Here is a 57,671-nt window from a genome sequence, read left to right as displayed (position 1 = left end):
CACCTCCTGCAGAAGCCTTAGCAATTACGAACTTACCAATGGGAGTGTATCTGATTTCCATGTTCCTTACATTTGCAGTCGGAATTTATAGCACAGTCATCTCATGCAAAGGGATTGGCCTAGTCCATGGATTCTCAGCATGGCGTGGTCTTGGTGTCGTTCTCGTTACAGTTGTCATCGCCATCATAGTATCTATCGTGATTTCGTTAATCATTGGAATCATTGTCATCTCAATCTTTTCTCTATAACCACAACAAAACCGGAATCCCATTAAAGGGACTCCGGTTTTGTTAGTTATTCAAAAGATTAACCTATTCAAATACAATTCGTTGATTGAAACGAAAGGTGGCGACTCCGGAAGCTGAAATCCAGCCCCTCGGAAAGCGACCACCTGAAGTGTAAATCAACACAGTAATCATTTATTAATAAACTTTATCCCCATTAAAGATGGAGTTCTTTACGATTGCATAATCCACTGTACGGATTGCATCCAACTTCTTACCGCCTGCATAAGAAATCGATGACTGCAAATCTTGTTCCATCTCCGTCAACGTATCTTGAAGCGGACCTTTGTACTCGACGTACATTTTCTTGCCCTCGACGTTTTTCTTCTCACCTTTTTGGAACTCTGAAGCTGAACCGAAGTATTCCTTGAACTGTTCACCATCACGTTCCACTGTTTGACCAGGTGACTCTTCGTGGCCGGCAAATAGGGAACCGATCATCACCATGCTTGCACCGAAACGCACAGATTTCGCGATATCACCGTGTGTACGGATTCCGCCATCTGCAATAATCGGTTTGGAAGCTGCTTTGGCGCACCAGCGAAGTGCTGCGAGCTGCCAGCCGCCTGTACCAAACCCGGTCTTAATTTTCGTGATACAAACTTTACCAGGTCCAATTCCGACTTTCGTTGCGTCGGCACCAGCGTTCTCGAGCTCACGAACGGCTTCTGGTGTTCCGACGTTACCGGCAATCACGAAACTCTCAGGTAAATGTTTCTTAATATGTTGAATCATGCGGATCACAGCATTTGAATGGCCGTGTGCAATGTCGATTGTAATGTAATCTGGAACCAATGAGTCTGCAGCGAGTTGTTCTACAAATCCATACTCATCTTCCTTCACGCCGACGCTGATCGAAGCAATCAAGCCGCGGCCTTGCATATCACGGATGAAAGCTGGGCGTGAGGCAGGGTCAAAACGGTGCATAATATAGAAGTAACCGCCTTCAGCGAGTTGAATGGCAATCTTTTCATCAATAATTGTTTGCATATTGGCAGGAACAACTGGTAAGCGGAACGTATGCTTTCCTAGTTTGACGGAAGTATCACATTCAGATCGGCTATCGACGATACATTTTGCGGGAATTAGTTGAATATCTTCATAATCGAATACTACATCCATTATTGAACACTCCTAAAAGCGAATAATTTGTTTGGGACGAGATGTAATTGTTCGTCCTTATGTAATGTACAAGATTCCTACGCTGTTGTCAAACGATTATTAAACTCTTTTCCGAGTTTCCAAAATTGTGATTGATAGGTGACTATGGCATGATAAAAGAAAATAGTGTTAATGAATTGAAAGCGTCATCAATTCAAGAAAGGAAGGGCACCTATGGCCTATCTATTAAAACGGAGTAAATTATTTATCTTCCTGATTTTCATCCTCATGCTTGTTGGTATTTATACATTTTTAACGCTGCCGAAGCGTGAAATTCCTGAGACCCCGGTCGATCTGGTCATGGTATCTTCCATTCTTCCCGGTGCAGAACCGGAGGAAGTGGAGAGAACCGTAACCAATCCACTTGAGCGGGCCGTGAAAAAAGTGGACGGAATCGATACGATGAATTCCGTATCTGCAAATTCGGCCTCGATCATTACATTATCGCTAAAGGATGGAATCGACTCCGAACAGACAATCAGCAAGCTGCAACAAGAAGTGCAGCGCTCTGCTAGCGAATTGCCAGAGAACGCACAATCACCTGAAGTGAAAAAGCTCGATTTGGCGTTCCCACTCGTTTCTTACATGTTTACTGGAGACGAAGAGGCACTTGCAGACTTGGAGACTTCGTTTGCCAAGCTTTCAGATGACATTCAGTCTATAGAAGGAGTTGCCGGTACAACTGTCAAAGGGTTTACAGAGAAGCAACTGATGATTACGCTCGACCCGGTAAAGCTGGCTGAAAATCGATTGCAGCCATATGACGTGCTCAGTGTGCTGCAGCAAGCGAACCAGCCTCTCTCACTCGGGACTCATGACGACGGCAAAGAACGTGTCGTCCTAACTGTGAAACAGGATGAGGGAATTGAAAAACTGAAGCAATTACAAATTGGTGATGCCGCTGTACCGTTGGCTAAAGTGGCTGATATAGGAGAAGTGGCAAACGAAGCGAAAGATATTGTCACTTTTGACGGACAATCCGCTATTTCTTATACGGTTTTCCTACAGCCAGGCCAAGATATCCCTTCTATGGATCAAACCATTGCTAAGAAGATGGATCGGTATATTGAAGACCTCCCTGAAGAAGTAACGGCTCACACATATGAATCACAAGCGGACAATGTGAACTCGATCTTCAATAGTTTATATATTTCACTGCTCATTGCAGTCATTGCGGTACTCGTGGTGACCACTGCGGGATTGACCCTGTTCGGTTCGTTTGCAGTTGCATTGACCGTTCTTGCTTCTGTCCTCGTGGGCCTCATTCCAATTCCGTACATGGGAGTCGATTTGAACCAGATTTCCGTTATCGGACTCATCATCGCAATCGGGATTCTCGTCGATGACAGTATCGTTGTGAATGACAACATTCAGCGACGCTATAAGCTAGGAGATTCACCGTTGGATGGTGCGGTTAATGGTGTCAAAGAAGTCTATACATCTATTATCTCTTCCAGTTTAGCAATTGTTGTAACATTTTCACCGTTACTTTTACTATCGGGTGGCAATGGTGCATTCATCAAAGCACTCCCGAGTATCTTAATCACAACAATTATTGCATCGACAGTATTGTCAGTTACCCTTGTTCCGATGCTCCAATTCATCAAGACGAAAAGACGCAATAAGAAAGTATCGGATACTCCAGGATTCTTAGGGAAACCGCTAGAGAAAATCGCGGTGTTCTACTCGGAAAAGGTTTTACGTACAGTGTTGAAACGCCCATTACTTGTCGGAATCGGTGGGCTTGTCATCGCGACAGGATTGCTATTCTTGGCATTCCTCACACCGTTTGAATTCTTCCCGGCTGCAGACAAAGAAGAAGTGACGATGAATGTCCGACTTCCAGCAGGGACGACAATTGACGAAACGAACAATGAGATCCAAAAGATGATTGACGAAGTTGCGTCGGAAGATCGTAATGTAAAAGAGACTGCAATTTTTACAGGCAGCGGATTGCCTAATCTGTTTGCTGCTTCTATGGATAATACGGGTGAAAATACCGGGCAAGCGGTGTTCCGTATTAAAAAAGACAATATGAGCGCTTCTGAATTCATCGGCAAGTGGGAACCTGAATTACGGAAACGCTACGCTGATGCAGAAATCTTCCTGGATACAATTGTTCAAGGCCCGCCTGTTGGAGCGCCTGTCACTGTAACAATCAAGGGCGAAGAGATCGACAAGCTTGCTCAGCTACGAGATGAGTTGAAAGCTAGTTTGCTTGAACAGGGTGCGGACATCGTGACGGATAACTTAGGGGAACCTGTTCCAGCTATCCAATACGTGCCGAATCGTCAGGCACTTGAGGATAACGGTATTTCGTTGAACTTAGTAACGAATCAACTGCAGTTACTGACACAAGGTGTGCCGTTATTCAAGTTGTATGAAGGAGACATTTCAAAGCAAGTCGTGTTAAAGGAAAAAGGTGTGAACGAAGGGGAACCGGTAGACCTGTCAGAAAGTGTCCTCCCTTCCATGACAACTCAAGGTCCACCGAAACTCGTCCCGTTGGATGAATTACTTACTTCAGAAGAAACATCTTTACTTACACAGGTCCCACATGAAAAAGGGGAACGTGCTATTACGTTAAAGGCGTATGGCGATGCTGATGGATTCAAAGACAACATGTTAGCTGCTGTCGACACAGAAAAGAAAGACCTGCCTGAAGGCTATACGATTTCAACGGGCGGGGAGAATTCCGATCAGCAGGCATTCTTTGCGGAGATCGGTATTCTATTCTTAGTAGTGTTGTTACTTGTATACTTGGTCATTGCGTTCCAATTCAAATCGTTCAGTCTGCCTTTCCTCGTATTGTTCGCGGTATATCTTGGTATTTCCGGAGCGATTCTTGGATTGTTCATCACACAGACACCGTTAAGTTTCCTCGGTGTGATGGGGATTGTTTCACTGACAGGTATTGTAGTGCGAAACGCTGTCGTGTTAATCGACTTTGTGGAAGCACGACGTCTGCAAGGGAATATGAATGTAATAGAAGCCATTGTCGAGTCAGGCTACGCGCGTATCAAACCGATCATTTTAACCTCGCTGACATCGATCGTTGCGCTGATCCCAGTTGCAGTTTCGGGTGATCCACTGTTTGAAGCGTTAGCCATTACGATCATCGCGGGTCTTACATTCTCAAGCTTGTTTACATTGGTAATGATTCCGTCGTTGTATTTGGTTTACTACAAACTCATCGGGCATCGTGCCGAACGTGTTTAATAGCATAAAAAGAAATCCACAGAAAATTTCTCTGTGGATTTCTTTTGATTAAAGGATTATTTAGTTTTGCTTAACGCGACGGCAATCTTCGCACCGACGACTGCGTTATGTTTCACGAGGGCAATGTTAGCTACTAGGCTCTTGCCATCTGTGAGATCTTTCACTTTTCCGAGCATGAATGGGGTCACGTCTTTCCCTTTAATACCCTTTTCTTTTGCCTCCGCAAGGGCTTGCTCGATGATTCCGTTAATCATTTCCGGATCGAGTTCGTCTGCCACAGGAATCGGATTTGCAATAACAGCTCCTCCTGTAAGTCCGAGGTGCCATTTTACTGCAAGTGTTTCAGCAACGACTTCTGGATTGTCTGCGCGGAAGTTAACAGGGAATCCGCTTTTACGTGTATAGAATGCAGGCAGTTCATCCGTTTCATATCCGATGACCGGCACGCCTTTTGTTTCTAAGTATTCCATAGTGAGGCCGATATCGAGAATGGATTTAGCACCTGCACAAACGACAGCGACATCGGTTTTTGCAAGTTCTTCTAAATCTGCGGAGATGTCCATCGTCGTTTCAGCACCACGGTGTACGCCGCCAATTCCACCTGTTACAAACATGCGGATTTCAGCGAGGTCTGCACAGATCATAGTCGCTGCCACCGTTGTTGCTCCAAGTTGCTTTGTTGCAAGTAAGTACCCGATATCACGGCGAGAAACTTTAGCAACGTTATCGCTTTTTCCGAACATTTCAAGCTCATCGTATGACAATCCGATCTTAATCTGCCCGTCGATTAAAGCGATGGTTGCAGGGACAGCACCGTTATCACGAATGATTTGTTCTACTGCACGAGCAGTTTCCACGTTTTGTGGATAGGGCATTCCATGAGAGATGATGGTCGATTCGAGTGCCACGATTGGCTGACCAGCTGCTTTAGCGTTTAAAACTTCTTCTGAGAAGACGATATATGATTTCATTTGAATTCCTCCAGTTCTTTTTCTAATTCATTGGCTGTCAGTTCAGGTCTGACTGTATAAGTGGAAGCTAGTGTTTTTGCTGCGTTCACAAGTCCATAGGAAATTGCGTCATTGAGCGTACGTCCCATTACAGCAGCATGAAGGACTCCCGACACGAATGCATCGCCAGCTCCAGTCACATCTTCTACAGAAACGTCAGGAATCGCTGCGTGATGATGGAGCGTCCTCGTTGAACGGTCGCCCGCCATGATTCCTTTTTTGCCACGAGTGATGATGGCGTGTTCAGTCCCGGAGTCAAGGAGTGCGGTGACAGCTGCTTTCCAGTCCTCATCGCTTTGTATCGTGACACCAGTCAGTGTCTCCGCTTCGTCTTCGTTGCAGATGAACCATGTCAGCCCTTCAAGACTATCTGGTAAATGCGCCATTTTAGGTCCGGAGACAGGGACGATCGCAAGTGGAACTTGGTGACGGAGCGCTGCAACACGAATCGCTTCTGCCGTTTCTTTTGCTACATTGAGATCTATGACGATCATCTTGGCACGAGCCAAGTGCCGTTCGAGTGAAGCGATGTAGTCCGAATCGAGTGACTCGTAGACATCCATGACTGCCATTGCAATCACAAGTTCCCCGTGACTGTCTAGTACAGCAGAGTACGAGCCGGTCGAGGCATCGGGTAATAACCGTACGGACGTCAGATCCATAAAGGGAGCTGAATGCGCTGCAATCAAGTCCCAGTCTGCGTCTTTTCCTGCTGTAGTGATCAAACGGACAGGATGATCCAGACGCCCTAGGTTTTCAGCAATGTTGCGAGCGACTCCGCCAATCGTCACGGACAATTCAGCAGGATTCGAAGTACCGGGCGCAACTGGACCAGTGACGTGAAATTTCCTATCGACGTTCGCACCCCCGATGCAAATGATTTCATCTTCCGGTGCTAACACATAGGCTCTTCCTGCGATATAACCACGTTTCGTAAGCGAGGAAATCAGGTTGGCGACGGCGGGGCGGGAGAGACCAAGGCCATCTGCCAGTTCTTGTTGGGAACAGTATGGATTCTGACGGATTAACGACATCAGCTGCTGTTCTTTTTCGTTCATTGTAAACACCTCCTGTTCGGATTGCGTGTATTAAACTTATGTTTACATTATAAACATAAGTTTGTATTGCTGCAAGTTAAACAATTAACCTGTAGGAGATGACTCTTTTCGACAAAAAGCGTACACTCAAAAGCAGACAGGTGTATGCTGTCAGGATGCCAGCAGGTATTTAAAAAGGAGGGTTTTTAATGGCAAACCAACATACTGGAACAGAATTGCAATGGAATACCCCGGAGACATTACGAGCATTACTATGCGAGCTCGTCAATTGGGAAAGTCGGACAACTACAGAAGGGGAAAAAGCTTTTCCACATAGACTCGCTGAAAGACTGAAAAGTGTCCCTTATTTTGAAGCACATCCCGAACAGTTGGAGTTGCACGATGCAGGTCTAGGCCGTAATTCAGTTACTGCGCTGTATAAAAATGATGAAGCGCAAGATACAATTGTACTCATCAGCCACTTTGACACAGTATGGACAGAAGAATATGGTGCACTAGAGCCGTTTGCGTTCCATCCTGAAGAGCTAACCGTAAAATTACATGAGTATAAAGAGGAACTACCTGATGAAGCATTGGCTGATTTGGAATCAGGGGAGTATCTGTTTGGCCGCGGAACGATGGATATGAAGATGGGACTAGCATTACATATGTCTTTGATCGAAAAGGCGTCAGCGGAACAATGGCCTGTGAACTTAGTGTTACTCGCTGTTCCGGATGAAGAGGTGAGCTCTGCTGGTATGCGTACCGCAGTCAAGTCACTCGTTCGGATGAAACAGGAACACGATCTGACATATACATTGTTTTTAAATGGGGAACCGGTTTTCTCCCAGGAGCCGGGAGATCCAAAAGAATATCTTTATACAGGATCCATCGGTAAAATTATGCCCGCTGCATTGTTTTACGGAAAAGAAACGCATGTTGGAGAACCATTGAAAGGAATTACATCGACATTCATGGCTTCTTTCTTAACACAGCGGATGGAATGGAATCATATCTTCAAGGAAACCAGTCATGGTGAAACGACGCCACTGCCGGTAACGTTGCAGCAAAAAGATTTAAAAGCGCATTATTCCGTGCAAACCCCATACCGCTCCACTGCACTTTATAATGTCTTTACAATGAAGAGGACGGCAGCGGAAGTGATGGAGCTATTTGAAGGTATCGCAAAAGACTCAGTCGAAGCATGTGAAGTCGCATACACCGATATTTGTGAGCGCGAAGACGTTTCTAAAGTCGGGGAGATCAAGCTGCTTAAGTTTGAAGAATTGATGGATTACGCTAACAACAAGTTAGGTGAATCGGAAGTGAAACGGATCATTACGGAAGTATCTGGAGATTGGGAACTCGACGATCGGGACAAATCATTTAAAATCGTCGATGTACTCATGATAGAATGCCAAGAACTTGCACCAGCAACCGTTCTATTATTCGCTCCGCCGTATTACCCGGCCGTGAATACCTCGGAGGATGCGCTCGTCCAGGAGCTTGTCACACTGATGCAAGACAAAGCGACCTCACTCGGAACAGAAGTGTCGCAAATTCACTACTTCAATGGAATAAGCGATTTGAGCTATGTCCATTATGAAGATGAAGGCACAGGCTGGAAATCGTTTGAGCGGAATACACCTGTATGGGGTGCGACTTATTGGATGCCATTTGAAGAAATGAAAGCACTTGATGCACCTGTTTTGAATGTCGGACCGTTCGGTAAGGATGCCCACCAACGTACAGAGAGGCTGCACATCGAGAGTGCTTTTGTCCGGCTTCCTCAAATGTTGGAGACACTTACCAAACACTTTTGCGGGAAGTAACAGAGGGTATTAGGATAGTGTGACGTTTTTCAGTGAACAATACACATGAATAGGTAGAAGGAGAGTGAAAGAAATGGCGAATTTCTTTAAAAAGATGGCACAGTCGTTAAAAGGGGACAATCCAGCTGAGGAGCAGCAGACACCTACAGCACAGACACCCGCAGTGAAGGGAATTAGGGAAGAAGATTTCATCATGCCTGTCGATGGAGATGTTCTTCCGCTGTCTGAAGTGCCTGATCCCGTCTTTGCGCAGGAAATGATGGGGCCTGGATTTGCAATTGACCCGACGGGGGATACCATTTGCTCACCTGTCGACGGTAAAGTTGTGAGCGTGTTCCCGACGAAACATGCGATTGGGCTGCAATCGTCAACAGGCGTGGAGATTCTGATTCATGTAGGACTCGATACAGTGAAATTGAATGGTGAAGGTTTCGAGCTATTGGTTGAGAATGAGCAGACAATCCGTCGGGGAGATGCGCTGCTCAAGATCGATGTGGACTATATTAAAGCACATGCACCTTCAGCAGTGACGCCTGTTATTTTCACGAATACTGAAAAAGAGAAGATCCATTTACTAAAACAAGGTAAACAAACTAAAGGCACGAGCGGAATCATCCGTGTAGATGCATGAGCTGATAATTCAATAGAAACCTTATGAGAAAAGTGAGTGTAGATCCTTTTACACTCGCTTTTTCGTGCATACTTTCAAACTTTCAAACATAAATTCGTAAAAACGCTTACATTCTTTCTGGTATTTTGGTTTAATTGGTATAGACAACTAGACCGGTCTACCGGTATAGTGAATAGTAAGATAACTAAAAAGGAGTGAGAAGAAGATGATGAACTTTATTCAGCGCATCGGGAAATCCTTAATGTTTCCGATTGCGACCTTGCCGGCAGCTGCATTGCTTTTGCGACTTGGGCAAGATGATATGCTTGGTATTCCGTTCATTGCTGCAGCGGGAGATGGAATCATTGGTAACTTAGCACTGATTTTCGCAATTGGTATCGCAATGGGATTTGCACACGATAACAGTGGTGGAGCGGCTTTAGCTGGTGCAGTAGGTTATTTAGTGCTGACGAGCTCTATGAAATCTGTCCTAGGCGATGCATCGAATATGGGGGTATTCGGCGGTATTATTTCAGGTATTGTAGCAGGTCTTCTTTATAACCGTTTTTATAATATTAAACTTCCGGATTTCCTCGCCTTCTTTGGCGGAAAACGATTCGTTCCAATTGTAACAGCGGCTACAATGACTGTACTGGCAGGGGTATTAATCTATGCTTGGCCTCCTGTACAAGGTGTGATTGATAGTATCGGTAACTGGGTACTAGGTGCTGGAACTCTTGGAGTAGGCGCATACGGATTCTTAAACCGTCTATTGATCCCTACAGGTCTTCACCACGTGATCAATACAGTGGTTTGGTTCGACTTCGGTTCGTTCACTACTGCAAGTGGTGAAGTGGTGAAAGGGGAAATTAACCGTTTCCTAAAAGGAGATCCGACAGCAGGACCATTCTTGTCCGGTTTCTTCCCGATTATGATGTTCGGTCTTCCGGCAGCATGTCTCGCGATGTATGCTGCAGCTAAAAAGGAGAAGAAAGCGATTGTCGGTGGTATGTTATTCAGTATCGCATTCACTTCTTTCCTTACAGGGATTACAGAGCCGATCGAATTTGCGTTCATGTTCCTTTCACCAGTTCTATACGTCGTGCACGCATTGCTGACAGGTGCGTCCATGATCGTATCGTATATGTTCGATGTTCATCACGGTTTCGGGTTCTCAGCAGGTGCGATCGACTATGTCTTGAACTATGGTTTGGCACAGAATCCATTGATCCTCCTAGTAATCGGACTCGTATTCGGTGTCATCTACTTCGTGGTCTTCTACTTCCTCATCGTGAAACTGGACTTGAAAACACCGGGTCGTGAAGACGATGAAGATATGGTGGAAGATACAGCAGTCTACGGCGATGATATTGTTGAAGTGAAGGCATATCATACCATTGAAGCGCTTGGCGGCCTTGATAATATTCAAGCCATCGACTACTGTACAACTCGTTTACGCTTAACAGTTAAAAACTCTGATGTTGTCGATGAAAAAGAATTGAAACGCTATGGCGCTATGGGGTACATGAAAATCAGTAAAACAAACGTTCAAGTGGTCATCGGAACAGCTGTTGAATTCTTAGCTGAAGCGATGAAACGACGTATGACGAACGGTAACCCGGCTCCAAAGACTGAGGAGTCCATGGAACTGGATACACAGCCCCACAATGTGAAAGCATTACCAGCATCTGATTTCCACATGCCGATCGATGGAGACATCATCGACTTGTCGGAAGTTCCAGATGACGTATTTGCAAAAGAAATGATGGGGCCTGGTTTCGGTATCATGCCGAAAGGGAAAACGATTCATTCACCAATTGACGGTAAAGTCGTCAGCGTCTTCCCGACAAAACATGCAATTGGTCTTGAAACAGATACAGGTGTAGAAATTCTCATTCACGTAGGACTGGATACAGTTAAGTTGAACGGTGAAGGATTCGAATTGCTTGTGGAAAATGGTCAGCTCATTCAGCGAGGCGATGCCCTGTTGAATATTGACTTGGACTACATCAAAGCAAACGCCCCATCCGTTGTAACACCGGTTATTTTCACAAACGTGGAAAAAGCCAACTTGCACATTTTGAAAAAAGGGTTCCAACGTAAAGGAACGGATTCAATCGTTAAGGTTGATGAATAATAACTGATTACGCCGGCGGGAGAGACGACAGTCACTCTTCCGGCGTATTTTCTTAAGGAGTGGACAGCGATGACACACACAATTTTACTGACAAACGGAACCTTAGTAACACCAGAGGGAATCATTGAAAAAGGTGAGATGTTCATAGAGAATGGGTTGATCCAGGAAATTGGAACTTCCATCAAGCGCCAGGCCGACCAACAGATAGACGCACATGGCGGATATGTATTGCCAGGGTTCATCGACATGCACATCCATGGAGCATCTGGAGCGGACGTCATGGATGCGACAGAAGAAGCTTTGAAAACGATGGCGGATGTCCTTCCAAGAGAAGGCACAACATCGTTTTTAGCGACTTCCATGACACAAGCCCCTGAAGCGATTGAAGCTGCGCTGAAAAATGCAGCGGCATTCACGACGAGTGAAGGACAAGCACATATGATAGGCGTTCACTTGGAAGGGCCATTCGTATCGCCGAAGCGTGCAGGTGCCCAGCCTATTGAACATATCTGCCCACCTGATGCGGAACAGTTCGATGCTTGGCAGCAAGCCGCTGAAGGTAAAATCCGCATGGTCACACTCGCGCCGGAAGAGCCGAATGGATTGTCGTTCATTCAAAAGCTGGCTGCGGAAGGCATTGTTGCTTCGATGGGTCATACGGATGCAACGATCGCTCAGATGGAAGAGGCAGCGCAAGCGGGAGCTGTTCAAGCCACTCATTTATACAACCAGATGTCTCCGTTCCATCACAGAGAGCCGGGAGCGATTGGCGGGGCGCTCCTTATCGATGACATTTATGCGGAAGTGATCGCGGACTTCATCCACAGTCATCCGAAAGCAGTTGAACTTGCATACCGGGTCAAAGGTGCGGATAGACTGATTCTCATAACGGATGCCATGCGTGCAAAAGGACTGGAACCGGGTGAGTATGATCTTGGCGGACAACCGGTCCATGTTACAGAAGCGGATGCACGTCTCTCGGATGGTACACTTGCAGGAAGTATTTTGACGATGGAACATGCTGTTAAAAATGTCGTCCGTACATTAGGAATCGGCCCACTTGAAGTTGCGAAGATTTCTTCAGGGAATGCAGCACGACAATTGGGTCTAACGAAAAAAGGAAGCCTGTCTGCCGGGAATGATGCAGATGTCGTCATACTCGATAAAGAGTGGACGGTGATGCATACGATTTGTGGTGGTGTAATCGGGTATGAACGTAATGGAGAGTTGTGACGTTTTTGAAAGAACGGATTGGCGGTGGCATCATGTTGGATAAGCAATCAGCTATTCCGATTTACGTTCAAATTGAAGATTATTTAAAAGAGCAAATCGCTCAAGGGGTGTATCCCGTAAAGTCCCTCATTCCATCTGAACGTGAATTGACGGACATGTTTGGGGTGAGTCGCATGACAGTCCGTCAATCACTTACGAATTTAGTGAAGGACGGGTTACTATATCGTGAAAAAGGTCGTGGGACGTTTGTGGCGGAAGAGAAGATGGAACAGCCGCTCAACGGATTAACGAGCTTTACAGAAGACATGAAAGAACGGGGATTCACACCAGGGACCAAACTGATCAGCTTCAGCCAGATTCATCCAGATCCGCAGATTGCTGCGCGTCTTGGACTATCTTCGGAAGCGGTTGTCCATAAGGTGGTCCGGATCCGCTATGCGGACGACACACCGATGGCGATTGAACGATCTTATTTGCCTGTGGATTTGTTTCCTGCACTCACGGAAGAAGCGCTGCAAGGATCCTTATATGCGTTCATCGAGAACAAGGAGAAACTTGTAATCGGACAAGCGACACAGCGGATGGAAGCAGCTCTTGCAAAAACGGACGATGCCGGGTACTTGCAAATTGCACTTCCTGCAGCTGTTGTGCTCATCGAACGTGTCAGTACGTTGGAGGATGGTCGCATTTTCGAGGTCGTTCGAAGTACGTATCGGGCCGATCGATATAAATTCATTAGTGAAATCGGAAGGTGAATATCATGAATTCATATATCAGTGAAATCATTGCACGTTTAACAGAAGCAGGAGCTGAAGCAAAAGAGCCGCTGGAACGGGCTGCTCAACAACTGGCTGATCGAATTGCACAAGGTGGAATCATTCATCTCTTCGGCTCTGGTCATTCCCAGTTGCTTGCGCAGGAAGGCTTTTTCCGGGCAGGAAGTCTAGCGTGTGTTCAACCCATTTCCATCGGTCCTTTGATGTTGCACGAAGGGGCGCTGCTTTCATCCAAAAACGAAAAAGATCCCGACTTCAGCAAAACCTTTCTAACAAGCCTCGACATACGACCTGATGACGCGGTGATTATCATTTCGAATTCTGGCCGTAACCCTGTGCCGGTCGATATGGCGGAATTTGCGAATTCACAAGGCGCTTATACGGTTTCCATTCAGTCTTTATTGTATACTGAAAAGGAACATCCATCTCGTCATACTTCGGGCAAGCGACTGGAAACGTGTGTGTCAGCTGTGCTGGATACAAAAGTACCACCAGGCGACGGAATCATGCACATTGACGCTATCCAGTGCGGTCCTGCGTCCTCAGTAATTGGGAATGCATTACTGCATGCTTTGTTCTGTGAAGTTGTCGTACGAATGAGTGCGAATGGAATGGAACCGCCAGTTTTCAAAAGCGGTAATCTAGAAGGTAATGAACCACATAATGATGCGCTCATCGCACACTATAGCGACCGCATCCAGTTTTGACTTAAAAGGAGAGATTCAGTTATGGAAAAGAAAACGTACACAATTACTAGCAGCGAAGGGTTGCACGCACGTCCGTGCTCTATGCTCGTATCAGCAGTCACACCATTCAAGTCAGACGTCACAATTACGTACAACGAGCGCACTGCCAATTTGAAGTCCATCATGGGCGTTATGGGCATGGGGATTGAATCCGGTGCGCAAGTTGAAATCACAGCAGACGGCGCTGACGAGTCAGAGGCGATCGCAAAAGTGGATGACATTATGAAAAAAGAAAGCATTGGCGAGTGAAGCAGACGATAACAGGCATCGGTGTATCCGACGGCATAGCGATCGCCAAAGCGTACCGTTTGGAAACGCCAGACCTCACAGTCGAAAAACTCACTATCGAACAGCCGGAACTGGAAATTGCCCGATTTGAAGCTGCTAAAGCGGAAGCGGCAGTTGAACTGGAAGCGATCCGGGCAAAAGCAGCCGAAAACTTCGGGGAAGACAAAGCAGCAATTTTTAGCGCGCATTTACTCGTATTGAACGATCCAGAGCTTGAGAGCAGCGTGAAAGGCAGCATCGAAAAAGGTGTCAACGCAGAATATGCCTTGCAACAGGCTGCCGATACCTTCACGGCTATGTTCGAAGCGATGGACAACGAATATATGAGAGAACGTGCTGCAGACGTACGTGACGTAACAAAGCGTCTCCTAGCTAAGCTGTTAGGCGTCCACGTATCTGATCCTTCTACAATTAATGAAGAAGTGATCATTATTGCAGACGATCTGACCCCTTCTGCCACGGCACAATTGAACAAACAATTCGTTAAAGGATTTGTCACAGACATCGGAGGGCGCACGTCACACTCTGCGATCCTCGGAAGAATGCTGGAAATCCCGGCGGTTGTCGGAACGAAAACTGCGATGGAGTCGATTGAGCAGGGGACTTCTCTGATTGTCGACGGCACAGACGGAACAGTATTACTCGAGCCGACTGATGAAGAAACACAAGCTTATGAAGCGAAAAAAGTGACGTTCGAGCAAGATAAGGAACTGTTGAAGCGTTTCGTTTCTGAATCGACGGTTACGAGTGACGGCCACCATGTTGAAGTAGGTGCGAACATTGCGTCAACCGAAGACTTGCCGTTAGCGGATAAAAACGGAGCGGAAGGTGTCGGCTTGTTCCGTACAGAGTTCCTTTACATGGGGAAAAGCGATTTCCCAACGGAAGAGGAACAGTTCGACGCTTACAAAACGGTTCTGACTTCCATGGGAGAACGCCCAACGGTAGTTCGGACGCTTGATATTGGCGGCGACAAAGAGTTGAGCTATTTCAGCACACCTGAAGAGATGAACCCGTTCCTTGGACAGCGTGCCATCCGTCTTTGCTTTGAACATGAAGAGATGTTCCGTACACAGTTGCGCGCATTATTACGCGCAAGTGTTCACGGCAACTTGAAAATCATGTTCCCGATGATTGCAACGCTGGAAGAATTCCGTCGTGCAAAAGGCATGTTACTTGAGGAACAGGAGAAGCTGCAGGCTGAAGACATCCAAGTCAGTGATTCGTATGAAGTAGGGATGATGCTGGAAATCCCTGCAGCAGCAGTTATTGCGGATTTGTTTGCTAAGGAAGTCGACTTCTTCTCAATCGGTACGAATGATTTGATTCAATACACGATGGCAGCAGATCGCATGAACGAAGCCGTTTCGTATTTGTATCAGCCAAATCATCCGTCTGTTTTGCGCCTGATTCATAACGTGATTCAAGCCGCTCACAAAGAAGGAAAGTGGGTAGGCATGTGCGGTGAAGTAGCTGGGGATCCACTGTCCATTCCTGTTTTACTTGGCATGGGACTGGATGAGTTTTCTATGAGCCCATCGAGCATTCTGAAAGCACGGGCGCAATTCGCAGAACTTTCCAAAGCGGAATGGGAAGGGTATATCCCGGAAATCTTACAGATGGAAACGTCTGAAAAGATTGTTGAATTTGTGAAAGCACATAGCTGAAAAACGAAAAGCGGAACCGATTGACGGTTCCGCTTTTACTTATTTCTTTTCTTCATATTCGATTTTTTGTCCATCAGGCATCGAGACTTTAATATCAAATTTGACATAATCATCTTTCAAACCGAATGCGTCCAACGCTTGTTGAATCGCTTGTTCTTTTGTTGTAGTTTCGGTGATTTCCAACTTTTCCAGCTTAGGATAAATTTCATCAAACGCTTCCCGGCCGTTCAAATTGCTGTTTGAAAGGTCATCATCAACGGTTGCTTCCACCTTGCCGTTGTCTTGTTCGATTTCAATTTCATATTCCTGGTTTTTACCATAATCGACTTCCAACTCGAATTCGTCGTAGGACAGCTTATCCATTTGTTCTTTCATGTAGGCTTGGTCGCTGTCTGAGACTGCAGAGTTGTTGGTGTCCGTGGAATCCCCTGTACCGGAAGATGTGTTGTTGTTAGCGGACTCTTCGGTTCCGGTTCCGGATTCAGTTGTCGTATCCTTTTTTGGAGTCGTATCGTTGTTACCGCAAGCGCCTAGAAGTAGAGCTGTCGCAAGTACGCTACCTGCGATAGATGTTGATTTTCTCATGCTGTATTCCTCCCTAGATTGTGTATTACTACTAGTGTGCCCCATTTTTCGAAATACAAACGACCTCGGAATGAGTTATAATTGAATGACTTCTTAAAAAATTTAGTGAGAAAGGATTTGATTGGATGAACTCTTCAGTTGACGAGCTGTTTGTCGAGTTGACCGGATTTTTAGAACAGGAGCAAGTGACGAAGAATGATACAGTACGTGACTTACATAGTAAAGATGAATCGTACCATACGCCAAGTTTGCCGGATCTCGTGGTGTACCCTAGATGCACTGAAGAGGTGAGCCGCATTGTGAAAGCGGCGGGGAATCTGAACATCCCTGTAATTCCGTTTGGCGTCGGTTCCAGCCTGGAAGGACATGTCATCCCTTATGAGCATGGGATTACAATAGATTTCACTGAGATGAATCAAATACTCGAAGTGAATCCTTCAGACATGCTCGTGACTGTGCAACCTGGAGTGACGCGTTCCGTATTGAACAAAGAGTTGAAAAAACATGGGCTCTTCTTCTCTGTCGATCCAGGAGCAGATGCTACACTTGGTGGCATGGCGGCAACGAATGCGAGCGGGACAACATCCGTGAAATACGGCGTCATGCGTGATCAAGTGAGGGATCTGGAAGTGGTCTTAGCGGACGGAACTGTAATTCACACTGGGAACAAAGCAGCTAAATCTTCCTCAGGGTATCATTTGAATGGATTATTTGTCGGTTCAGAGGGTACTCTTGGCTGTTTTACGGAACTGACACTCCGTGTTTTTGGAATTCCGGAAATGACTACAGCAGCACGTGCGACATTTACATCCATTACGAACGCCATTGAGGCGGTGCCTGCAATTTTGCAAGCTGGCATTCCCATTGCCCGAGTGGAACTCGTCGACACGGAATCCATTCGCCAAGTGAATGCATATAGTGAAACAGATTATGCGGAAATGCCAACCCTCTTTTTGGAGTTTCATGGAAACGAAGCAGGTCTCGCCCAAGATGTAGCCTTCACGAAAGAAATTGTCACAGACTTCGGTTGCAAAGAAATCTTGTTCGAAACGGAAACAGCAAGTCGCAATCGCTTGTGGGAAGCACGTCATAATGCCGCATATGCCTATACACATGGCTTCCCGGGTAAACAAATGATGCTGACGGATGTCTGTGTCCCGATTTCCAAATTAGCAGATGCCGTCGTCTTTGCTCGCGAGGAACTCGACAGAACAGGACTCGAAGGCGGAATCGTAGGGCACGTAGGGGATGGTAATTTCCACGTGTTGCTAATGATTGACCATGAAAATGCGGAAGAACTCAAGATTGCCGATGCGTACAATGAAACCATCGTCCGTCGTGCGCTCGACTGTGGCGGTACATGCACAGGCGAGCATGGTGTCGGCGTAGGCAAACAAAAATACCAGCGCGATGAACACGGTGCTGCCTATGATGTCATGCTGAAGATCAAGCAAGTGCTGGATCCGGAGAATGTCATGAACCCAGGGAAATTAATCAAATGAAGCAAGTGGAGAGGGCTTTTGCAAAGCCCTTTTTTGCTTGAAGTGAAAAGTTATAGTGCTCTTAGCATTTGAAAGCTCATAAACCCAGGAAAGTGATCATAACGGAGAGAAAGCGCTCATAAACTCAGGAAAGTGATCATAACAGAGAGAAAGTGCTCATAAACCGCGGAAAGTGATCATAACGGACAGAAAAGCGCTCATAAACCGCGGAAAGTGATCATAACAAAGAGAAAGCGCTCATAAATTTCCATAATCGACCTTCGACATCAAAGAAAACATCATCCAATCCATCGAATCACCCCTGGAGCGAACTATTCAATCCATATACAAGCGAAGTACTGCCAATTAATCCTTGAACTTCATAGTACGGACTGACAACCCAAATCAGCCGGCGATTCCATTACTTTTCCCGAAACAGAGTCAGCTCATAATTAGTGAGCAACAGCTCCAGAAAGACTTGCAATGCCTTCGTCTGATAAGGAGAACTGGTCACAATCGAGAATTGGCGAACAAATGGTAAGCCTTCTACGGAGAGCTGCACTAAATCGCCATAACGGATTTCCTTTTGTACAGCCCACTCTGACAATAAGCTCACTCCAAGTCCTGCTTCCACGGCTTCCTTGATAGGTTGAGTGCTGCTGAACTGCATAGTCCGGGCAGGATTAATCGAGAAACGTTCGAACACAGCTTCAACAGCTTCTCGAGTACCCGAACCTTCTTCACGGATTATCCAAGTGAGGTCTTCCAATTCCCTCCATTCGATCATCTCTGTTTTTAAAGCAAGCGGATGGTCTGACGAAGCGACAAGGATCATCCGGTCTTCTGCAAATGCTTGTGTTGCCAGCGTCTGATTTTCTTTGAAACGCCCTTCAACTATCCCTACATCAAGTTGTCGGCTTATGATAAGGTCTGCAATCTCTGCCGTATTGCCAATTGTCACCTCAGGTTGAATACGAGGATAATCGACTAACAAACGAGCCAACATATGAGGTAGCACATATTCACCAAATGTGTAACTGGCCCCTATTGAAAGTTTTCCGCTCGCCTCATGCGATAAGTCATTGACCAGGTGGTGCATGCGACCGTATAAACCTACAATCTCTTTTGCATGATGATAAACAATCTCACCCGCCTTCGTCAGTCGGACATATTTATTCGTCCTTTCAAGCAATCGCACATCCATCGTCTCTTCCAAGGAGCGGATATACTGACTCACCGCAGGCTGTGTCATGTGGAGGTCCTCGGCTGCCCGTGAAAAATTCTTCTTTTCAGCTACCGTGACAAAAACATTTAAACTTTGGTCCATGTGCGCACCCCTTTCTCATATATGGAATTACTTATGATAGCTATTATATATTGTTATTTTCCTTATGGAAATTGTGGGCGTATACTTAACCCCAGGAGGTGTTACGCATGAATTCTTCATCATTATCCCCATCACCCAAAAAGCTATCAAAATCGAGTGCTTGGATCGGCGGGGTTGCATTTACATTTTTCATCGCATTTTTAGGCTACTTGCTTGCCAAGTTACCAGGTTTTGACCATATTGGACAACTCGCTTCTGCCATTATCATTGCTGTAGTTTTCCGTCAGTTTTTCGGATATCCGGAAGCGATCCGACCGGGAATCGCATTTTCGTCTAAACGATTATTGCGTACAGCCATCATTTTATACGGACTTAAACTGAATATCGATACCGTACTGAGCGACGGACTTGGATTGCTTGCACGTGATGTAGGTGTCATCATATTCGCTATCTTCATGACTCTCTGGCTTGCTAAAATGTTTAAAGCGGATAAGAATATTTCGCTCTTGCTTGGAGTGGGTACAGGAGTTTGTGGAGCAGCTGCGATTGCGGCAGTTGCACCGATCGTGAAAGCAAAGGACGAGGATACCGCAATCGGTGTCGGCATCATCGCATTGATGGGTACAGTGTTTGCCATCGGCTATACGATATTACGGCCATTTTTGCCAATCGATGCGATTCAGTACGGTATGTGGTCAGGCATCAGTTTGCATGAAGTTGCACACGTTGCGCTAGCAGGGGCTCCTGCGGGTGAAGATGGGCTTGCCATCGCACTCCTTGCGAAACTCGGGCGCGTATTCCTGCTTGTGCCGCTTTGCTTCATCTTCATCGCAATTATGAAACGTAAAAGTAAAGGAGCCGACGAAGCGGATTCGAAAATCGAGTTTCCGTGGTTCTTAGTTGGTTTCATCATTTTAAGTGTACTCGGAAGTTATGTGTTCGGACCGATCATTCCAGTTTCCGATGGAGTGTATGACTTCATCTCAGTCTTGACTACGTGGCTCTTAACCGCAGCTATGGTTGGATTGGGATTGAACGTAAGCCTGCGCGATTTGCGCGCTCGAGCACTTCGTCCGCTTGCTGCGATGACCGTCACATCGATTTTGCTTTCAGTCATTGCATATTTCATCGTCTGATCGATCACTTTTCCAAAAAAACCACGTAGAAAGGAATTTCCCTTCTACGTGGTTTTTTGAGCGTTACTCGATCAATCCTTCTTCTTTTAAGAAGTCGACGGCAACCGTTTCATATTCCTCTTTGTCAATATCAACTCGAGCATTCAGCTCTTGCATGCGTTCATCGTCGATTCGGCCAGCTAGCATATTCAGAACTTCTTCCAATTCGGGATGCTCATCCAGCACATCTTGACGGATGAGTGGAGCTGCGTAATAAGGAGGGAACAGTTTTTTGTCATCTTCCAATACTTTTAAGTTGAAAGCTGGTATACGTCCATCGGTACCGAATGCATCGATCACATCGACATCTCCGTTTTTAATAGCGCTATACATAATCCCTGTATCCATTGTTTTTGCTTCCTTAAACGAAAATCCGTAAAGTTCTTGGAAGCCTGGATATCCATCTTTTCGTTCTTGGAACTCCGGTTCTGTGCCAAGTACCATGGAATCAGCAGTCTTTTCCAAGTCGGACATTTTTTCAAGACCGTATTTTTCTGCATCTTCTTGCCGCACTGTGAGTGTATACGTATTGTTAAAGCCGATCGGATCGAGCCAGACGAGATCATATTTTTCTTTGAATACTTTTTTTACGTAATCATACGCTTCGTCAGGATCGTTAATAGCATCTTCCTTCAAGTAGTTCATCAAACCAGTTCCTGTGTACTCTACATAGACGTCATAACTGCCTTGCTGAAGTCCTTCAAAAGCGAGAGTGGAACCGCCGAGGAATGATTCGTATTTTACATCCAAGTCTGTTTTCTCTTCAATCAGGTGACCGAGCACATAGACCATGATTTCTTGTTCGGTGAAGTTCTTACCGGTAATCGTAATTGTATCTTTTGTACTTCCTGTGAATGAGGTAACTGCAAACACTAGAACAATGGCTGCTACGACAGCAATCGCGCCGCGTGTTATATTCTTTTTCGTTTTGCGGGAAAGTTTACCCGGTTGCGCCATACCTTCTACCTTTTTCAAGATGAAGTCGAGCACGATAGCTAGCAAAGCAGAAGGGATTGCACCTGCAAGGATGAGTCCTGAATTGTATGTCTGAAGACCTCGGAAAATGAGATCCCCAAGTCCGCCAGCTCCTATCAGTCCGGCAATGGTAGCCACACCGACAATTAAAACCGTTGCTGTTCGTACACCTGCCATGATGACCCCTAACGAAAGCGGTAATTCCACCATCGTAAGCACTTGGCGGCTCGTCATCCCCATACCGATCCCTGCTTCTACAGTTGCGCGGTCAACACCGCGAATACCGATATATGTATTGCGCAAAATTGGCAGCAAGCCGTAAATGGTGAGCGCAATAATGGCGGGTGCTTTGCCCGTTCCCATAAAGGGGACAAGGAACACTAGCAAGGCCAGGCTAGGTATGGTTTGTAGCACAGAAGCGACCCCTATGATCGGTTCAGCTACTTTTGTGTTGCGTGTCAAAATGATACCTAGGGGAACTGAAATGAGGATTGCGATTCCGATGGAAATTAAAGAAAGCGTCGCATGTTCAAGAAATAGGCTCCAGATAGTGGGCCATCGATTTGTAAAGACATCTACTGTATCATTCCATATTTCGTTAATGGTAAGGACCTCCTGTCAACATGTTTTTTCAGATTAAAGCATTTCATCGACGATGTACTCAACGAGACTCGATCGGCTGACGAGACCCAGTAGCTTTTCATCGCGATCGACTACAGGGATAAACCAGTAACTTGATTCATTTAACTTCGTGAAAATTTCTCCGACAGGTTCATCAATATAGAATTTCTGATGATCTGTTCTTTTAATGTCATTTAGTGTAAGGGTTTCGTCGTTGAAATGCTTCTGCACATCCCAAATAGATGCCACACCAAGATAACGGTCTTTTTCATCAACGACAATCAAGGTGTCGACACGTTTTTTCTGCATCGTTTTCAATGATTCTGCCAGACCTCTTTTATAAAGAGTAGAGATGGGTTTAATAAGAAGAGATTCGAGTGAGGGAAGTACGATTGCTTCGTTTAAGCGATCTTCTCCGATGAAATTCCGTACAAATTCATTTGCTGGACGACGTAAAATCGCTTCGGGAGAATCGATTTGTACAATTTCTCCATCCTTCATAATACACACACGATCCGCAATTTTAAGCGCTTCATCCATATCATGTGTCACGAACACAATCGTCTTTTTCACATCTCGCTGGAGTTTGACCAATTCATCTTGCAGCTGTTCACGGCTTATCGGGTCAAGCGCACTGAATGGCTCATCCATTAAAATGATTTGCGGTTCTGCGGCCATTGCACGAATTACCCCGATCCGCTGCTGCTGCCCTCCGCTCAGCTCTTGAGGATATCTATCTGCATACGTGACTGGGTCCAATCCGACCATCATCATCAGCTCATCCACTTTATGGTGGTAGTCTTTTTCCTCCATTTTTTTGAGTTGGGGGACGAGGCCGACATTTTCGCGGATGGTCATATGAGGCAGCAAACCGATATGTTGAATTACATAACCGATGCTTCTGCGGAGTTCTACAGGATTGACAGATGAGACACTTTTTCCGTCAATTTTAATCTCTCCACCGGTAGGCTCGATTAACCGATTAATCATTTTCATAGTAGTTGTTTTTCCACTACCACTTGGACCGATCAGTACGAATAATTCACCTTGTTGGATATCAAAGCTCAAATTTTTGAGCGCTTCAAATCCATCGGGATATTTTTTAGAGACGTTTTCAAATGTTATCAATTAGCTTCCTCCTTTTTCATTTTTCTGTTGTTTTTTAAAATTGTTCCACTCATAACACTAGACGTAATGGACCTCAATTGCAAAACCGACTCCTTTTATCTAGTAAATTAGGTTACTTGCTAAAGTGTATGAAAAAGCGACCAAGTCTATAAAGACCAGACTAGTCGCTACATTCTTCCGGATCTAAAAATGGAGAACAGAAGAAATAAAAACATTAAAAAGGCGACAATTGCACCTACCTCAATAACAGGCAGGTTCAGTAACATGTTGTTTTCTCCGGCAATTGCAGAACCGATAATCAGTCCTGTCATCAGAATACTGAATGCCAGAAGAATGACGCTGAAAGCCAATCGATTACTAATGATATCCATGCGGCGGAGTATAAAACTGGTCTGCCGTAAATTAATGTCCAGTTTCAATTTGCCCTTTTTTGCAGCCGTACTAATATCTTTGAAATCTCGCGGAATATTTGCAAGAATTTCTGCGTTTTCGCTCACACTCTCCCAAGCCGATTTCAGTATGGAAGTGGGACTGTAATACTCTCTCATGAGCTTCTTACCGAACGGCTCAACGCCATCCATGATGCTCATAGTAGGATCTAACTTTGAAATCAATCCCTCAAGTGTTAAAATCGTTTTCCCTAAAACTGTGATTTCACTAGGGATTTTTATTCTATGGCGATAGGCAACCCCGAACAACTCCATGAAAATGTCACCCAAGCTCATATTTTGTAAAGGGATATCATAATATTTTGTTTTAAGCATACTTAGGTCTTTTTGCAGACTCTTTATATCCGTCTCGTCATGCAAGATCCCCATTGCATCCAATACTTTGATGATGCCTTTTGTACTTCCGCGCTCCAATTCCATAATCAGCTTTGCAAACTGCAGTTTCATATGATCATCCATAACTCCAATCATCCCGAAGTCGATAAATGAAATCACATTTCCAGGCAATATGTATATATTTCCGGGATGGGGGTCTCCATGGAAGAATCCATGGTCTAGCACTTGGCTGAACATCTCATGCACTAGTTTCCTTGCAAGTAATTTCCGATCATATCCTTGTTCATCGAGCGCATCGATATGATTGGATTTGATCCCCTCGATCATCTCCATCGTCAATACTTTTTTAGATGAAAAGGCCCAATGTATTTCGGGGATGTACACAGAAGAATCTCTTTTTGCTTGTCGCGAGATGCGTTCAGCATTTCTCCCTTCAGTTTCGTAATCGAGCTCACAAAGCAGGGAATCTGCGAACTCATCAATAATAGCTCGTATGCCATACAGTTTACCCCAATCGGTATTGTTTTCAATGATTGTGGCAATCTCTTTTAGTATGGCTAAATCGGTATCTACAGTTTGGCGGATGTCCGGACGTTGAACTTTTACGGCAACTTTTTCACCACTATATAAGAAGGCAGCATGGACTTGGCCGATCGATGCAGTTGCAAGTGGTTTGTCGTTGAACGATTCAAATAGGTCGTTCAGTGGTTTCCCAAGCTCTTTTTCAATGATTTGCTGGACTTCTTCAAATGAAAACGGCTCGGCATGATCTTGAAGTTTTTCAAGTTCCCTTATAATTTCTATCGGTACTAGATCACGTCGCGTACTTGCAATTTGGCCTAATTTAATGAAAGTAGGACCGAGCTCCTGCAAAGTACGATTCAATTTTTGTCCGATATGCTGAAGATTCATATCCAGAGGCTCGCTCTTCATCTTTGCCGCGGCTCTTCGCTCTGTAATGCCTAGGCGAAACAGCACATGGCTAAATCCGTTTTTCAGAAAAGTATTCACTATTTCTTGAAATCTATACGTTCTGCGGATGGAAAGCCTCATCATACCAACACCTCCATTCAACTAATACCTATACCCCACTAAGGTCGCTATTAAACTGTGATACAGAAGAGAATTCGGTTTAGTGACAGCAACACCCCCGGATATAATAGAATACGTATCAAGCGGCTCAGCCAATGACGAAAAAAAGGCCATCTCGCAACAAAAGCGAGATGACCATTTCTCTATTATAGCTGCTTTTCAAGACGTTCCATTTGAAGAATGCGGAAACCGGCTTTTTCAAGTTTCGCTGTAAGTGTTTCAATTTCATCTTCCGTTTTTTCACCCTCGAGCGTCAGGACGACACGTCTCACAAGAACAGAACCGTTATCAAGAGTTAGCATCCCTTCAATGTTTTCCCCACGAAGTGTACGAGCCAATTTTTCAATCATTCCACGAGCTTCAGTCGAAGAGATGGTCAGATTCAACCCGCCTGTATTCACACCAAACGCATCTTGGAATACTCCTTCAATTTTGTTATGCGTCAGAATACCGACGAGTTTACCGTGATCGGTAACAGATATGAAAGGAAGTGCTTTGATTTTCAATAATGCATCCAAGAACGATGAAGTTTCCTCTATGCAGTCATCTTTGTGTTTTACAATCGTATCCAACGTAGCATCTGCATCACCATTCTGTTCATACAAATATTCAATAAGGTGGATCTTGTAGATCATGCCCTTGTAGTGGTCGTTCGCATCCACGACAGGAACGGAACGAAAGCCGCTTTTCCTGATTTTATCGAGTGCTTCAGTTACAGTATCTTTGTCATTTACTGTAGTTACATAATTTCTTGAAACAAGTAAGTCACGTACGCGCATCCATAATCCCTCCAGTTGTTTTCAATCATTTCGAAATGTTTTGTATATATCATTATAAGTGAAACAGAAAGCATAGAGCAAGGTATTTTCAGTCGCGTTGTTCACCTTCTATTGTATAGTACAGGCACAAAAAAGTCTTGCTAGCGACTAAGTTGTTGCAGGTTATTTATTTCTTCCCGTTTTTCTTGGAAGTAAATCATCTCTTCCCAAGTTTGCTTCACTAGGAAGAACAGGTAAACTAGAGTAAAAGAACCGTCGGAAAGAGAGGGCTCGGTGTGTACTTTTCGTATAAGCAAGATAACTGGGAATGGATTGAGGTCGAACAGCAGACCGATTTGAAAACCGAACTCTCCAAACAATCGCATATGAGCAGTAAGTGGCTGGATACCCTTGAAAAAAACAAACAGGACGTTATCGGTAACTCAACCGCTGTTCCAGATGAAGAGGCGCTTTGGGGAAGACTCACATACGAACAAAGCATGCAAAGTAAAAATGACAATCGAACATTTTCTTTTTTCCTTACGAAAGATACACTGTTGACGTCAGATCTGGATCAGAAGTTGTTCCCGGAAGAAGCGCGTGCAGAAATGGAACAAAAGCTGAACGACTCTGAAAATGCCCTTCAAGCGTTTGTTGTGCTTCTTAATGCAGTGTTGCACAAATTTCTTGAGCAGATTGATCATTTTGAATATCGACTAAGAGAGATGATTTGGGACATAAAAGATAATAATAATATGGAGTTACTAGAACGCATTGCTCAAAGCAGACATGAGTTGATTATTTGGAATAATCTCGTCATCCCGTTAGTCGAGACTCAAATGACGCTAGAAGAGACGTTCGATGGTGAACAACTTGGCGCACTTGAATACAAGAGGTTGTGTACAAGAATAAAACGGATCAGGATACTTATTAGAGAGTACAGTCAAGAAGTGGAAGCATTGACCGACATGGAGAGCCTCGTATCTAATCAGCGGGGAAATGAAATTATGAAAACACTCACGGTCATTACAACGATCTTTACCCCTGCTGCTGTATTCGGGGCGATTTGGGGAATGAATTTCAAATCCATTCCTGAATTCGAGTGGGCACATGGTTATGCCTTTGCACTCACTGTCATTCTGTCTACTACATTGGGACTTTACTTTTATTTGAAAAAGAAGGGGTGGATGGGTGAGATTCTGAAAACCAAGTCGAACAAATCCATTTTTAAGTGACCGTAACGGAGGGTGAGAAATGACGGACCAAGAAATGGACAAAATCCTACGTATCCGTACGGAAGGAACCATTGAAATTTTACAGAGCTCAGCGCACTATAACCGCTATGAAGCAACACCATACAGTGTCTTGGATGCCTTGTTTGAAATCTATCCGCTGCGTTCAACGGATCATCTTGTGGATTTCGGATGCGGCAAAGGGAGAGTTCCAATCTATAGCGCGTATCGTTTTGGATGTATAGTCACAGGCGTCGACTTGAACGGACGATTGCTGCAAGAGGCGTTTTTCAATCTCGCTGAATTTCGAGCTACACAGAAACGTTTTCGAGGTTCTATTGAATTTGAACAAACTACTGCAGAAATGTATGAGATTCAAGCTAGACAGAATGTTTTCTACTTTTTCAACCCGTTTTCAGTGGAGGTTTTCCAGACAGTCATTCACAATGTGTTAGAATCTGTTGAACTTCATAAGCGACAGGTAGACGTCATCCTCTATTATCCCACAACGGCATATGTCTACTTTTTGGAAGAACAGACTCCTTTTGAACGGATAGAAGAATTGCCGATCCCTGCTTTATCGATTGACAATGAGGATGAACGTATTTTGATCTATCGATATGAATCATGAAAAGCCAGCCCACCATCACTAGGTGGGCTGGCTTGTTATACAGGAACAGTTTGTAGCAGCTTTTCAATTTCATGCTTCGGTAAAGGACGGGAATATAGGAATCCTTGAACTTCATCACAGCGAAGCGTGCTTAAAAATAATGCCTGTTCATCTGTTTCAACGCCTTCTGCAATGACGTCGATGCTTAGATTCTTAGCAAGATCGATAATGGTTTTAATAATCGCAGTATTGCTGCTGCTAAGGTCTTGTAAAAAGACTTGATCGATTTTTAAATGGGTGATCGGAAATTTACTTAAGTAACTCAGGGAAGAATACCCTGTACCAAAATCGTCGATACTGACGTGGATCCCCTCGTTATGCAGTTGCTGCAAAATCTTTTGTGAATAATCGACGTCCGTCGTCATGCTCTCGGTGATTTCAATATTTAAATAACAAGGGTCTAATCCAGTCTTCTGTAGAACTTTGAGTACATTGTTGATGAAGGCAGGCTGTTTGAACTGACGAATCGAAACGTTTACGCTCATTCGTATGTTCGGAAATCCCTGTTCTTGCCATTGTTTTGCTTGTTTACAGGCCGTTTCCAGTATCCATAATCCGATTGGAAGAATGATTCCACTCTCTTCTGCAATGGGTATGAATTGACCAGGTGAGATCAGTCCTTTTTTGGAGTGATTCCACCGTGCCAACGCTTCTACACCTGTCATACGGCCTGTCTTCATATCATATTGAGGCTGGTAGTGAAGTTCCATCTCGTTACGACTGATAGCTTGCCGTAAATCCATTTCAAGCAATGTCTTTTCAATCATGTCATTGTTCATTTCTTGCGTAAATAAGCAGTAGGTACTTTTTCCTTGGTCTTTCGCAAGGAATAGCGCTGTATCGGCATGCCGCATAAGCGTGTCATAATCTTCACCGTCCATTGGAAAACGGCTAATGCCGATACTCGGAGTGATGTACACTTCAATCGATGAAAATGTATAGGCATTCGAGATTTCTTCGATGATACGCAGCGAGATTTCTTTGACTTTTGCTGGATCAGTCTCTCTGATCATTAGGACAAATTCATCGCCAGCAAGACGACATGCTAAATCGTTCGGTCCAAGACAAAGGGAGAGCCGATTTGCTACGGCTTTCAATACTTCGTCACCAATGAAGTGACCGAGAGAGTCGTTAATGTTCTTGAAGCGATCCAAATCTAAATATAGAATCGAAAAGCCGTTTTCAGCCTGCGTGATGGTTTCGTTAACTTCCGATTTAAACAATCTCCGATTCGGAAGTCCTGTTAGCGCATCATAAAAAGCCATATGTTCCACCAGCTTCTCAGCCTTTTTCCGGTCTGTAATTTCGACACATGTACCGACGACTTCGATTACGGTTCCATCTTCACATATTGGAGACAAGTAAATGATAAAAGAATGGTCCAAGTAGTCGAGCTCGAATTGGCAAGGCTCACCATTGAGAGCTGCATAGGCATAGGGACGCAGTTGTTGGAGCTCCGTCTGGCTGAAGGGGTTGGATTCCCCCCTAGTATTTAATAGAGTACTCGACAGCCCTAATTTTTCACAAATTTGTCCTTCCAATAAGGTGATTAAAATCCGTCCGTTATCATCTGCAACATATTTGAAGATGGCATTTTGCAAGTTCTTCACGGTTGTTCGGAAGTCGTTCTTTAATGCGGCTTCCAATGCTTGTTCCGCTTCGATTCTGGCAGTGATGTCCGTGCGGATTGAGATGTATTCATAAGGCGTTCCACTATCATCTGAAAAAGGGACAATCGTGGTGTTCATCCAATAAAAAGAGCCATCTTTGGCACGGTTTTTCACTTCTCCCCGCCACACTTCGCCACTTCTAATGGTACTCCACATGTTCTTGAAGAATGCCTCCGGATGATGTCCGGAATTAATCAGCCGATGTGTTTTGCCTAATAGTTCTTCTTTAGAGTACTTGGATAGCTCGCAGAACTTGGAATTCACGTACTTAATGACACCTGCTGCATCTGTGGCCGCAATTACAGAGGAATGGTCCAATGCGGATTCTAGATTATTCAGCTCTTTTAACGTAGCATCATATTTTTGTGAGGTCAGGCGTTCTTCCGTAATGTCCGAGTCAATGGAAATATAGTGGGTTGTCACTTGGTCTTCATTGACAACGGGTACAACTGTAGCTTGGACCCAATAAGGAGTTGAGTCTTTCGTAAACCCCTTTACGATCAGCTGCTTAATGAGCTCTTCATCGTCTGAACGATTCATCTCATCGTATACCATCTGAGGATCATGACCGGGGGATAGGATTTGATACGTATTACCAATTAGCTCCTCAGTACTATATTGAGTCAGTTCGCAGAAATGCTTATTGACGTAAGTAATTATACCGTTCGTATCTGTTATGGACACACAGAACTTTTCATCTAGAAGTCGTGTCAGTGATGGGATGTTTTGAGCTTCTGTTAACACCATAGTCACAGAATCCTTTCTTGTACTAGGTGAATTTCACATAGGACGGGTAATGGTTTGAGCGTTTATGAAAATTCCAAAGATGTGAGTGAGCAAAAATGCCTAGTAATCATGGTTCGATTATAACACTGTATCTTTAGACCTTCTAGTATTTTTGGAATGTGAACATATTCAATATTGTAATATACGGATAGTTCTCGGTTTTTAGACACAACTTCAGACAGGTTGCAGGGAATTGGTGGCGAAGGTATCATTAGGAAGAAGAACAGTCATACAAAGATTATATCGGTCTACATAAACCTATTTACACAGAAAGATCAGAAAGTATTTTATTACTATTACATTAAGGAGCTGTCGGATATGAACGGACAGTTAGACAGAATTAGACGGGAATCTTTGAAACAGAAAGTGGTTACTGCAGAAGAGGCGGCATCTTGGATCCAGGACGGAATGACACTTGGGTTAAGTGGTTTTACACGTGCAGGCGATGCGAAGGCCATTCCAGAAGCACTTGTGAAACGATCTCAAAAAGATTCTTTCAAAGTGAATGTATTTACAGGGGCTTCTCTAGGTCATGATATTGACAAACTCTTTACGGAAGCTGGAATTGTAAATAAGCGGCTCCCGTTTCAGGCCGACGCAACAATGCGGAAGGGCATTAATAACGGGGAATTGCTATTCGTCGATCATCATTTATCGAATACGTCTGAACTGATACGCGGAGGCGTTTTGCCACAAGTGGATATCGCTGTTTTGGAAGCGGTTGCGATTGCGGAGGACGGATCGATTATCCCTACTACTTCCATTGGGAACTCGTTGATTTTTGCAGAACATGCGAAGTCCATTATTGTGGAGATTAATGTTGCGCACTCTGAAGAATGGGAAGGCGTGCACGATATTTACGATCCGGGGGTATTAGGGGATCGTGAGCCGATTCCTTTGATGCATCCGGATGAACGCATTGGAACGTATGGAATTCCTGTCGACCCTGACAAGATCATCGGGATTGTGTTAACGGAAGAATACGATTCGTTCTCGACAATCGACCAGCCGGATGAAGAAACGGAAGTAATGGCAGGACATTTACTTGAATTCTTAAGATCTGAAATCGCTGCAGGCCGGTTAACGAAAGAGTTAGCTCCTTTGCAATCGGGGATCGGTTCACAAGCGAATGCAGTCCTCCATGGATTGTTGGATTCCGAATTTGAAAATTTGGAAGTCTACTCAGAGGTGCTTCAAGACTCAGTGTTCGAACTTATTGACGCCGGGAAAGTGAAATCGGCTTCGTGTACGTCGATTACTGTAACTGAAGAACGTATGGATATTCTAAGGAATAACCTTCCTTTCTATAAAGAGAAAATTGTTATGCGCCCACAAGAAATTTCGAACCACCCAGAAATTATTCGCCGACTCGGTACGATTTCCATTAACACAGCTCTTGAATTCGATATTTACGGAAACGTCAACTCGACACATGTGACTGGAACTAAAATGATGAATGGGATTGGCGGGTCAGGGGATTTCGCCCGTAATGCTCGCTTGGCGATTTTTGTGACGAAGTCTCTTGCAAAAAAGGGCGCGATTTCAAGCTGTGTACCATTTGTTTCGCATGTCGATCATACGGAGCACGACGTGGATATCCTAGTCACCGAACAAGGTTATGCAGATTTACGCGGACTTGCACCAAAAGAACGTGTAGAACTGATTATTAACCGGTGTGCACACCCTTCGTATCGTCAGCAACTATGGGCGTACTATGAAGAAGCAGCACTTCGCGGTGGACATACCCCTCACATTCTTGAGAAAGCATTGAGCTGGCACATCCGCTTATCAGAAACTGGGACAATGCGGGAGTCGAAGGAAGAAGTGACGCAATCATGAGGATTTCACTATTCGGAGGGACAGGCCGTGTCGGTTCGCTTCTGTTAACGAAATTTCTAGATGATGGACATCACGTTACAGCGTTAGCCAGAAACCCTGAAAAGTTGCCTGTCCACCCTAACTTGACCGTCATTCAGGGGGACGCCAAAGAGTTAGCTGCAATCGCCACGACAATCCTCGGAAGTGAGGCAGTGGTGAGTGCTCTCGGAACAGATAAAACAACGACTTTGAGTGAGGCAATCCCTCATATGATCCAGGCAATGAAGGATGAAAAGATCAAGCGGATTCTTACAATAGGTACTGCTGGAATTTTGCAGAGCCGGATTGACCCCGAGCAACTTCGTTATGAAGCGGGAGATTCCAATCGTAAATTGACCGCAGCTGCAGAAGAACACGATGCAGCCTATCGTGCACTGTCCGCTTCCAACTTGGACTGGACAATTATATGCCCTACCTATTTGCCGGATGGTGAACCCACAGGGATTTACCGGACGGAAGATAACCGGTTACCCCTGGAAGGCAAACAAATTTCCACCGGAGATACCGCACACTTTGCAGCACATGAGCTGATTGCATGTAATCACCTGCATGCTCGTGTCGGAATTGCATACTAAGGCTCCTAGTATGACGAAAACCCCACGCATCCCATAAGTATAGGGATGAGCGGGGTTTTTCCGTTAACTCAATTGTTCTAAAAACATCGTTGCGATGCCGAAGTAGATCAGCAATGAAAGTATATCGTTCAATGTAGTAATAAGAGGTCCCGAAGCAACGGCTGGATCAACGTTGAATTTGTTGAGAAGCAGAGGGATAACTGTGCCAGCGATAGTCCCTATAATGAGTGTTGCTAGCAGGGAGATCCCGACAACAAAGCCAAGTACCATACTTCCTTGCCAGAAGTACGCAATGATGGCGATAAGAGAGCCGCATGTTATACCGATAGTAACTCCAACGACCATTTCCCGCGCCACTAACTTAAGTGTTTTTTTCCAAGTCATTTCTTCAGATGCCAGTCCGCGTACGACAACCGCTAACGACTGCGTACCCGTATTCCCTGTCATCCCTGCAATCATAGGCATGAAAAAGGCGAGTGCGACCACTGCGTTCAATGTCTCTTCAAACTTTGAAATGATGCTGCCGGATACCAAACCTATAAACAAAAGTAAAATCAGCCACGGCAATCTGCGACGAGCCGCTACAAAGGGTTTCGTCCGGAAGTCTATGGATTTACCTGAAGCCAGCAGCATCTCGATGTCTTCGTCTGCTTCACGTACGACGATGTCGAGCACTTGATCACCGGAAATGGTTCCGACTAAAATATTGTCACCTGTGGTGACAGGGACCGCTTCGAAATCGTATCTTCCAATCAGTTTGGCAACGTCTTCTTGCTTCGTAAGGACGTCGACTTGGATCGGTTCCGTCCTCATAATATCAGAGACAAGCTGATGATCATCTGCAAGCAGTAAATCCCGGAAAGTCACAACCCCGATCAGTCGCTTCTCTTCATCCACTACATATAAGTAGTTGATGAAGTGAGCAAGGTTTTCGAATGCTTTAAGTTTCTGCTCCGCCTCGATGACTGAGACTTGCGGAGAGATGGGTATGTATCGGTTCGTCATGACCCGACCGGCCGTTTTCGGAGGGTAATCCATGATATGCAAAATGGACTCCAATTCTTCACGCCGCATTTTAGCAATCAAGTCATCGATTTTGCTCTTGGAAAGCCCCGTCAACAAAAAAGCCAAATCGTTATTTTGCATCTTGTGCAATATTTCAGCAGAACGATCTGGCCCGATCCTTTCTAGTACAGAAAGCTGCTCGTCCTTACTGAGATAGCGCAGCAAATCGGTCAGTTCTTGAATGGTAAGCCATTCTAGAAAGAGTGATCTCCGTTTTCTAGGAAGTTCCTTGTATTGGGAGGCAATCTCGTATTTTTCTAGTGCATGGATGATTTCCTGAAACTTCTCTTTCTTTCCTTCATTGAGAACTCGAATGATTGCTCTCTCCAACTGTACCTTATCCAACGTCTCTTTCTTATCTTCTTTCTGAAACAAACCCATGTCATCACCTCGACTATTGTTCAAACTTATTACCCTTATGCCCTATCTGGAGGAATTGGAAACAAAGAGTAAGTAATTCAATACTATTTGAATAATTATGCGTTAAATAAAATAATAATTCACTTTCCTGTTTGCTTGTGTTTTAATAGAACAACTAATATTGAAAAGGGAGATGATCTGAAAAAAGAAAACTGATATTACAGTTTTATTACGGTTTTTTCAATTTTCATGTTTAAATGAATTCTACTAGGGAAAGTGCAATAGGGAGTACAAAAAATAGCCGATTGGCTAATACAAAAGGGGAGTTTCATAGAATGGGAAAATTGAAGATGATAGTAATGATGCTTGCTGCATCGCTATTGTTACTTGCTGCATGCGGTAAAGAGGACAATGACAAGTCATCTGGTAGTGCTGGTGAATCTGGGGAAGCCGGCTATGACTTGGTGAAGAAAGGGAAATTCACATTTGCTGCAAGTGGTGTATACAAGCCATTCAGTTTTGAAGAAGACGGAAAGCTGACTGGTTTCGATATTGAAATTGGAAATGCACTAGCTGAAAAGATGGACCTTGAACCGAATCCTGTAACCAATCCATTTGAAACAATCTTACAAGGGTTAGTCGGTAAAAAGTTTGATGCCATCATCGGTTCGATGGCTTATACAAAGGAACGTGCAGAACAGGCAGATTTCACGGAGCCTTATTACTACTCTGGAGGAATGATCTTTGTTGCTAAAGATAATGACGAGGTCAAAGGTCCAGATGATCTTGACGGCAAAAAAATAGGTGTCGTTGCACAATCCACGTACGAAGCACCTGCAAAAGAACTATCCGATAACATCCAGTATTACAGCAGTGATGTAGTAGCGCTCAAGGATTTGACTGTGGAAGGTCGTCTCGATGCGGTGATCACGGCAGATATCGTAGGGTTTGAAGCAATCGATAATGGATTTGAAGTGAAAGAAGTTGGAAAGCCGATGTGGGTGGAACAACCATCGATTGCGGTGAATAAGGAGAATCCGGAATTGACAAAAGCACTGGATAAGGCACTTCAGGAATTGATCGATGATGGAACGTACAAAGAAATTTCAGAGAAGTGGTTCGGTCGCGACCTTCTTGACATTGATTTGGAAGGTGTCGAGTTATTAGAATGAGTGAACTCCCCACCTATTTAACGGAAAGTTGGTGTGCCGGTGCCTGAGTTATTTGTAACCTTTAAGAACGTATTTATGGAAACCTACAAAGGTTTTTTAGAAGCAGGTCTATTAACCATTGAAATTACAGCGATCGCAGTAGTGATAGGTACTATTCTTGGAATCATCTTTGCACTCATGAAGATTTCCAACTCCAAAATATTACAGACAATCGCAAATTTATATATTACTCTGATTCGCGGAACCCCATTGATTGTACAGATCATGTTCCTCTACTTCGGGATCACATCGATCATCATACTGGAAAACTTCTGGGCGGGTGCAATTGCTCTAGGTGTCCATAATGGAGCTTATATTGCTGAAATCTTCCGCGGATCGATTCAAGGGATCGATCGGGGGCAGCGGGAAGCGAGCCTTGCATTAGGGATGAACAGGTCTCAGACAATGAGACGCATTGTGTTCCCTCAAGCATTGCGACGCGCCATTCCGCCACTAGGCAACCAGTTCATCATTACGTTGAAAGACTCCTCGTTAGTCTATGTAATCGGTGTATCTGAACTGTTCGGTGTTGCCAACCGGGTTGCTGCATCCAACTTCAAACAATTTGAAACGTTTCTCGTAGTCGGGCTTTACTATCTTATTCTTGTCCTGATTTTCACTGCATTACTGAAGTGGTATGAGAACAAATTGGATGTGGATAAATAATGGGGGCAGATACGATGATTAAAGCGGAAAACGTTCATAAGTCATTTGGAAAACTTGAAGTGCTGAAAGGGATCGATATGGAAGTTCGTCCAGGCGAAGTGGTCGTTCTCGTCGGTGTCAGTGGTTCGGGGAAGAGTACCTTCCTCCGATGCCTCAACTTCTTGGAACTAACTAATGAAGGCGTCATAACGATCGACGGAAAAAGGGTGAATCAAAAGAAGGATGATCTTGCAAAAGTGCGGGCTGAAGTCGGAATGGTATTTCAGCATTTCAACTTATTTCCTCATAAGACGGTGCTTGAAAATGTCATGGAAGCACCGATCATGGTCAAAAAGGTAGCCAAAACCACCGCCAAAACAAGAGCTCTTGAAATTCTTGAAAAGGTGGGTCTGTCTGATAAGGCAGATGTCTATCCAAATAAGTTATCGGGGGGCCAAAAACAGCGCGTGGCGATTGCTCGAGCCCTTGCGATGGAACCGAAAGCCTTGTTGTTCGACGAGCCGACGTCCGCGCTTGACCCTGAGCTGGTCGGGGAGGTGCTGCAAGTTATGAAAGATTTGGCGGACGAAGGGATGACGATGGTAGTCGTTACCCATGAGATGAAGTTCGCCAAAGAAGTTGCAGACCGGGTCATCATGCTAAACGAAGGCGTCATCATCGAAGATGCAGATCCCGACACATTCTTCAATCACTCCAAAAACGAAAGAACCCGCCAATTCCTGGAAATGGTGAATGTTTAAAAGGGTATAAAGACTTGTTAATAGTAAGATAAGTGATATGTCTCGCCCTATGATTGGAGCGTAAGGCGGCAATTCCGGAGCGAAAATTGAACCCCTCGGAACGCGTCCGCCTGAAGCGCACATCAATACTGTCAGGATGTAATATAAAACCTCTATCCACGGCGTTACGACCGCCGGGATAGAGGTTTATTCATCGTTTGGGAGTATAGTTCAGTTCCTTGAACAGTCCATTTCGCTCCGCATCTGTTAAATCCCGCCACTGACCGACGGGTAGGTTGCCAAGCGTCAAGTTCATAATGCGCATTCTCCGTAAGCTGACGACATTATAGCCAAGTGCCGTGCACATTCGGCGGATTTGGCGATTCAACCCTTGTGTGAGCGTAATATTGAACTTTCGAGACCCTAGCTTGCGCACCTTACAAGGTTTGGTCACTGTATCGAGAATGGGAACTCCTTGTTCCATTTCCCTTACGAATTGATCGGTAATGGGCCGATCGACCGTGACGATGTATTCTTTTTCATGACCGTGCTCTTCCCGTAAGATTTCGTTCACAATGTCTCCGTCATTCGTAAGCAGCAGCAAACCATCCGAATCTTTGTCCAACCGGCCGATGTGGAAGATGCGGAGGGGATGATTGACGAAATCGACGACATTTCCGGCAACATGCCGTTCTGTTGTGCTCGTGATTCCTACCGGCTTGTTCAGCATCAGATAGACGAGTTGTTCTTCGACGGATACAGGCTTTCCATCTACCTCCACTAAATCACCGTCTTCGACTTTGCTGCCGAGTTCAGCAGTTTTTCCATTAATGACGACCCGGCCTGCTTCTATCCATTTATCAGCACCTCGCCGAGACGTGATGCCTGCTTCACTTAGAAATTTGTTAATACGCATAAGGTCCCACCTTGTCTGATTGCTATTTCTTTTTATTGTAGCTTCTTTTTAGCTGCCAATCAAAGCCTGTAATTTTAAATATAGTATTCAGAAAAGATAATGATTGACAGTGGCTTCGATAGTATGTAAGATTGGAGACAACTTTCAGATGGGTAGTGGGTGTCGGGAGCGACACCGCCCACGGAGAGCAGAGACGAGAAGAGAAGAGAAGAGCATAGCTGAGAAATCATTGAAATAAGAAGAGTAGCATCGCATCAGACAGATCCAGAGAGTCGGTGGCTGGTGAGAACCGACCTGTCTAGTGGTGTGAATGGACTTATGAGAGCCTAGTGAAAAACCTCCTGCAGGTTTTTTCAAGGACGCCATTCCCGCGTTACGGGAAGTGCTGATCGAACGCACATGAAGTGGGGGTACTTTTGTATTCCAATTGAGGTGGCAACGCGGATTTTTCCGTCCTCTGCAACCGGACTTAACTGTCTGGATGCAGGGGACTTTTTGTTGTTTTTTAAACTAATTCGAGATGGGAGAGAGTCAAATGACAATTGAAAAAATAGGATTACGAGTCACAGCTAGTCGGTTTAATGGAGAAACGTTGACACCCCTGTTGATCTTTCAAAGATTGCAAGGCACCCATAAATTTTTGTTGGAAAGTTCTTCGGGGCATACGCACAATGGACGGTTTTCGTTCATAGGTGCCAATCCTCTGAAAGCGTACAAAGGACATCCGGATGGTGTGGAAGAAACGAATTATTCTGGAGGTGAGTCGTTTGTTCATGAAGGGGAATTATTCACATTGCTGAAACGGCTCATGCCACGGGTGACGGATAACAGCGAATTTCCATTCACGGGAGGAGCGGTTGGCTATTTCGGGTATGAAGCGGGGAGAACAGATAAGAACGGAACAACCGCTGAATTCCCAAATGCTAATTTTAATGTGTACGACACGATTGTCATATATGACCATCAGGACAGTGAAGTAACATTATTGCATACAGAAATTCATCCTACCCACCAGGCCCCCGATCTGGATGAACTTTCAGCAATCCTTTTAACCGGTGATGCGGATGCAGAAACAGACATAAGGGTATCGGATTATCGAAGTGCTGTATCCCAACAGACGTTTGAAGCGAACGTACAGCGAGTAATCGATGAGATACATGCAGGAAAGGCAGAGCAAGTCGTCCTGTCCCGAAAGATGGTCGCTGATATTGAAGGAGATCCTTTCCAACTGTATCGGCTGTTGAGGGAGCGGAATCCTTCACCGTATATGTATTACATGGAGTTTGATAATCATATTGTCATTGGAGCATCTCCGGAAAGTCTCGTGCACGTTCATGGCAATCGCGTCCAAACGAATCCGATAGCAGGAACACGCAAACGCGGATTGACTGTGCTAGAAGATGAAGAACTGGAACAATCACTGCGTGCAGATCCGAAAGAGTTATCGGAACATGACATGCTCGTTGAGTTGAGCCAAAGTGAAATGAAACAGTTCTGTGACCCAGCGAGTGTAGAAGTTACTGGATACCAAGAAACCGTGAGATATGAGCATGTCATGCACCTTGTATCTGAAGTGACGGGGACTCTTGCGCCGGGCTTGCACGCACTGGATGCACTAAAAACGAGTTTGCCGGTGGGGACGGTCACGGGCAGCCCGAAACCTGTAGCTATGGCGATGATTGATGAGATCGAGAAAGAACCAAGAGGTATATACGGCGGAGCAATCGGATACATCGGTCTAAACGGTAATATCGACTTTGCCCTGACGATAAGAACAATGGTCGTGAAAGATGGTCAGGTGAGTGTGCAGTCAGGCGCTGGAATAGTTGAAGCGTCAAATCCACACTCGGAATTCATGGAGACAGTAAATAAAGCCAAATCGCTCACCGGATTGACAAAGAAGAGCCAATAAGGTGGAAGAAACAGAGAATAGTACAGTAGAGAAGAGGAGAGATGAGATATGAAGAGTTATATAGAAGCCATTCAAGCAAATTGTAATTTGACGTTTCAAGAGATGGAAGGGGCTGCAGGGCTGCTGTTCGATGAACGAACGAACGAGAATGAAATAGCAAAATTTTTGACGTCGCTTGCGATAAAAGGCGAAACCGCAGATGAAGTGGCAGCCCTTGCTGCTGTGATGTCGGCAAATGCAGTGCGGCCTGGATTTCCTGAAGATACTTATATAGATAACTGTGGTACCGGCGGAGATGGTTCAAACAGTTTTAATATTAGTACGGCGTCTGCTTTTGTCATGGCAGCTTCGGGTGTCCGTGTCGCTAAACACGGCAACCGGAAGATTTCAAGTGCTGCAGGAAGTCATGATGTACTGGAAGAGCTAGGCATACGGAATGATCTTACACGATCGGAAACGGCGGCCATGATGGAACTAACGGGAATTTCATTTCTATTCGCTCCGAACGTCCACCCGAAGATGAAACGGATTGGAGAGATTCGCAGACGAATTGGCAGTCCAACGATTTTTAACCTAGTCGGTCCACTGACGAATCCAGTTCCGCTCCACGCACAATACACGGGCATCAATCGTAAGGATTTCGTGATGGAATATGCTTCTGTTCTGACGATTCTTGACCGGAAGCGGGCGGTAGTCGTGGCGGGTGCCGGGGGACCTGATGAGGCTACGCTGGCTGGACGCAATACACTCGTCCTCGCGGATTGTGGAGATCTGATTCCGTTTACGCTAACGGCGGAAGATGTTGGGCTGAAACCAGCTAGCCTTGAAGCGATCAAAGGTGGCGATGCCGTCCGGAATGCGTCCATTATCCGTTCAATCATGGATGGTGAGCGTAGTCCGAAATTCGATACAGTAGTCTTCAATGCAGGGATCGGATTATTTACAGACGGGATTGTAAAAACCGTTCATGAAGGAGTCCGGCTTGCCGAAGATAGCATTCTTTCAGGGCGGGCGAAGCGTAAGTTAGAAGAAGTGACTGCGTTTAGTGCACAGTGTTCCAATAAGGTGGTGACATCATGACCATTCTGGAAGAAATATTACGGGAGAAAGAACAAGAAGTATCCCGATTGCTAGCAGAACCGGTTGCTCAAACTTCTCAAGCAAACGCAGTTCGTCCTTCGTTGTTTGGCTCCATTAAGAAAGCGAAGCAACTGCAAGTAATCGCGGAAATAAAGCGCGCTTCGCCATCGAAAGGAATCATTCATGAGACTGTAAATCCTGTTCAGCAAGCAGAAATATACGAACGGGCTGGAGCAGCGTGTGTTTCTGTATTGACGGATACATCATTCTTCAATGGATCATTTGAAGATTTAAAGGCAGTAGCTGAGGCGGTTCGTATCCCTGTGCTGTGCAAAGATTTCATCATTCATCCCGTTCAAATCGATCGTGCGGCAGCAGCAGGAGCTTCCGTAATATTGCTGATTGTTGCAGCACTGCCCGATGCAGAGCTGAACGCGTTACGTGTATATGCAACGGCGCTTGGATTGGAAGTGTTAGTCGAAGTCCATGATGCGGATGAGCTGAACCGCGCTTTAGAAGCAGGCGCACAACTGATTGGAGTGAATAACCGGGATTTACGGACGTTTCAAGTGGACCTTGCAAGAACCGAAGAAGTTGCTTCCGTTTTCCCTTTCCACTCAGGGCGTGTACTCATAAGTGAAAGTGGAATCGGCGGGATAGCGGATGCACAACGCGCGGCAAAAGCGGGTGCGGGAGCTGTTTTGGTCGGTGAAACACTGATGAGAAGTGAATCACCTGAACAGACAATCCGCTCCCTGCAAGTCGATCTTGGGGGAAGCGGCCAATGACTAAGGTGAAGATATGCGGACTTACGGAAGCGAGACATGTGCAAGCGGCAGTGGACGCAGATGCAGACGCGATTGGTTTTGTTTTCGCTCCGTCGCGCAGACAAGTATCTGCAGACCATGCTGCACAATTGGCAATCCACATCCCACAATCGGTGCTGAAAGTGGGCGTGTTTGTCAATGCAACCGCGTCTGAAATTCATGAAATCTATGAGGCGGTGCCACTGGACATTGTGCAATACCATGGGGATGAAACCCCGGAGTTCATCGAGAAGGTAGGGCTGCCTGCTTTTAAGGCATTTTCAATTAAGGATGCAGATGATGTACATAGGGCAGCTGCCTATCATGTAACTCCATTGTTTGATGCACCTGGGGTTGAATTCAATGGGGGAAGTGGAACTACGTTTAACTGGGACATCTTGAAGGCGGCAGGATTTCAGGAGCGCCCCTTCATATTGGCGGGAGGCTTGAATGCTGGAAATGTAGGGAAAGCGATAGCACAAGTCAATCCGGTAATGGTGGATGTTTCGAGTGGTGTGGAGATTGAGAAGAGAAAAGACGAACAGCTGATCCGTGAATTCATCGAAACGGTAAAGCTGAAAAGTGAGGAGAGATGAGCATGATTCAGACAGTAGAGGGTAAAGGAAGGTATGGAAGATTTGGCGGACAGTACGTCCCGGAGACACTGATGGGAGCTTTAACGGAACTCGAAGAAGCTCATGAGGCTGCATTAGCCGATTCAGCGTTTAGTGAGGAACTGAACGGCTATTTGAAGGATTTCGTCGGACGAGAGAATCCTCTCTATTTTGCAGAGCGTCTATCAGAAGCTGCAGGCGGTGCGAAAATTTACTTGAAACGGGAAGATTTGAACCATACAGGAGCCCATAAGATTAATAACGCGCTCGGGCAAGCACTGCTTGCAAAGCGTATGGGGAAGCGGAAAATTGTAGCGGAAACAGGAGCGGGTCAGCACGGTGTCGCGACAGCTACCGCGTGTGCACTGCTCGGGTTGGATTGTGTCGTCTTCATGGGGAGAGAAGATATCCGGAGGCAAGAACTGAATGTATTCCGAATGGAGCTGCTCGGGGCACGGGTGGAATCGGTCGACAAAGGTGCAGGTACGCTGAAAGATGCAGTGAATGAGGCTTTGCGGTACTGGGTTGCACATGTGGAAGACACACATTACATTCTCGGTTCCGCCCTTGGACCCCATCCATTCCCTAAAATTGTCCGGGATTTTCAGCAAGTGATCGGCCAAGAGACGAAGCGTCAGATTGTTGAAAAGGAAGGTCGTCTGCCGGATGCAGTTGTTGCCTGTATCGGTGGTGGAAGTAATGCGATCGGGATGTTCCACCCATTTATAGAGGATGAGAATGTGGCTTTGTATGGTGTAGAGGCAGCAGGTGGCGGCATTTCGACTGGGCAGCATGCAGCCGCGATTGCTGAAGCGAAAGAAGGCGTGTTGCACGGGGCATATATGTACGTGCTGCAAGATGAGGATGGGTTCATCCAAGAAGCGCATTCGATTTCTGCGGGGCTCGATTATCCAGCGGTCGGTCCAGAGCATTGTCATCTCCATGATATCGGACGTGTGCGCTATGCGTCTGCAACCGATGCGGAAGCGCTTGAAGGCGTGAAGTTACTTGCTCAAAAAGAGGGGATCATTCCTGCCCTTGAAAGTGCGCATGCGATTCACTTTGCGTTCGGTTTAGCAAAAGGGATGCAACCTGATGATATTCTGATCATTTGTCTGTCAGGCAGAGGAGACAAAGATGTGCAGACGGTCCGCGATGCGTTAGGAGGTGGTGTTCAATGAGCAAGTTTACATTGACTGCATCCATCCTTAAGAGAAATGCAGAAGGACAGTCGGCATTTGTCCCTTACATGATGGCAGGTGATGGCGGATTGGATGTGCTGCATGAACGCATTTCTTTCCTCGAAGAAGCGGGAGCCGATGCAATTGAGATTGGAATCCCTTTTTCTGATCCCGTTGCGGATGGAGAAGTGATTCAAGAAGCGGGAAGCCGAGCGTTAAGGAGCGGCGTTACGTTGCGGAAAGTGATGAGTGAATTGCAAGCGCAGACGCATTCTATTCCTTTGGTTGTCATGACGTATTTGAATCCAGTTCTAGCGTATGGGCTATCAGATTTTGTTGCGGATTGTGAAGGCGCTGGCGTTAAAGGCTTGATCATACCGGACTTGCCGTACGAAGAGAGTGGATTGCTATCAGACGTACTTGTTGGAAAGGATATTGCGCTCGTTCCCCTCATTTCGTTAACAAGTTCGGCTGAGCGTATTGAAAAAATCGCACGGACAGCTGAAGGATTCGTCTACGCAGTGACGGTGAATGGGATTACTGGTGTGAGAAGTGGATTCGGTTCGGATTTGATGGATCATTTAACAAACTTGAAGCGTTTGTCAAATGTCCCGGTACTTGCGGGATTTGGAATCTCCACGCCGGAGCAAGTCCGTGATTTCAGTCCGGTTGTGGATGGTGTAATTGTTGGAAGTGCGATTGTGACAGCCTTTCATGAAGGAGATCTTGAAAAAGTTAAATCTCTTATTCAAGCAGGTCGACCAGCTGTGAGACAGTGACTTGAACTGATGAGTTCTTACGTGCAATTAGGCAATTGTTCAATAAATTGAAACTTTTACCTCTAGAAAACGTACAGCTTAGGAAGGGGGAGATGCGGGATGGAATGGGAAACCGTGAAAACTGAGATGGAATGGACACATGAAAAAGTGACATCTTTGGCTGGGTGGTCCGTAGATGAAAAAACAGTACTTACCATTGCAGTCTATTATGTGCTCTCTCAAAAAGACTTCAGTTCGGAAAGTTTTTTACGCACGATGGATGCATTGAGAAACCGGGCTGGCTGGTTATCACCAGTGCGTGGAGATTTTTTACCAATGCTTGCTTCTTTTTTGGATAGGCCCGAACTTTCAGCGGATGAGGCAGTCCAGCTATTATTCAAGAAGCAGCAGATAATCCGGAAAACGGGATTTAAAAATACTGTGCATTCGTATTTAGCTGCCATGTTAATGACTTCCGATCCCGCATACTCCAAAGTTGAAGCACAACAAGCCAAACGGTTGTATGATGCTATGAAAAAGCAGCACTTCCTACTCACTTCGGACGAGGATTATTCATATGCGATGCTGTTAGGCAAAGCAAACAACAATCCAGTCGAACAAGCTGCCCTCATGCGTCGTTACTTTGACGAATTGAGTAAAGCTGGATTTAAATCCGGTGCTGAGCTGCAATGGCTCTCTCAAGTATTAACGATGGATTGTTGTTCATTTCACAACGAGAGAGTGAACCGTGCAGAACAACTGATGTCCCATATTCGTAAGCGTGTCAATTTCAAACCGATGCATTATCCTGTCATAGGATTTTTAGCAATTCTTGAATGTGAGGATAGTCAAGTGGAAGAACTGATCGGACTTTCGAACTTCATTGCAAAAGAAGCCATGTTTAAATGGCATAAGACGTTGGCGTTTTCGTTTGCTTCCGGTTATTTTTTGCAGCGACTAATGGAAGATGATGAAGTCTGCGGCTTTTCAAAAGAATTGAATGGTCTTATCCAGCAAGCAATTATGGCTGCAACCATTGCAACCATTGCCTCGACAACCACTTCAGCTCTCTCATGATCCATTACATAGTTAACAGACCTGGCAGCCTGGTTTGCTGGGTTTTTTATATGCAGTTTATGTGAAAAACGGTCTCGTACTTCATGCAGGACATTGTGTGATAGACTTAAAGGAATAGTACGAATTGTGAGGAGGAAATCTATTGAAACTAGTACCTAAACGATTGAAGGCAGGAGATACGATTGGCATTGTTGCTCCAGCCAGTCCGCCTGATCAGGAAAGTTTGACCCGTTCCTTTGCGTTTTTAGAAAGTTTAGGCCTGAAGTGGAAAATGGGGAAACATGTGACAGATCTCAATGGATATCTTGCAGGAACGGATGATGGTCGTCTATCAGACTTAGAAGAGATGTTTGCAGATCCTGAAATCGCGGGCATTATTTGCGCGGGCGGGGGATACGGATCTGCCCGTTATGCGGACCGTCTGGATTACCAGCTCATTCAAGAAAATCCAAAAGTGTTTTGGGGCTTCAGTGACATCACCTACCTCCATACAGCCATTGCAAACTATACCGATCTTGTCACGTTTCACGGTCCGATGCTCGCTTCGTGCGTAGGAAAAGAAACGTTTCACGAGCTGTCGGCAAAAATGTTCCGCCAGCTTTTTGAGCCGATGGAATTGCATTATTCTGAAGCGATCAGCCCGCTGGAGACACTGTCTCCTGGAGTTGCATCCGGGGAGCTGACGGGCGGGAACTTGTCGTTACTTGCTAGTGGAATCGGTACGAAGTTTGAAGTGGATACAAAAGACAAACTGCTCCTTATTGAAGACGTTGGAGAAGAACCTTATCGTGTCGATAACTTGCTGAATCAGCTGAGACTTGCAGGTAAGTTTTCGGATGCAGCAGGTATCGTTATCGGAGACTTTGCAAAAGCGGAACCGAAAAAGGAAACCTCCTTAACGCTAGATGAAGTATTGCGCCATTATACAGCGGATTCTGGCAAGCCGGTTGTAAGCGGGTTTAAAATCGGTCATTGTGAGCCTCATTTTGCAGTTCCATTAGGCTCGAAAGCCCGATTGGACGCCGACCAAAAAACATTGACGATCTTACCGGGTGTTGAGTGAGCAGTGTGAAAAATGGAAAAGGGGATGGATGAGCAGATGGAGTCGATGTATACTTGCGCAGTGCCAGTTGCAACAATTTGGACATCACCTGAATCAGTGAGGGAACTGGACGAAGCCGGAATAGTGAATCCGGTAAGTATGAACCGATGGATCGCAGCAATGACACAAGAAGAGCGCTTTGCATTGTGTAAAGAAAAGCGGATTCAAAGTCAGCTCATTTACGGAGAACCAGTGTTAGTTGAGTCTATCCAAAACGGTTGGGCGAGAATCCTCGCGGTGTGGCAGCGTACTGGGCAAGATGAGCGCGGGTATCCGGGATGGGTTCCAATTGTGCAACTTAAGCAATCACAACCGCTGAACGATCTCGAAGGAGTGATACGGGTGGATGTTCCGAAGTGTCAGCTTTGGCACCTAGATGGAACTCCCGCATCGATAGTTGTCCCCTTCAATACGGTTTTGCCGATGGTCAAGCAGGAAGGGGACTGGGTTTTCGTCTCAACTCCCGATGGCGAACGTCGTATTCGGAAACAGGATGTATGTACAGCAGCGTCTGTCCATCAGTTTGAAAAATACTCAAGCGCAACTGCTGCAGAGCGAGCGGTAGAATTTCTCGATTTACCGTATTTCTGGGGAGGAATGTCATCCTATGGGTATGATTGTTCCGGATTGACATATAACATGTTCAAAGCATGCGGGCTGTTCATCTCAAGAGATGCGGGTGATCAGGCGGCGGAAGGTGAAGGAATTCCAGTGGATGACCCGACTGTTTGGAAGCGCGGAGATCTACTATTTTTTGCGGATGACCAAACAGGCAATGTGGATCATGTTGGATTCTACTATGGAGAGGGACAGATGATTCATGCAACATCTTCCAAACGCGGTGCTGTGGAAATATGCATCCTCGCAGAAACGACCTATGCAAAAAGATTATGTACAGTCCGAAGATACAGTGAAAAACCGGAAATCCTGTAAGGTACGTTATAGACGTGTATAATTGAGTACGCTATAACCGAAAGTAGTCAAGGAAAGGAAGATGGACATGATCGAATCACGGAAAATGAGCGAATCGAGAACGATTCAGACAAAGTTGGTACTTCCTCCAGACGCCAATCATATGGAAACGATTTTTGGTGGAAAAGTTCTCGCATATATAGATGAAATTGCAGCGATTACTGCGATGAAACATGCACAAATGCCTGTTGTAACAGCATCTATAGACTCGGTGGACTTTTTGTCTTCTGCAGTCGTAGGGGATGTGTTGGAATTGGAAGCGAATATCAGTTCCACAGGCCGTACGTCAATGGAAGTGTTCGTTATGGTGCATTCGTCGAACCTATTGACGAACGAACGCAAACTTACAACAGAATCCTTTTTGACGATGGTGGCAATCGGACCTGATAATCGTCCAACGCCTGTGCCAAGCGTAATCCCAGAGAGCGAAGGGGAAAAACGGTTGTTCGAAACTGCTCCTGCTCGCCGTCTTCACCGTAAACAACGAATTGAAATGACACATTAATGAGAGCGGCCGCTAATTTCAGCGGTCGTTTTTTTAGTGTCTTCAAGCAGGGAAGCAGATTCCGATGAAACCTTCCTTCAAACTTAACCGTATATACAGAAAAAGGGGGCGTATGACAAATGAAAGAAACAATGCAAGAGCGTCAAATGGCGCTCACTTTATTGAAAAATGAGTCGAATCGGATTAGACGCAGACTGTCAGAGGCTGAAAAACGCTTGCAAAAAGCGATTACGGAAAGGGATCGACTGGAACAACAGCTGACAAAAGAGCAGCAGGATGTCATGAGACTTGGCAAGTTTTCCTTTCTGAACAAACTTAAAGAATTGACGGGTTCGTGGGATCAGCAAATGGAAAAGGAAATTGCAGAAGCAGCAACAGCAGAAGTCGCGTTTAACGAATCTCAAAAGCATGTAGATGATCTAACTGAAGAAGTGGATTTGTTAAAACAAGCCTCCCTTAATCCGGATTACGTACATATCCAAGAAGATTGGGATGAATTCTTACAAGAAAAAGAATTGTGGATTCGGCAGAATGATTCCGCGACCCATGCGACCCTACGAAAAATCGCAGATGACAGAGTCCATATCCGTTCCATGATCCGCGAGGTGAAGGAAGCACAGGAAGCTGGAGCAAAAGCGATACGTGCACTAGATCGTGCAATTGATAAACTGAACAATGCGGAAGGATTATCGATGTGGGATACGTTTCTCGGCGGTGGTCTCCTCGTCTCTGCACTCAAGTATTCCGAAGTGAACGGCTCCGATGACCTTGTGCATAGAGCGCAGCGTGCACTACGCCACTATGAAACCGAGTTATCGGATGTCCAAGAAGCGGCAACTGCATCTTTTCAGGTGAACAAAAACGATATCTTTACATTTACAGATCTGTTTTTCGATAATATCTTTTCGGATTTTGCAGTTCACTCACGGATTACTGAAGGCAAAAGTAAGCTGAATGCAGTACTCCAAGACGTTCGTCATACCCAAGCTCAGTTGAAACGAAAGCTGGAAGAAGCGCAGGCTGAGCTGGATTCGCTAGATGCGGAAGAGAAGCGGATTCTAATTTCATGAGTGCTGTAAGAATGACACATCTTCATTCGTACTCCAAGAATTCAATCCGATTGCCAAAAGGATCTGAGACGAAAAAGCGAGCACGTCCCTCAATTGGAGATTCTTCGCTTATTAGGTAGGAAGCATCTTTCAACTGGCTTCTTAGCGCCATAAGATGATCTACCATGAAACCGGGATGGGCTTTTTTCGCAGGCATGAAATCAGATTGAATGCCGATATGGACTTCCTGGTTTCCACATCTAAACCAGCAGCCACCGCGTCCTTTCAAATTTTCGGGCTTCTCGATTTCTTGCATGCCGAGCAGCTTTCCGTAAAATGCTCGTGCTTTTTCTTCAGACCCTGGAGGTGCCGCAAGTTGAATATGGTCGATTCCTTTAAGTGTGGGTTTCATCATAACATCTCCTTTCATCCACTATACCGCCACAGATCTCGATTGAGTAGTTGGATTATTCGATGACTTGTGTTAGGTTTCTCCAATGACTGATTGTGCATATAAAAAACCACTTCACATAAGGAAGTGGCTAGAGAAATTATTTATGATTTTTGTATGATAGCGCTACTCCTGCAACACTGCCGACTAGCACAAATGCAAACAGCGCAAACATAATATAAATGAACCACATGAAGAAGCCCCTCCTTTACCATGTCATGCCATTACTGTACCACGCTGGGTAATTTACAGCAATGCCATATATCCTAGGAAAGTTGGGGAGAACCGTTTCATATTATTCAGCGGGATCATTTGGTGGCAAGTGCCTGTCTACAGAGGGTGTTTCAGTTGTTGCTGATTGTTGTGCTCGCAGCAAGTCACGTATCTCTTTCAATAACTCCTCTTTGGCATCGATAGACGGCGTTTCAGCAGGTTGTTCGACTTCTTTCCTTTTAAACTTTGCAAGTAATCGGATGACTATGAAGATCGAAAAAGCGATGATCAGGAAATCGATAATGGATTGGATGAAGACACCATACGTAATGATCGTATCCGTCCCTGGGATATGAGCTTTTTCGCTTGATAAATCGATCCCACCGGACAACAATCCGATTAGTGGAGTAATGATATTTTCAACAAGCGAGGTTACAATCTTTCCAAAGGCGGCACCAATTACGACCGCAATTGCCAAGTCAAAGATATTCCCTTTAAACGCAAACTCTTTAAAGTCTTTCCACATAGGAGATCTCCCTTCTTATTTAAAATGAATTCTTACGAGCTTTTACTCCTCTTCACCATTGAAACCAAGCCATCTATACACGTTCAAATCGATGGTACCGTCTGGAAGAAAAGCAACCCCTTCGGCTTCTAGCAACTGTCGTTGACGGTTTCCTTTCTCTTTGGCATCGACAGGAGTCGAAATCCCACCTTTAGCATTGATAATCCGGTGCCAAGGGAGATGATGACTCGTACTCATGGAGTGGAGGATGCGTACAACTTGCCGCGCTCCGCGACGATTTCCTGCAGCTGCTGCTACTTGGCCGTATGTCATGACGAAGCCTGGCGGAATGGACTGAATGGCTTGTACCGCTTTTTCGGTAAATGGGTTCACGACTTGCCCTCCTTGCTTACGTTAAGATAATCAGCGTACGGAAAAGTTGGATTTGGAATGTCTTTTGTTCATGGAAACGGTGTAGACACTTATCGCAATGAGTAACCAAAATGCACTCGAGATAATTCCGCCAACGACATCACTTGGATAATGGACACCAAGGTAGATACGGCTAATACAAATCATGCTAATCATGAAAATTGCACCGATAACGTAAAGAATACGCCCTGACGTTCTCGCGTTTCTCCATAGAATGAAAGCAAGGATGATGTATAGACTTGTAGCCATCATCGTATGTCCGCTAGGGAAAGAGTAACCGCTGATTTCAATAAGCCGGTTCAGATCTGGACGCGCGCGCTGGTAGAATAGCTTGAGCACCAAGTTCAGTGCAGCGGTACCGCCAATTACAATCAGAAACAGGAGTGATTGTGCTTTTTGTCGAAAGTACAGTAACAAACCTAATGTGATGACAGAGATCGCTATAACGGCTTCAGTTGAGCCGATAGTAGTGAATACTTTCATCACTTCAGTTAGCCAAGGAGTTTCTGCACCTTGAACGAAGTCAATAACGGGTCTATCAAATTGGACGATGCTTCCGTTTCCAATGGAGGAAGCGACATATCCAAAAACAGCAGCAAGAATGAGACAGGAAACAAAGGCCGTTATCAATCGGCCCGATAATTCACGCATTGAATTCAAACCTTTCTAAAGTAAGTGCATTCTCATCAATTTTCACGAAGCTGATTATGAATTGCAAGTAATATAGCTGAAATGCTGGAAATGGAGTAGAGGAATGGTTTTATTACTAACACTGACGGCGTATCTCCTAGGGAACTTTCTGCCGGCATTATTCATTGGGAAGCGTTCTGGGAAGACCATTTTAAGTGAAGGGAGTGGAAATCCCGGAGCAAGAAATGCAGGAAGAGTATACGGTAAAAAGGCATTCTTGCTCGTCTTCTTGCTGGACGCTGGTAAAGGTGCATTAGCCGTTTACATGACTTTTTCACTTGATGGTCGCCCTGTTGTCGGGTTGCTGGCTTTAGCGGCTGTCATGCTTGGCCATTGTTATCCGATTATTCATCGTTTTAAGGGAGGCAAAGGAGCTGCTGCATTCATCGGCGGTTTGCTTGTCTTTAACCCGATGGGGGTCTTTCCTATTTTGTTGGGATTTCCCCTTTTATATCCGGCTGTCAGGAATTTCACAGCTGCCAGTGTGCTGGGGACAATCGCGATTGTCCCGTGGAGCATGTGGTTATATGACGGGAAGACCACACTGATCGCGATATTCATAGTCGGGCTGTTGTTATGGACCCATCGGGCAGCTCTTCACATTTCAATAGGAAGGAAGCAAACGCGATGACCTACTTTTACAGAATGGCAAGGACGAAACAGGACGAAGAACAAATCCATAAGCTGAATTATAAAACGTTCGTTGAAGAAATTCCCCAACATAGTTCCAACGACGACAGACGATTGATGGACCAATTCCATAATGAGAATAAATATTTACTATGTATGAAAGATTCGAAGGTTATTGGAATGATTGCAGTACGCTCGAATCGTCCGTTCTCACTGGACAAGAAACTTGGTCCCGTGGAGGAGAAACTCTCGCATCCTCCTCGATATCCAGTGGAAATCAGATTGCTTTCAATAGAAGCGCAATATCGTACCGGACGTCCATTTCTAGGCATGTTGCAAGCGTTGGTGAATTGGTGTTTGAAAGCAGGGTATGATGCCGCCGTCATTTCCGGTACGGTTCGTGAGTTGAAATTGTATCGTCAACTCGGTTTTGTACCTTTTGCGGAACCGACAGGAACTGCAGAAGCGAGTTTCGTACCAATGATATTGACGCAGGAAACATATGAAAATGGGATAGCAGGCCGCATCGCTAAACCGATGTTGAATTTCCTGCCAGGGCCGACAGAGATATCAGGAGATGTGCGGAAAGCCTTATCTGCAGACCCAGTCTCTCATCGGTCTTCAGCCCATGCCCGCACCTTGGAGTCAATACAAAGTGAGCTGAAGTTGCTGACAAAAGCCCGCCACGTACAAGTGCTACAAGGCACAGGAACACTTGCCAATGATGTGGTAGCTGCTCAGCTCAGTCGTCTTTCTGGAAAAGGGCTCATTCTAGTCAATGGAGAATTTGGCGAACGTCTGTGTGATCATGGTTCACGTCTCGGATTGGAATATGATTCCTTGGAAGTTGAATGGGGCGATCCTTTCGACATGAGGGCGGTAGAAGCCGTACTGGATGCTGAACAGATTAGCTGGGTTTGGTTTGTTCACTGTGAGACTTCGACAGGTGTATTAAACGATTTAGACAAGATTCGCCATCTATGTTTAGAGCGCGATATCCGGATTGCAGTTGATTGTGCTAGTTCACTTGGAACTGTTCCTGTCAATTTGGAGCAGATTGACTTTGCGTCGTCAGGAAGCGGAAAAGGACTCGGCAGTTATTCAGGTTTGGCACTCGTATTCCACAAACAGGACATACAGCCGGACTTGAAAATACCGCGCTATCTGGACCTTGGTAATTATACCGTTGCAGGGGGAATCCCTTATACACAATCGTCGAACCTTCTTCAAGCGCTTGAAAAAGCATTGCACCAGTTAACGCGCGATCCAGAAAACCATTTCTTGGCCATTCAGAAACGATCTCTAAGGCTGCGATCAGCTATTGAACGAATGGGTTACCAAATTCTTGCACAGGAACCGGATGCAAGTCCTGGCATTCTAACAATCGTTCTGAAAGAAGACGAATCTGCATTGCATTTGGGAGAAGACTTATTTTTGAATGGGGTTCGAACACACTATGAAAGTACGTATTTACGTAAACGAAACTGGCTGCAGCTTGCTGCAATGAATGAGATGAGTGACGTCGAAGTCACGCGCTTCTTACAATTGCTGGAGCGTTTGACATCGTTTAACCGGGAACCAATAAGGGAATTGAACATATATAATTAATAAGGGAGAGGATTTATATGCAGGAAATTCATACGATAGATGACTGGAATCGTGTTGTTGAACAGTCGGATAACGACCCTGTTCTTGTCATCAAGCACAGCACGACATGTCCGATCAGTGCCGCAGGGTATCGGGAATTCCAATCCTTTGATACCGAGATTCCGAAGTACTGTGTAATCGTCCAGACGAGTAAAGATGTATCTCAGAAAATTGCTGAGGATACGGGGGTAAGACACGAATCCCCTCAAGCTCTGTTCATGAAAAATGCTGAAGTTGTTTGGCACGCTGCCCACTATGATATCCAGCAATCAGCTCTGAAAAAAGCAGTCAATACGAATTGAAACAACGAACAGGCACTCGTAAATAGCGGTGCCTGTTTTGTTTAACTGTGATACGATATGAGTATTCAGATAGTCTAAAAGGAAGAGGGCGTTGTGTTTGCGGATTTCCGGAAAAACAGCTGTAATCACTGGCGGAGCAAAAGGGATAGGAGCGACAGCCGCTCGCATTTTCTGTGAACAAGGGGCTCAAGTTGCCATTATCGATTTTGACGAACAGGCAGGTGAGGCGCTGGCTCAGCAGTTACACGCCGAAGGCTTTGATGCAGCTTTTTTCAAAGCGGATGTGTCAAATGAGACCGATGTGAACCATGCAGCTCTCCTCATTAACGAGCAGTTTGGAAAAGTCGACATTCTCGTCAATAATGCTGGCATTACATTGGATGCGATGACATTGAAAATGGAAACGAGTGCGTTCCGACACGTCCTCGACGTGAATGTTACAGGGGTATTCAATTGTACGAAAGCATTTTTACCAAGCATGGTAGAAGCAGGCGCAGGACGCATCATCAGCACATCATCCATTGCAGGAACAGGCGGTAATGTAGGGCAAGCGAATTACTCCGCTTCTAAAGCAGCCGTTATCGGTATGACGAAAACTTGGGCAAAAGAATTCGGGCCGAAAGGAATTACTGTAAATGCAGTGTCTCCGGGCTTTATCGAAACCGAAATGATTAAAACGATTCCGGAAAAAGTAATTGCACAGATACAGCAGCTGATCCCATATCCCCGATTCGGTAAACCTGAAGATGTTGCCAATGCATATTTGTTTTTGGCGTCCGATGAAGCATCTTTCATCAACGGGATAGTCTTGGAAGTAGATGGTGGAATGTTGAAGTGATGCACGCATCTTTGTGAAAAACTTCACGAAATATGACACTTAACACATGAAAAGTCATGACATTCATGCCTATTTCAACGTGCAGTTTCCTTGTACGATGAATGTACTAAGTAACGGCCGATTAATCGGACCGCTTATCGGGAGGCTGTCATGAGTAAAGAAAAAACAAAACAGCTACACAAAAATGTTGCTCCATTTGCAAAGTCGGATTTAAAGAAAAGCATTATTCAACTTGTCAATACCGTACCGCCGCTACTGATTCTATGGTTCGCAGCGTATCAAGCGTTGTCTGTATCCATTTGGTTAACACTAGCGATTTGTGTGGTAGCATCAGGATTTGTCGTTCGGACATTCATTATTTTCCATGATTGCACACATGGCTCTTTCTTTAAAAACAAAAAAGCAAATGATATTGTAGGGACGATCACAGGGGTTCTCACATTGTTCGCATATGAAAAGTGGAAGCGTGAGCATGCCATCCATCACGCAACAAGTTCTAACCTTGATAAGCGGGGCGTAGGTGACATCTGGGTCATGACGATTCAGGAGTATCAAGAAGCTTCTTCGTGGACGCGTCTAGCGTATCGTATTTATCGCAATCCACTAGTGATGTTTGGATTCGGACCGTTGTATCTCGTTCTCATCACAAGCAGATTCAATCGAAAAGATGCACGTAAAAAAGAGCGGATGAACACATATCTTATCAATGCTTGTCTCGTCGTTCTTTATACAGGAATGATTTTACTTGTAGGTTGGCAGGCATTTGTTCTGATTCAAGGGACGATCATGTTTACAGCGGGAGCTCTTGGTATCTGGTTATTCTACATCCAGCACACATTTGAAGATTCTTATTTCGAAGAAGAAACGGAATGGGATTATGTGAAAGCAGCGGTTGAAGGAAGTTCATATTACAAGTTACCGAAAGTCCTTCAATGGGCGACGGGCAACATCGGTTTCCACCACGTTCATCACTTGGCACCACGCGTACCGAACTATAACTTGGAAATGGCGCATGAACTGACACCGCCACTTCAACAAGCGACGACGATCGATATGAAAAAGAGCTTCGAATCATTACGCTATAAGCTGTATGATCCTGAGCGCAAAACATTTGTAACGTTTCGTGACATTCAAAAAGCAGTTCAATCAAAAAAAGTTTCCATCGATTTGAAAGCGAAAAAGACGTCATTTGACGCTGAATAAGTTAGATTAGCGGCCATCTCAATGAGAGATGGCTTTTTTACTTTTGAACCGGTACACTAGAGAGAAATGGAATGGAATGGGAGGAGTGCAAGTGAGCAGTTGGTATAATTTGTTTCCTCGATATCCATGGCTTAGCCTCTACATTTGGGTGATTTTCTGCGTCCTGCCCTTTTTCTTTATCTTCCGAACGTCCGAGCCGATTAATATCGGAATCGGAATCGTCATGGTCTTTTTATATCTACTTTGCTATCGTTTTTCATTCAAATCGCAAAGCGGGCTTGTCTATATGTGGCTTGCGTTTGAAATGGCGATTAATATCGGATTGACGTTGTTGTTTGGTTACGTGTATTTAGCTTTGTTTACCGCGTTTTTCATCGGCAACATCAGACGCCCAGTTGGTTTTTTTATTATGTATGGCATTCATATTGCACTGACAATCGGGGCAATCGTTGCCGGATTTTTCATCGAGATAGAGTTGTTTTTACCGCAAGTCCACTTCCTGATCCTGACACTGATTGGCGTTGTCCTGCTTCCTTTCAATTTGTATAATCGTAACAACCAAGAAAAACTGGAAGGTCAATTGGTATATGCACAAGAACGGATCTCCGAATTGACAGTAGTAGCAGAGCGACAGCGGATTGCCCGTGATCTCCATGATACGCTCGGTCAAAAGCTCTCGCTAATTGGGCTTAAAAGTGATCTTGTTGGGAAGCTGATGATACGAGACCCTGAACGTGCTGCAAGAGAATTGCAGGATATCCGTCAAACTGCGAGCGTAGCACTCAATGAAGTGCGGGAGCTTGTTTCCAATATGAGAGCAGCGCGTCTCCCAGAGGAATTGACCAGGGTTCAGCAAGTTCTACGTGCCGCTGAAATTGAACTCACGGTCGAAGGGGAAGCCAGGTATGAAGGCATAACCCCCATTGTGGAAAATGTACTGAGTATGTGCTTGAAAGAAGCCGTGACGAATGTAGTCAAACATAGCTTTGCTTCTAGATGTACAATCACATTTCATTCGGTATCTGAGTATTTTTCGATTACAGTAGCAGATAACGGGATTGGATTACTTGAAGGAAGGGAAGCTTTGCCTGGAAACGGTTTAAATGGTATGCGGGAGCGACTCGAATTTGTGAATGGCACTCTCCAAATTCAAAAAGAACCAACTGGTGGAACGGCATTAACCTTCAAGATCCCATCTATTCTAAGAAACATTGTCGAGGAGTGAAAAGTACATGATACGGATTGTTTTAGCGGAAGATCAGGGGATGTTACTAGGAGCGCTCGGTTCGTTGCTTAGCTTGGAAGATGACATTGAAGTGGTCGGGCAAGCTAGGAACGGAGAGGAAGCTGTGAAATTTGTCCAAGAATTACAGCCCGATATTTGTATTATGGATATTGAGATGCCCGTACTGACTGGGCTTGAAGCAGCTGAAAAGCTACAAACGGAACCATGTAAAATCGTGATTCTGACTACTTTTGCACGGGCTGGCTATTTTGAGAGAGCACGAAAAGCAGGAGTACGGGGATACTTGTTGAAAGATAGTCCAATAGAAGAACTCGTCAGCTCGATTCGAACCATTATGGCAGGACGCCGCATCTATGCACCTGAACTTGTAGATATTGCCTATGGAGAAGATCGAGAAATTGGAAGTCCACTGACGGAACGAGAAGCAGAAGTCCTGGAATTGATCTCCGATGGGAAAACGACAAAACAAATTGCGAATGTCTTACATCTGACACCAGGTACAGTAAGGAATTACATCTCTATTATTTTAGACAAAATGTCTGCAGGCAGCCGAATTGAAGCAGTGAAGAAATTCAAAGAAAAAGGTTGGTCCAAGAGGTAGTTGAGAAAGTGATTTATATAGGGGGAGTTTTTATGCACAAGTTGGAGAGATTGATAGCTGACTTTCCGCTAATTGGAAAGATGATGGGCAAGGAAGAAGTTTTATGGATGAATCCACATCTCGCAGATGCAGCTGGAGGTATCCGATCTTCGGGATTAACGGAAGCTGATGTGAGAGAGGCG

The 57,671-nt window shown here is 45.1% G+C and carries 54 protein-coding genes and 1 other annotated feature (2 of these 55 running past the window's edge); of the genes, 38 read left to right on the top strand and 16 right to left on the bottom strand.

Going from position 1 to position 57,671, the window contains the following annotated elements; all coding sequences use genetic code 11:
• Window positions 1-248 carry the 3' portion of a YIP1 family protein gene (locus tag H9659_RS04720; protein WP_191688771.1) on the top strand. Its footprint begins 391 nt before the window's first position, so only the last 248 of its 639 coding nucleotides appear in the window; the start codon falls outside the window, past its left edge; the stop codon is at window positions 246-248.
• Between the two features lie 174 nt (window positions 249-422).
• On the opposite strand, the gene guaC is transcribed toward H9659_RS04720, so the two are convergent.
• On the bottom strand, window positions 423-1,406 hold the full coding sequence (gene guaC, locus H9659_RS04715; protein ID WP_191688770.1) for a GMP reductase: 984 nt from the start codon (window positions 1,404-1,406) through the stop codon (window positions 423-425).
• 213 nt (window positions 1,407-1,619) lie between these two features.
• Between guaC and H9659_RS04710 the strand changes: the two genes are divergently transcribed.
• Window positions 1,620-4,664, top strand: a complete 3,045-nt coding sequence (locus tag H9659_RS04710) for an efflux RND transporter permease subunit (protein ID WP_191688769.1) — start codon at window positions 1,620-1,622, stop codon at window positions 4,662-4,664.
• Between the two features lie 56 nt (window positions 4,665-4,720).
• Here the strand turns inward: H9659_RS04710 and H9659_RS04705 are convergent, their stop codons facing one another.
• Both H9659_RS04705 and H9659_RS04700 read right to left on the bottom strand, forming a co-directional pair.
• Entirely contained in the window at window positions 4,721-5,635 is a 915-nt protein-coding gene (locus H9659_RS04705; protein WP_191688768.1) for a pseudouridine-5'-phosphate glycosidase, read from the bottom strand.
• Complete coding sequence (locus H9659_RS04700) at window positions 5,632-6,732, bottom strand: carbohydrate kinase (RefSeq protein WP_191688767.1); 1,101 nt, start codon at window positions 6,730-6,732, stop codon at window positions 5,632-5,634. The genes H9659_RS04705 and H9659_RS04700 overlap by 4 nt, the downstream gene beginning before the upstream one ends.
• A gap of 188 nt (window positions 6,733-6,920) precedes the next feature.
• Between H9659_RS04700 and H9659_RS04695 the strand changes: the two genes are divergently transcribed.
• From H9659_RS04695 to ptsP, 8 genes are all read left to right on the top strand, one after another.
• The gene (locus H9659_RS04695) at window positions 6,921-8,543 is read left to right on the top strand and encodes a M20/M25/M40 family metallo-hydrolase (protein ID WP_191688766.1); all 1,623 of its coding nucleotides are present in this window, start codon (window positions 6,921-6,923) and stop codon (window positions 8,541-8,543) included.
• Window positions 8,544-8,616: 73 nt separating this feature from the next.
• A complete protein-coding gene (locus H9659_RS04690; protein WP_191688765.1) occupies window positions 8,617-9,174 on the top strand; it encodes a PTS sugar transporter subunit IIA in 558 nt (185 codons plus the stop codon).
• Between the two features lie 205 nt (window positions 9,175-9,379).
• Window positions 9,380-11,290 (top strand): N-acetylglucosamine-specific PTS transporter subunit IIBC, encoded by a 1,911-nt coding sequence (gene nagE, locus H9659_RS04685; protein ID WP_191688764.1) that lies wholly within the window; start codon window positions 9,380-9,382, stop codon window positions 11,288-11,290.
• 69 nt (window positions 11,291-11,359) lie between these two features.
• Window positions 11,360-12,523, top strand: a complete 1,164-nt coding sequence (gene nagA, locus H9659_RS04680) for an N-acetylglucosamine-6-phosphate deacetylase (RefSeq protein WP_191688763.1) — start codon at window positions 11,360-11,362, stop codon at window positions 12,521-12,523.
• 32 nt (window positions 12,524-12,555) lie between these two features.
• Complete coding sequence (locus tag H9659_RS04675) at window positions 12,556-13,278, top strand: GntR family transcriptional regulator (protein WP_191688898.1); 723 nt, start codon at window positions 12,556-12,558, stop codon at window positions 13,276-13,278.
• 5 nt (window positions 13,279-13,283) lie between these two features.
• A complete protein-coding gene (locus H9659_RS04670) occupies window positions 13,284-14,006 on the top strand; it encodes an SIS domain-containing protein (protein WP_191688762.1) in 723 nt (240 codons plus the stop codon).
• 21 nt (window positions 14,007-14,027) lie between these two features.
• The gene (locus tag H9659_RS04665) at window positions 14,028-14,294 is read left to right on the top strand and encodes a phosphocarrier protein HPr (protein WP_191688761.1); all 267 of its coding nucleotides are present in this window, start codon (window positions 14,028-14,030) and stop codon (window positions 14,292-14,294) included.
• Entirely contained in the window at window positions 14,291-16,000 is a 1,710-nt protein-coding gene (gene ptsP / locus H9659_RS04660; protein ID WP_191688760.1) for a phosphoenolpyruvate--protein phosphotransferase, read from the top strand. Before H9659_RS04665 ends, ptsP begins: the two co-directional genes overlap by 4 nt.
• Before the next feature lie 39 nt (window positions 16,001-16,039).
• Here the strand turns inward: ptsP and H9659_RS04655 are convergent, their stop codons facing one another.
• Window positions 16,040-16,585 carry a YusW family protein gene (locus H9659_RS04655; RefSeq protein WP_191688759.1) on the bottom strand — a complete coding sequence of 182 codons (546 nt, stop codon included), beginning with the start codon at window positions 16,583-16,585 and terminating at the stop codon, window positions 16,040-16,042.
• 125 nt (window positions 16,586-16,710) lie between these two features.
• Here H9659_RS04655 and H9659_RS04650 point away from each other — a divergent pair, with 125 nt between their 5' ends.
• Window positions 16,711-18,087 carry an FAD-binding oxidoreductase gene (locus tag H9659_RS04650; protein ID WP_191688758.1) on the top strand — a complete coding sequence of 459 codons (1,377 nt, stop codon included), beginning with the start codon at window positions 16,711-16,713 and terminating at the stop codon, window positions 18,085-18,087.
• Window positions 18,088-18,487: 400 nt separating this feature from the next.
• Here H9659_RS04650 and H9659_RS04645 read toward each other — a convergent pair whose 3' ends face one another.
• Window positions 18,488-19,393 carry a LysR family transcriptional regulator gene (locus tag H9659_RS04645; RefSeq protein ID WP_191688757.1) on the bottom strand — a complete coding sequence of 302 codons (906 nt, stop codon included), beginning with the start codon at window positions 19,391-19,393 and terminating at the stop codon, window positions 18,488-18,490.
• A 107-nt stretch (window positions 19,394-19,500) separates the two neighbouring features.
• Here H9659_RS04645 and H9659_RS04640 point away from each other — a divergent pair, with 107 nt between their 5' ends.
• On the top strand, window positions 19,501-20,529 hold the full coding sequence (locus tag H9659_RS04640; RefSeq protein WP_191688756.1) for a YeiH family protein: 1,029 nt from the start codon (window positions 19,501-19,503) through the stop codon (window positions 20,527-20,529).
• 63 nt (window positions 20,530-20,592) lie between these two features.
• Here the strand turns inward: H9659_RS04640 and H9659_RS15365 are convergent, their stop codons facing one another.
• The 4 genes from H9659_RS15365 to H9659_RS04620 form a co-directional block, all read right to left on the bottom strand.
• The gene (locus tag H9659_RS15365; protein WP_191688897.1) at window positions 20,593-22,146 is read right to left on the bottom strand and encodes a glycine betaine ABC transporter substrate-binding protein; all 1,554 of its coding nucleotides are present in this window, start codon (window positions 22,144-22,146) and stop codon (window positions 20,593-20,595) included.
• A 33-nt stretch (window positions 22,147-22,179) separates the two neighbouring features.
• A complete protein-coding gene (locus H9659_RS04630; protein WP_191688755.1) occupies window positions 22,180-23,292 on the bottom strand; it encodes an ABC transporter ATP-binding protein in 1,113 nt (370 codons plus the stop codon).
• A gap of 167 nt (window positions 23,293-23,459) precedes the next feature.
• Window positions 23,460-25,133, bottom strand: coding sequence for an ABC1 kinase family protein (locus H9659_RS04625; protein WP_191688754.1), 1,674 nt, complete (start codon window positions 25,131-25,133; stop codon window positions 23,460-23,462).
• A gap of 182 nt (window positions 25,134-25,315) precedes the next feature.
• On the bottom strand, window positions 25,316-25,948 hold the full coding sequence (locus tag H9659_RS04620) for a CBS domain-containing protein (protein ID WP_191688753.1): 633 nt from the start codon (window positions 25,946-25,948) through the stop codon (window positions 25,316-25,318).
• 275 nt (window positions 25,949-26,223) lie between these two features.
• On the opposite strand from H9659_RS04620, the gene H9659_RS04615 reads away from it, so the two are divergent.
• A complete protein-coding gene (locus H9659_RS04615) occupies window positions 26,224-27,162 on the top strand; it encodes a magnesium transporter CorA family protein (RefSeq protein ID WP_191688752.1) in 939 nt (312 codons plus the stop codon).
• 19 nt (window positions 27,163-27,181) lie between these two features.
• The gene (locus tag H9659_RS04610) at window positions 27,182-27,790 is read left to right on the top strand and encodes an SAM-dependent methyltransferase (protein ID WP_191688751.1); all 609 of its coding nucleotides are present in this window, start codon (window positions 27,182-27,184) and stop codon (window positions 27,788-27,790) included.
• A 35-nt stretch (window positions 27,791-27,825) separates the two neighbouring features.
• On the opposite strand, the gene H9659_RS04605 is transcribed toward H9659_RS04610, so the two are convergent.
• A complete protein-coding gene (locus H9659_RS04605) occupies window positions 27,826-30,246 on the bottom strand; it encodes a sensor domain-containing protein (RefSeq protein WP_191688750.1) in 2,421 nt (806 codons plus the stop codon).
• A 357-nt stretch (window positions 30,247-30,603) separates the two neighbouring features.
• Here H9659_RS04605 and H9659_RS04600 point away from each other — a divergent pair, with 357 nt between their 5' ends.
• On the top strand, window positions 30,604-32,124 hold the full coding sequence (locus H9659_RS04600; protein WP_191688749.1) for a succinate CoA transferase: 1,521 nt from the start codon (window positions 30,604-30,606) through the stop codon (window positions 32,122-32,124).
• Window positions 32,121-32,738, top strand: a complete 618-nt coding sequence (locus H9659_RS04595) for an NAD(P)-dependent oxidoreductase (protein ID WP_191688748.1) — start codon at window positions 32,121-32,123, stop codon at window positions 32,736-32,738. Before H9659_RS04600 ends, H9659_RS04595 begins: the two co-directional genes overlap by 4 nt.
• Before the next feature lie 63 nt (window positions 32,739-32,801).
• Here the strand turns inward: H9659_RS04595 and mgtE are convergent, their stop codons facing one another.
• Complete coding sequence (gene mgtE / locus H9659_RS04590; protein WP_225217645.1) at window positions 32,802-34,208, bottom strand: magnesium transporter; 1,407 nt, start codon at window positions 34,206-34,208, stop codon at window positions 32,802-32,804.
• Window positions 34,209-34,498: 290 nt separating this feature from the next.
• Between mgtE and H9659_RS04585 the strand changes: the two genes are divergently transcribed.
• From H9659_RS04585 to H9659_RS04575, 3 genes are read left to right on the top strand one after another with little or no spacing between them, the layout of a single operon-like run.
• Window positions 34,499-35,335, top strand: coding sequence for a transporter substrate-binding domain-containing protein (locus tag H9659_RS04585; RefSeq protein WP_191688747.1), 837 nt, complete (start codon window positions 34,499-34,501; stop codon window positions 35,333-35,335).
• A 39-nt stretch (window positions 35,336-35,374) separates the two neighbouring features.
• Window positions 35,375-36,040: an amino acid ABC transporter permease gene (locus H9659_RS04580; RefSeq protein ID WP_318240687.1), complete on the top strand. Its 666-nt coding sequence runs from the start codon at window positions 35,375-35,377 to the stop codon at window positions 36,038-36,040.
• A gap of 14 nt (window positions 36,041-36,054) precedes the next feature.
• The gene (locus H9659_RS04575; protein WP_191688746.1) at window positions 36,055-36,780 is read left to right on the top strand and encodes an amino acid ABC transporter ATP-binding protein; all 726 of its coding nucleotides are present in this window, start codon (window positions 36,055-36,057) and stop codon (window positions 36,778-36,780) included.
• 190 nt (window positions 36,781-36,970) lie between these two features.
• Here the strand turns inward: H9659_RS04575 and rluF are convergent, their stop codons facing one another.
• The gene (gene rluF / locus H9659_RS04570) at window positions 36,971-37,675 is read right to left on the bottom strand and encodes a 23S rRNA pseudouridine(2604) synthase RluF (protein ID WP_191688745.1); all 705 of its coding nucleotides are present in this window, start codon (window positions 37,673-37,675) and stop codon (window positions 36,971-36,973) included.
• Window positions 37,676-37,895: 220 nt separating this feature from the next.
• Window positions 37,896-38,136, top strand: a binding site (T-box leader).
• 74 nt (window positions 38,137-38,210) lie between these two features.
• Here rluF and H9659_RS04565 point away from each other — a divergent pair.
• The 11 genes from H9659_RS04565 (at window position 38,211) to H9659_RS04515 (ending at window position 48,752) form a co-directional block, all read left to right on the top strand.
• Window positions 38,211-39,587, top strand: coding sequence for an anthranilate synthase component I family protein (locus tag H9659_RS04565; RefSeq protein WP_191688744.1), 1,377 nt, complete (start codon window positions 38,211-38,213; stop codon window positions 39,585-39,587).
• A gap of 48 nt (window positions 39,588-39,635) precedes the next feature.
• Complete coding sequence (gene trpD, locus H9659_RS04560) at window positions 39,636-40,667, top strand: anthranilate phosphoribosyltransferase (protein ID WP_191688743.1); 1,032 nt, start codon at window positions 39,636-39,638, stop codon at window positions 40,665-40,667.
• Window positions 40,664-41,455 carry an indole-3-glycerol phosphate synthase TrpC gene (trpC, locus tag H9659_RS04555; protein WP_191688742.1) on the top strand — a complete coding sequence of 264 codons (792 nt, stop codon included), beginning with the start codon at window positions 40,664-40,666 and terminating at the stop codon, window positions 41,453-41,455. Before trpD ends, trpC begins: the two co-directional genes overlap by 4 nt.
• Window positions 41,452-42,069 (top strand): phosphoribosylanthranilate isomerase, encoded by a 618-nt coding sequence (locus H9659_RS04550; RefSeq protein ID WP_191688741.1) that lies wholly within the window; start codon window positions 41,452-41,454, stop codon window positions 42,067-42,069. Before trpC ends, H9659_RS04550 begins: the two co-directional genes overlap by 4 nt.
• Window positions 42,070-42,071: 2 nt before the next feature.
• Window positions 42,072-43,268 carry a tryptophan synthase subunit beta gene (gene trpB / locus H9659_RS04545; protein ID WP_404828972.1) on the top strand — a complete coding sequence of 399 codons (1,197 nt, stop codon included), beginning with the start codon at window positions 42,072-42,074 and terminating at the stop codon, window positions 43,266-43,268.
• The gene (gene trpA / locus H9659_RS04540; RefSeq protein WP_191688739.1) at window positions 43,265-44,047 is read left to right on the top strand and encodes a tryptophan synthase subunit alpha; all 783 of its coding nucleotides are present in this window, start codon (window positions 43,265-43,267) and stop codon (window positions 44,045-44,047) included. Before trpB ends, trpA begins: the two co-directional genes overlap by 4 nt.
• Before the next feature lie 99 nt (window positions 44,048-44,146).
• Window positions 44,147-45,103: a DUF4003 family protein gene (locus H9659_RS04535; RefSeq protein WP_191688738.1), complete on the top strand. Its 957-nt coding sequence runs from the start codon at window positions 44,147-44,149 to the stop codon at window positions 45,101-45,103.
• Between the two features lie 142 nt (window positions 45,104-45,245).
• Window positions 45,246-46,166, top strand: coding sequence for a S66 peptidase family protein (locus tag H9659_RS04530; protein WP_191688737.1), 921 nt, complete (start codon window positions 45,246-45,248; stop codon window positions 46,164-46,166).
• A 12-nt stretch (window positions 46,167-46,178) separates the two neighbouring features.
• Complete coding sequence (locus tag H9659_RS04525; RefSeq protein WP_191688736.1) at window positions 46,179-47,138, top strand: C40 family peptidase; 960 nt, start codon at window positions 46,179-46,181, stop codon at window positions 47,136-47,138.
• 67 nt (window positions 47,139-47,205) lie between these two features.
• Window positions 47,206-47,682, top strand: coding sequence for an acyl-CoA thioesterase (locus tag H9659_RS04520; RefSeq protein ID WP_191688735.1), 477 nt, complete (start codon window positions 47,206-47,208; stop codon window positions 47,680-47,682).
• Between the two features lie 119 nt (window positions 47,683-47,801).
• A complete protein-coding gene (locus H9659_RS04515; protein ID WP_191688734.1) occupies window positions 47,802-48,752 on the top strand; it encodes a hypothetical protein in 951 nt (316 codons plus the stop codon).
• Window positions 48,753-48,774: 22 nt separating this feature from the next.
• Here the strand turns inward: H9659_RS04515 and H9659_RS04510 are convergent, their stop codons facing one another.
• From H9659_RS04510 to H9659_RS04495, 4 genes are all read right to left on the bottom strand, one after another.
• Entirely contained in the window at window positions 48,775-49,143 is a 369-nt protein-coding gene (locus tag H9659_RS04510) for a VOC family protein (RefSeq protein WP_191688733.1), read from the bottom strand.
• A 334-nt stretch (window positions 49,144-49,477) separates the two neighbouring features.
• Window positions 49,478-49,921, bottom strand: coding sequence for a large conductance mechanosensitive channel protein MscL (gene mscL / locus H9659_RS04505; protein WP_191688732.1), 444 nt, complete (start codon window positions 49,919-49,921; stop codon window positions 49,478-49,480).
• Window positions 49,922-49,963: 42 nt separating this feature from the next.
• Window positions 49,964-50,293, bottom strand: a complete 330-nt coding sequence (locus H9659_RS04500) for an MGMT family protein (protein ID WP_191688731.1) — start codon at window positions 50,291-50,293, stop codon at window positions 49,964-49,966.
• A 30-nt stretch (window positions 50,294-50,323) separates the two neighbouring features.
• On the bottom strand, window positions 50,324-50,983 hold the full coding sequence (locus tag H9659_RS04495; RefSeq protein WP_191688730.1) for a phosphatase PAP2 family protein: 660 nt from the start codon (window positions 50,981-50,983) through the stop codon (window positions 50,324-50,326).
• A gap of 103 nt (window positions 50,984-51,086) precedes the next feature.
• On the opposite strand from H9659_RS04495, the gene H9659_RS04490 reads away from it, so the two are divergent.
• From H9659_RS04490 to H9659_RS04455, 8 genes are all read left to right on the top strand, one after another.
• A complete protein-coding gene (locus H9659_RS04490; RefSeq protein WP_191688729.1) occupies window positions 51,087-51,653 on the top strand; it encodes a glycerol-3-phosphate acyltransferase in 567 nt (188 codons plus the stop codon).
• Window positions 51,650-53,260 (top strand): aminotransferase class V-fold PLP-dependent enzyme, encoded by a 1,611-nt coding sequence (locus tag H9659_RS04485; RefSeq protein ID WP_191688728.1) that lies wholly within the window; start codon window positions 51,650-51,652, stop codon window positions 53,258-53,260. The genes H9659_RS04490 and H9659_RS04485 overlap by 4 nt, the downstream gene beginning before the upstream one ends.
• 17 nt (window positions 53,261-53,277) lie before the next feature.
• Entirely contained in the window at window positions 53,278-53,601 is a 324-nt protein-coding gene (ytxJ, locus tag H9659_RS04480) for a bacillithiol system redox-active protein YtxJ (protein WP_191688727.1), read from the top strand.
• A gap of 97 nt (window positions 53,602-53,698) precedes the next feature.
• Window positions 53,699-54,439 (top strand): 3-oxoacyl-ACP reductase FabG, encoded by a 741-nt coding sequence (fabG, locus tag H9659_RS04475; RefSeq protein WP_191688726.1) that lies wholly within the window; start codon window positions 53,699-53,701, stop codon window positions 54,437-54,439.
• Window positions 54,440-54,589: 150 nt separating this feature from the next.
• Entirely contained in the window at window positions 54,590-55,642 is a 1,053-nt protein-coding gene (locus tag H9659_RS04470; protein ID WP_191688725.1) for a fatty acid desaturase, read from the top strand.
• Window positions 55,643-55,733: 91 nt separating this feature from the next.
• Window positions 55,734-56,867 carry a sensor histidine kinase gene (locus tag H9659_RS04465; protein WP_191688724.1) on the top strand — a complete coding sequence of 378 codons (1,134 nt, stop codon included), beginning with the start codon at window positions 55,734-55,736 and terminating at the stop codon, window positions 56,865-56,867.
• Between the two features lie 7 nt (window positions 56,868-56,874).
• A complete protein-coding gene (locus tag H9659_RS04460; RefSeq protein WP_191688723.1) occupies window positions 56,875-57,489 on the top strand; it encodes a response regulator transcription factor in 615 nt (204 codons plus the stop codon).
• Between the two features lie 32 nt (window positions 57,490-57,521).
• Window positions 57,522-57,671, top strand: partial view of a D-serine ammonia-lyase gene (locus tag H9659_RS04455; protein ID WP_191688722.1) — the 5' portion only. It continues 1,185 nt past the right edge of the window; 150 of the gene's 1,335 nt are visible here — the first part of the coding sequence; its start codon is at window positions 57,522-57,524; the stop codon falls past the right edge of the window.

Source organism: Sporosarcina gallistercoris, assembly GCF_014836415.1.
Taxonomy (GTDB): Bacteria; Bacillota; Bacilli; order Bacillales_A; family Planococcaceae; genus Sporosarcina; species Sporosarcina gallistercoris.
Note: the sequence above shows the minus strand (reverse complement) of the source record. Positions and strands in the feature narration are given on the sequence as shown.

Coding starts and splice junctions, on each gene's coding strand:
- nagA (WP_191688763.1), top strand. CDS start 11,360: ATGACACACACAATTTTACTGACAAACGGAACCTTAGTAACACCAGAG.
- H9659_RS04670 (WP_191688762.1), top strand. CDS start 13,284: ATGAATTCATATATCAGTGAAATCATTGCACGTTTAACAGAAGCAGGA.
- H9659_RS04710 (WP_191688769.1), top strand. CDS start 1,620: ATGGCCTATCTATTAAAACGGAGTAAATTATTTATCTTCCTGATTTTC.
- H9659_RS04565 (WP_191688744.1), top strand. CDS start 38,211: ATGACAATTGAAAAAATAGGATTACGAGTCACAGCTAGTCGGTTTAAT.
- H9659_RS04510 (WP_191688733.1), bottom strand. CDS start 49,143: ATGAAACCCACACTTAAAGGAATCGACCATATTCAACTTGCGGCACCT.
- H9659_RS04470 (WP_191688725.1), top strand. CDS start 54,590: ATGAGTAAAGAAAAAACAAAACAGCTACACAAAAATGTTGCTCCATTT.
- H9659_RS04705 (WP_191688768.1), bottom strand. CDS start 5,635: ATGAAATCATATATCGTCTTCTCAGAAGAAGTTTTAAACGCTAAAGCA.
- trpD (WP_191688743.1), top strand. CDS start 39,636: ATGAAGAGTTATATAGAAGCCATTCAAGCAAATTGTAATTTGACGTTT.
- H9659_RS04605 (WP_191688750.1), bottom strand. CDS start 30,246: ATGGTGTTAACAGAAGCTCAAAACATCCCATCACTGACACGACTTCTA.
- H9659_RS04575 (WP_191688746.1), top strand. CDS start 36,055: ATGATTAAAGCGGAAAACGTTCATAAGTCATTTGGAAAACTTGAAGTG.
- H9659_RS04485 (WP_191688728.1), top strand. CDS start 51,650: ATGACCTACTTTTACAGAATGGCAAGGACGAAACAGGACGAAGAACAA.
- H9659_RS04595 (WP_191688748.1), top strand. CDS start 32,121: ATGAGGATTTCACTATTCGGAGGGACAGGCCGTGTCGGTTCGCTTCTG.
- H9659_RS04525 (WP_191688736.1), top strand. CDS start 46,179: ATGGAAAAGGGGATGGATGAGCAGATGGAGTCGATGTATACTTGCGCA.
- H9659_RS04645 (WP_191688757.1), bottom strand. CDS start 19,393: ATGGACCAAAGTTTAAATGTTTTTGTCACGGTAGCTGAAAAGAAGAAT.
- H9659_RS04495 (WP_191688730.1), bottom strand. CDS start 50,983: ATGCGTGAATTATCGGGCCGATTGATAACGGCCTTTGTTTCCTGTCTC.
- H9659_RS04600 (WP_191688749.1), top strand. CDS start 30,604: ATGAACGGACAGTTAGACAGAATTAGACGGGAATCTTTGAAACAGAAA.
- H9659_RS04520 (WP_191688735.1), top strand. CDS start 47,206: ATGATCGAATCACGGAAAATGAGCGAATCGAGAACGATTCAGACAAAG.
- H9659_RS04460 (WP_191688723.1), top strand. CDS start 56,875: ATGATACGGATTGTTTTAGCGGAAGATCAGGGGATGTTACTAGGAGCG.
- H9659_RS04625 (WP_191688754.1), bottom strand. CDS start 25,133: ATGATGAGGCTTTCCATCCGCAGAACGTATAGATTTCAAGAAATAGTG.
- trpA (WP_191688739.1), top strand. CDS start 43,265: ATGAGCAAGTTTACATTGACTGCATCCATCCTTAAGAGAAATGCAGAA.
- H9659_RS04675 (WP_191688898.1), top strand. CDS start 12,556: ATGTTGGATAAGCAATCAGCTATTCCGATTTACGTTCAAATTGAAGAT.
- H9659_RS04700 (WP_191688767.1), bottom strand. CDS start 6,732: ATGAACGAAAAAGAACAGCAGCTGATGTCGTTAATCCGTCAGAATCCA.
- rluF (WP_191688745.1), bottom strand. CDS start 37,675: ATGCGTATTAACAAATTTCTAAGTGAAGCAGGCATCACGTCTCGGCGA.
- H9659_RS04490 (WP_191688729.1), top strand. CDS start 51,087: ATGGTTTTATTACTAACACTGACGGCGTATCTCCTAGGGAACTTTCTG.
- H9659_RS04655 (WP_191688759.1), bottom strand. CDS start 16,585: ATGAGAAAATCAACATCTATCGCAGGTAGCGTACTTGCGACAGCTCTA.
- H9659_RS04550 (WP_191688741.1), top strand. CDS start 41,452: ATGACTAAGGTGAAGATATGCGGACTTACGGAAGCGAGACATGTGCAA.
- H9659_RS04585 (WP_191688747.1), top strand. CDS start 34,499: ATGGGAAAATTGAAGATGATAGTAATGATGCTTGCTGCATCGCTATTG.
- H9659_RS04640 (WP_191688756.1), top strand. CDS start 19,501: ATGAATTCTTCATCATTATCCCCATCACCCAAAAAGCTATCAAAATCG.
- H9659_RS04515 (WP_191688734.1), top strand. CDS start 47,802: ATGAAAGAAACAATGCAAGAGCGTCAAATGGCGCTCACTTTATTGAAA.
- trpC (WP_191688742.1), top strand. CDS start 40,664: ATGACCATTCTGGAAGAAATATTACGGGAGAAAGAACAAGAAGTATCC.
- nagE (WP_191688764.1), top strand. CDS start 9,380: ATGATGAACTTTATTCAGCGCATCGGGAAATCCTTAATGTTTCCGATT.
- ytxJ (WP_191688727.1), top strand. CDS start 53,278: ATGCAGGAAATTCATACGATAGATGACTGGAATCGTGTTGTTGAACAG.
- H9659_RS04665 (WP_191688761.1), top strand. CDS start 14,028: ATGGAAAAGAAAACGTACACAATTACTAGCAGCGAAGGGTTGCACGCA.
- H9659_RS04535 (WP_191688738.1), top strand. CDS start 44,147: ATGGAATGGGAAACCGTGAAAACTGAGATGGAATGGACACATGAAAAA.
- trpB (WP_404828972.1), top strand. CDS start 42,072: ATGATTCAGACAGTAGAGGGTAAAGGAAGGTATGGAAGATTTGGCGGA.
- H9659_RS04610 (WP_191688751.1), top strand. CDS start 27,182: ATGACGGACCAAGAAATGGACAAAATCCTACGTATCCGTACGGAAGGA.
- H9659_RS04620 (WP_191688753.1), bottom strand. CDS start 25,948: ATGCGCGTACGTGACTTACTTGTTTCAAGAAATTATGTAACTACAGTA.
- H9659_RS04695 (WP_191688766.1), top strand. CDS start 6,921: ATGGCAAACCAACATACTGGAACAGAATTGCAATGGAATACCCCGGAG.
- guaC (WP_191688770.1), bottom strand. CDS start 1,406: ATGGATGTAGTATTCGATTATGAAGATATTCAACTAATTCCCGCAAAA.
- H9659_RS04650 (WP_191688758.1), top strand. CDS start 16,711: ATGAACTCTTCAGTTGACGAGCTGTTTGTCGAGTTGACCGGATTTTTA.
- mscL (WP_191688732.1), bottom strand. CDS start 49,921: ATGTGGAAAGACTTTAAAGAGTTTGCGTTTAAAGGGAATATCTTTGAC.
- H9659_RS04690 (WP_191688765.1), top strand. CDS start 8,617: ATGGCGAATTTCTTTAAAAAGATGGCACAGTCGTTAAAAGGGGACAAT.